General features: G+C 32.6%; 46 protein-coding genes, 2 tRNA genes and 1 rRNA gene (1 of these 49 cut by a window edge). 28 read left to right on the forward strand and 21 right to left on the reverse strand.

Annotated elements, in window-relative coordinates; all coding sequences use genetic code 11:
* Together NCC77_RS22050 and purE are read left to right on the forward strand one after the other, a co-directional pair.
* Window positions 1-28, forward strand: the 3' portion of a protein-coding gene (locus NCC77_RS22050) for a 5-(carboxyamino)imidazole ribonucleotide synthase (protein ID WP_250837488.1). The gene continues 1,124 nt to the left of window position 1, outside the view; 28 of the gene's 1,152 nt are visible here — the last part of the coding sequence; its start codon lies beyond the left edge, outside the window; its stop codon occupies window positions 26-28.
* Window positions 29-161: 133 nt separating this feature from the next.
* The gene (gene purE, locus NCC77_RS22055; protein WP_012022518.1) at window positions 162-647 is read left to right on the forward strand and encodes a 5-(carboxyamino)imidazole ribonucleotide mutase; all 486 of its coding nucleotides are present in this window, start codon (window positions 162-164) and stop codon (window positions 645-647) included.
* 115 nt (window positions 648-762) lie between these two features.
* On the opposite strand, the gene NCC77_RS22060 is transcribed toward purE, so the two are convergent.
* The gene (locus NCC77_RS22060) at window positions 763-1,431 is read right to left on the reverse strand and encodes a hypothetical protein (RefSeq protein WP_250837489.1); all 669 of its coding nucleotides are present in this window, start codon (window positions 1,429-1,431) and stop codon (window positions 763-765) included.
* Between the two features lie 220 nt (window positions 1,432-1,651).
* On the opposite strand from NCC77_RS22060, the gene NCC77_RS22065 reads away from it, so the two are divergent.
* Both NCC77_RS22065 and NCC77_RS22070 read left to right on the forward strand, forming a co-directional pair.
* Window positions 1,652-3,679, forward strand: a complete 2,028-nt coding sequence (locus NCC77_RS22065; RefSeq protein WP_250837530.1) for a M3 family metallopeptidase — start codon at window positions 1,652-1,654, stop codon at window positions 3,677-3,679.
* A 160-nt stretch (window positions 3,680-3,839) separates the two neighbouring features.
* Window positions 3,840-4,499, forward strand: a complete 660-nt coding sequence (locus NCC77_RS22070) for a SanA/YdcF family protein (protein WP_250837490.1) — start codon at window positions 3,840-3,842, stop codon at window positions 4,497-4,499.
* Between the two features lie 100 nt (window positions 4,500-4,599).
* Here the strand turns inward: NCC77_RS22070 and NCC77_RS22075 are convergent, their stop codons facing one another.
* The gene (locus NCC77_RS22075; RefSeq protein ID WP_250837491.1) at window positions 4,600-5,862 is read right to left on the reverse strand and encodes a cation:proton antiporter; all 1,263 of its coding nucleotides are present in this window, start codon (window positions 5,860-5,862) and stop codon (window positions 4,600-4,602) included.
* A 137-nt stretch (window positions 5,863-5,999) separates the two neighbouring features.
* Here NCC77_RS22075 and NCC77_RS22080 point away from each other — a divergent pair, with 137 nt between their 5' ends.
* The 7 genes from NCC77_RS22080 to NCC77_RS22110 all read left to right on the forward strand — a co-directional run bounded on the left by NCC77_RS22080 (window position 6,000) and on the right by NCC77_RS22110 (window position 10,516).
* Window positions 6,000-6,503 carry a GbsR/MarR family transcriptional regulator gene (locus NCC77_RS22080; RefSeq protein ID WP_129054171.1) on the forward strand — a complete coding sequence of 168 codons (504 nt, stop codon included), beginning with the start codon at window positions 6,000-6,002 and terminating at the stop codon, window positions 6,501-6,503.
* Window positions 6,504-6,558: 55 nt separating this feature from the next.
* Window positions 6,559-6,840: a hypothetical protein gene (locus NCC77_RS22085; RefSeq protein WP_250837492.1), complete on the forward strand. Its 282-nt coding sequence runs from the start codon at window positions 6,559-6,561 to the stop codon at window positions 6,838-6,840.
* Window positions 6,837-7,577 (forward strand): YqjF family protein, encoded by a 741-nt coding sequence (locus NCC77_RS22090; protein WP_250837493.1) that lies wholly within the window; start codon window positions 6,837-6,839, stop codon window positions 7,575-7,577. The genes NCC77_RS22085 and NCC77_RS22090 overlap by 4 nt, the downstream gene beginning before the upstream one ends.
* Before the next feature lie 27 nt (window positions 7,578-7,604).
* The gene (locus NCC77_RS22095; protein WP_250837494.1) at window positions 7,605-8,423 is read left to right on the forward strand and encodes a thiol-disulfide oxidoreductase DCC family protein; all 819 of its coding nucleotides are present in this window, start codon (window positions 7,605-7,607) and stop codon (window positions 8,421-8,423) included.
* A gap of 129 nt (window positions 8,424-8,552) precedes the next feature.
* Entirely contained in the window at window positions 8,553-9,458 is a 906-nt protein-coding gene (locus tag NCC77_RS22100) for a TIGR01777 family oxidoreductase (protein ID WP_250837495.1), read from the forward strand.
* Between the two features lie 139 nt (window positions 9,459-9,597).
* Window positions 9,598-10,053, forward strand: a complete 456-nt coding sequence (locus tag NCC77_RS22105; RefSeq protein ID WP_250837496.1) for an SRPBCC family protein — start codon at window positions 9,598-9,600, stop codon at window positions 10,051-10,053.
* A 67-nt stretch (window positions 10,054-10,120) separates the two neighbouring features.
* The gene (locus NCC77_RS22110; protein WP_250837497.1) at window positions 10,121-10,516 is read left to right on the forward strand and encodes a DUF1090 family protein; all 396 of its coding nucleotides are present in this window, start codon (window positions 10,121-10,123) and stop codon (window positions 10,514-10,516) included.
* 441 nt (window positions 10,517-10,957) lie between these two features.
* On the opposite strand, the gene NCC77_RS22115 is transcribed toward NCC77_RS22110, so the two are convergent.
* The gene (locus NCC77_RS22115) at window positions 10,958-11,770 is read right to left on the reverse strand and encodes a UbiA prenyltransferase family protein (RefSeq protein ID WP_250837498.1); all 813 of its coding nucleotides are present in this window, start codon (window positions 11,768-11,770) and stop codon (window positions 10,958-10,960) included.
* 198 nt (window positions 11,771-11,968) lie between these two features.
* On the opposite strand from NCC77_RS22115, the gene gcvP reads away from it, so the two are divergent.
* The 6 genes from gcvP (at window position 11,969) to NCC77_RS22145 (ending at window position 19,663) form a co-directional block, all read left to right on the forward strand.
* Window positions 11,969-14,818 (forward strand): aminomethyl-transferring glycine dehydrogenase, encoded by a 2,850-nt coding sequence (gene gcvP, locus NCC77_RS22120; RefSeq protein ID WP_250837499.1) that lies wholly within the window; start codon window positions 11,969-11,971, stop codon window positions 14,816-14,818.
* Window positions 14,819-15,230: 412 nt separating this feature from the next.
* Complete coding sequence (locus NCC77_RS22125; RefSeq protein ID WP_095931816.1) at window positions 15,231-16,289, forward strand: 3-oxoacyl-ACP synthase III family protein; 1,059 nt, start codon at window positions 15,231-15,233, stop codon at window positions 16,287-16,289.
* A gap of 283 nt (window positions 16,290-16,572) precedes the next feature.
* A complete protein-coding gene (locus tag NCC77_RS22130; RefSeq protein WP_095931815.1) occupies window positions 16,573-17,100 on the forward strand; it encodes a methyltransferase in 528 nt (175 codons plus the stop codon).
* A 127-nt stretch (window positions 17,101-17,227) separates the two neighbouring features.
* Complete coding sequence (locus NCC77_RS22135; RefSeq protein WP_250837500.1) at window positions 17,228-18,076, forward strand: glycosyltransferase family 2 protein; 849 nt, start codon at window positions 17,228-17,230, stop codon at window positions 18,074-18,076.
* 79 nt (window positions 18,077-18,155) lie between these two features.
* Window positions 18,156-18,902, forward strand: coding sequence for an MlaE family ABC transporter permease (locus tag NCC77_RS22140; protein ID WP_250837501.1), 747 nt, complete (start codon window positions 18,156-18,158; stop codon window positions 18,900-18,902).
* Entirely contained in the window at window positions 18,902-19,663 is a 762-nt protein-coding gene (locus NCC77_RS22145) for an ABC transporter ATP-binding protein (RefSeq protein WP_250837502.1), read from the forward strand. The genes NCC77_RS22140 and NCC77_RS22145 overlap by 1 nt, the downstream gene beginning before the upstream one ends.
* A 112-nt stretch (window positions 19,664-19,775) precedes the next feature.
* Here NCC77_RS22145 and NCC77_RS22150 read toward each other — a convergent pair whose 3' ends face one another.
* The 5 genes from NCC77_RS22150 to NCC77_RS22170 all read right to left on the reverse strand — a co-directional run bounded on the left by NCC77_RS22150 (window position 19,776) and on the right by NCC77_RS22170 (window position 23,765).
* Entirely contained in the window at window positions 19,776-20,390 is a 615-nt protein-coding gene (locus NCC77_RS22150) for a SprT-like domain-containing protein (protein ID WP_250837503.1), read from the reverse strand.
* A gap of 12 nt (window positions 20,391-20,402) precedes the next feature.
* Window positions 20,403-20,771 (reverse strand): four helix bundle protein, encoded by a 369-nt coding sequence (locus NCC77_RS22155; protein ID WP_250837504.1) that lies wholly within the window; start codon window positions 20,769-20,771, stop codon window positions 20,403-20,405.
* A 27-nt stretch (window positions 20,772-20,798) separates the two neighbouring features.
* On the reverse strand, window positions 20,799-21,476 hold the full coding sequence (locus NCC77_RS22160; RefSeq protein ID WP_250837505.1) for an SDR family NAD(P)-dependent oxidoreductase: 678 nt from the start codon (window positions 21,474-21,476) through the stop codon (window positions 20,799-20,801).
* Between the two features lie 35 nt (window positions 21,477-21,511).
* Complete coding sequence (locus NCC77_RS22165; RefSeq protein ID WP_250837506.1) at window positions 21,512-22,489, reverse strand: M20/M25/M40 family metallo-hydrolase; 978 nt, start codon at window positions 22,487-22,489, stop codon at window positions 21,512-21,514.
* Window positions 22,490-22,622: 133 nt separating this feature from the next.
* Complete coding sequence (locus NCC77_RS22170) at window positions 22,623-23,765, reverse strand: acyl-CoA dehydrogenase (RefSeq protein ID WP_250837507.1); 1,143 nt, start codon at window positions 23,763-23,765, stop codon at window positions 22,623-22,625.
* Between the two features lie 492 nt (window positions 23,766-24,257).
* On the opposite strand from NCC77_RS22170, the gene NCC77_RS22175 reads away from it, so the two are divergent.
* From NCC77_RS22175 to NCC77_RS22185, 3 genes are all read left to right on the forward strand, one after another.
* A complete protein-coding gene (locus NCC77_RS22175; protein ID WP_250837508.1) occupies window positions 24,258-24,833 on the forward strand; it encodes a chalcone isomerase family protein in 576 nt (191 codons plus the stop codon).
* Window positions 24,834-24,975: 142 nt separating this feature from the next.
* Window positions 24,976-26,202 carry a Glu/Leu/Phe/Val dehydrogenase dimerization domain-containing protein gene (locus NCC77_RS22180; protein ID WP_250837509.1) on the forward strand — a complete coding sequence of 409 codons (1,227 nt, stop codon included), beginning with the start codon at window positions 24,976-24,978 and terminating at the stop codon, window positions 26,200-26,202.
* Between the two features lie 360 nt (window positions 26,203-26,562).
* Window positions 26,563-27,468, forward strand: a complete 906-nt coding sequence (locus NCC77_RS22185; protein ID WP_250837510.1) for an energy transducer TonB — start codon at window positions 26,563-26,565, stop codon at window positions 27,466-27,468.
* Between the two features lie 392 nt (window positions 27,469-27,860).
* Here NCC77_RS22185 and NCC77_RS22190 read toward each other — a convergent pair whose 3' ends face one another.
* Both NCC77_RS22190 and NCC77_RS22195 read right to left on the reverse strand, forming a co-directional pair.
* Window positions 27,861-28,256 carry an ExbD/TolR family protein gene (locus NCC77_RS22190; protein WP_008464192.1) on the reverse strand — a complete coding sequence of 132 codons (396 nt, stop codon included), beginning with the start codon at window positions 28,254-28,256 and terminating at the stop codon, window positions 27,861-27,863.
* A gap of 3 nt (window positions 28,257-28,259) precedes the next feature.
* The gene (locus NCC77_RS22195) at window positions 28,260-28,955 is read right to left on the reverse strand and encodes a MotA/TolQ/ExbB proton channel family protein (protein ID WP_250837511.1); all 696 of its coding nucleotides are present in this window, start codon (window positions 28,953-28,955) and stop codon (window positions 28,260-28,262) included.
* A 130-nt stretch (window positions 28,956-29,085) separates the two neighbouring features.
* On the opposite strand from NCC77_RS22195, the gene NCC77_RS22200 reads away from it, so the two are divergent.
* The 4 genes from NCC77_RS22200 (at window position 29,086) to NCC77_RS22215 (ending at window position 31,109) form a co-directional block, all read left to right on the forward strand.
* Window positions 29,086-30,312: a bifunctional folylpolyglutamate synthase/dihydrofolate synthase gene (locus NCC77_RS22200; RefSeq protein WP_250837512.1), complete on the forward strand. Its 1,227-nt coding sequence runs from the start codon at window positions 29,086-29,088 to the stop codon at window positions 30,310-30,312.
* 178 nt (window positions 30,313-30,490) lie between these two features.
* A tRNA-Val gene (locus NCC77_RS22205) sits at window positions 30,491-30,568 on the forward strand.
* Between the two features lie 153 nt (window positions 30,569-30,721).
* Window positions 30,722-30,796, forward strand: a tRNA-Val gene (locus NCC77_RS22210).
* A 61-nt stretch (window positions 30,797-30,857) separates the two neighbouring features.
* Entirely contained in the window at window positions 30,858-31,109 is a 252-nt protein-coding gene (locus NCC77_RS22215; RefSeq protein WP_250837513.1) for a GIY-YIG nuclease family protein, read from the forward strand.
* Window positions 31,110-31,242: 133 nt separating this feature from the next.
* On the opposite strand, the gene NCC77_RS22220 is transcribed toward NCC77_RS22215, so the two are convergent.
* On the reverse strand, window positions 31,243-32,031 hold the full coding sequence (locus NCC77_RS22220) for a hypothetical protein (protein WP_250837514.1): 789 nt from the start codon (window positions 32,029-32,031) through the stop codon (window positions 31,243-31,245).
* A gap of 409 nt (window positions 32,032-32,440) precedes the next feature.
* On the opposite strand from NCC77_RS22220, the gene NCC77_RS22225 reads away from it, so the two are divergent.
* Window positions 32,441-33,004 (forward strand): hypothetical protein, encoded by a 564-nt coding sequence (locus tag NCC77_RS22225; protein WP_250837515.1) that lies wholly within the window; start codon window positions 32,441-32,443, stop codon window positions 33,002-33,004.
* Window positions 33,005-33,056: 52 nt separating this feature from the next.
* Here NCC77_RS22225 and NCC77_RS22230 read toward each other — a convergent pair whose 3' ends face one another.
* The gene (locus NCC77_RS22230; RefSeq protein WP_250837516.1) at window positions 33,057-33,764 is read right to left on the reverse strand and encodes a DUF6090 family protein; all 708 of its coding nucleotides are present in this window, start codon (window positions 33,762-33,764) and stop codon (window positions 33,057-33,059) included.
* A 225-nt stretch (window positions 33,765-33,989) separates the two neighbouring features.
* Window positions 33,990-34,346 (reverse strand): MerR family transcriptional regulator, encoded by a 357-nt coding sequence (locus tag NCC77_RS22235; RefSeq protein ID WP_250837517.1) that lies wholly within the window; start codon window positions 34,344-34,346, stop codon window positions 33,990-33,992.
* A gap of 225 nt (window positions 34,347-34,571) precedes the next feature.
* Here NCC77_RS22235 and NCC77_RS22240 point away from each other — a divergent pair, with 225 nt between their 5' ends.
* A complete protein-coding gene (locus NCC77_RS22240) occupies window positions 34,572-35,588 on the forward strand; it encodes a serine hydrolase domain-containing protein (RefSeq protein WP_250837518.1) in 1,017 nt (338 codons plus the stop codon).
* Between the two features lie 74 nt (window positions 35,589-35,662).
* Here the strand turns inward: NCC77_RS22240 and NCC77_RS22245 are convergent, their stop codons facing one another.
* Window positions 35,663-35,893, reverse strand: a complete 231-nt coding sequence (locus NCC77_RS22245; protein ID WP_250837519.1) for a hypothetical protein — start codon at window positions 35,891-35,893, stop codon at window positions 35,663-35,665.
* 157 nt (window positions 35,894-36,050) lie between these two features.
* Here NCC77_RS22245 and NCC77_RS22250 point away from each other — a divergent pair, with 157 nt between their 5' ends.
* Window positions 36,051-36,614 (forward strand): adenylate kinase family protein, encoded by a 564-nt coding sequence (locus tag NCC77_RS22250; protein ID WP_250837520.1) that lies wholly within the window; start codon window positions 36,051-36,053, stop codon window positions 36,612-36,614.
* 89 nt (window positions 36,615-36,703) lie between these two features.
* On the opposite strand, the gene NCC77_RS22255 is transcribed toward NCC77_RS22250, so the two are convergent.
* The 3 genes from NCC77_RS22255 to NCC77_RS22265 all read right to left on the reverse strand — a co-directional run bounded on the left by NCC77_RS22255 (window position 36,704) and on the right by NCC77_RS22265 (window position 40,872).
* Window positions 36,704-38,266: a serine hydrolase gene (locus NCC77_RS22255; protein WP_250837521.1), complete on the reverse strand. Its 1,563-nt coding sequence runs from the start codon at window positions 38,264-38,266 to the stop codon at window positions 36,704-36,706.
* Window positions 38,250-39,638 carry a hypothetical protein gene (locus NCC77_RS22260; protein ID WP_250837522.1) on the reverse strand — a complete coding sequence of 463 codons (1,389 nt, stop codon included), beginning with the start codon at window positions 39,636-39,638 and terminating at the stop codon, window positions 38,250-38,252. The genes NCC77_RS22255 and NCC77_RS22260 overlap by 17 nt, the downstream gene beginning before the upstream one ends.
* Before the next feature lie 133 nt (window positions 39,639-39,771).
* Entirely contained in the window at window positions 39,772-40,872 is a 1,101-nt protein-coding gene (locus NCC77_RS22265; protein WP_250837523.1) for an acyltransferase family protein, read from the reverse strand.
* Between the two features lie 344 nt (window positions 40,873-41,216).
* Between NCC77_RS22265 and NCC77_RS22270 the strand changes: the two genes are divergently transcribed.
* On the forward strand, window positions 41,217-42,107 hold the full coding sequence (locus NCC77_RS22270) for a DMT family transporter (protein ID WP_250837524.1): 891 nt from the start codon (window positions 41,217-41,219) through the stop codon (window positions 42,105-42,107).
* Between the two features lie 58 nt (window positions 42,108-42,165).
* On the opposite strand, the gene NCC77_RS22275 is transcribed toward NCC77_RS22270, so the two are convergent.
* The 4 genes from NCC77_RS22275 to rrf all read right to left on the reverse strand — a co-directional run.
* On the reverse strand, window positions 42,166-42,759 hold the full coding sequence (locus NCC77_RS22275) for a YdeI/OmpD-associated family protein (protein ID WP_250837525.1): 594 nt from the start codon (window positions 42,757-42,759) through the stop codon (window positions 42,166-42,168).
* 42 nt (window positions 42,760-42,801) lie between these two features.
* Complete coding sequence (gene lpxA, locus NCC77_RS22280; protein WP_432442332.1) at window positions 42,802-43,584, reverse strand: acyl-ACP--UDP-N-acetylglucosamine O-acyltransferase; 783 nt, start codon at window positions 43,582-43,584, stop codon at window positions 42,802-42,804.
* Between the two features lie 54 nt (window positions 43,585-43,638).
* Window positions 43,639-44,202, reverse strand: coding sequence for a Crp/Fnr family transcriptional regulator (locus NCC77_RS22285; protein ID WP_250837527.1), 564 nt, complete (start codon window positions 44,200-44,202; stop codon window positions 43,639-43,641).
* A gap of 627 nt (window positions 44,203-44,829) precedes the next feature.
* Window positions 44,830-44,916, reverse strand: a 5S ribosomal RNA gene (gene rrf / locus NCC77_RS22290); the annotation flags it as partial.

Raw genomic sequence — 44,916 nt, forward strand, 5'->3', positions numbered from 1 at the left:
CACGATTAGAGTGATCAGTGGTCAGTAATTTTTTAGTATTCAGTCGCAGTTTTCAGTCTCAGTTTATAACTTAAAACAAAATAAACAGTTTTCAGTCTCAAGTTTTCAGTTCCAACAAAACTTGAAACCTTAAACTTGAAACAAACAAAACAAAAACACACATGAGCAAAGTAGCTATTATAATGGGAAGCATCTCAGACATGCCAGTTATGCAGGATGCAATCGACATATTAAAACAATTTAATGTAGAAGTTGAAGTAGATATCGTTTCGGCACATAGAACGCCAGAGAAATTATTCGATTTCAGTAAAAATGCACATACTCGCGGCATTTCGGTTATTATTGCCGGTGCGGGCGGTGCGGCGCATTTACCTGGAATGGTGGCTTCAATGTCTCCGCTTCCTGTAATTGGAGTTCCTGTAAAATCAAGTAATTCTATTGATGGTTGGGATTCAGTTTTATCGATTCTTCAAATGCCAGGTGGAGTTCCTGTGGCAACTGTTGCCTTAAACGGAGCAAAAAATGCTGGAATTTTAGCTGCACAAATCATCGGAAGCCACGATAAAAAAGTTTTAGATACTATTATTTCTTATAAAGAAGAATTAAAAGCGGCGGTTAATAAAGCGGCTGAAGGTTTGAAAAAGTAATTCCACAGAGATACACAAAAAAAACACAGAGGCGCACAAAATTTTTGTGAATCTCTGTGTTTTTTCTTTGAGCTTCTTTGTGAAACTAAATCTACAATTTTATCTCTTTTTTGAATTAAGCCGCATCTTCAACTTCTTCCAAAACAGATTCAAATTCAGATTCGTTTATATCTTCTTTATTTATCCAATTCTCTGAAGTTACCAAATCGTAATTTATATTGTCCTCTGTTGTCAATTCCCAAATAATACTTTCAGCTTCTGGAAATGGAATGTTTTGAGAAATTTGATTTTCGAATAACCTCTTGATAAGATTTCTGTCAGATAAACCATTATTCAATAATTTCAACACGTTTTCAGCTGTCAGCTTTTGTGGCTCACCATCCTTTGATGTCATTGAAAAATGAACAATAGAAGCTTTTGCATTTGGAAATTTACCATTGTAAGCTTTAAAAAGCAATTGATTAATATGAAATAGAGTTCCTTGCATGTGAATTTCTGGATATTCTTCACAAACTTTATCAATTAACATATTGTTTGATATTTGTTCCACTTGTCCTTCCGTTAATTCCTCTCCCAATTTATATTCTAAAACTATTGCTGCAGCTTCATTAGCTTCGTAATCAGAAATAGCCATTTCTAATAATTCGGGCAAACTGCTTTTCTCAGCCGTCGCGCCATCGGGATAATTAAATTTTCCTAATAACTGAATAAAATCTTCATCAGACCAATATCCTTCTACTTCATTCACCGTATCAATATTCTTAATTACTACTTGATAATTCATCATTTCCGTTTTTATAATTTATGATTAGAATTTTGTATTCTAACCTTTTTCTCAATTTACGCTTTTAAAACTGCTTCCCGTAACAAATAACATATCTATAACACAATTTAAGAGAGTTTTATGCCGAGAATGAATTCTTAATTGCCAATTAGCTTTTTATAAATTATTATCTTTGGAATTCAAAAATTCGACTTCTATTAATAAAAAATATAATATCATAATGAGTGTTTTACTTTCAAAATTTATAACTAAACATAACACCGCCCCTTTTTCGCAAATTAAAATCGAAGATTACGTTCCGGCTTTTCAAGAAGGAATTGCTTTGGCTAAAGCCGAAATTGATGCAATTGTAAATAATCCGGATGCGCCGACTTTTGAAAATACAATTGTGGCGATGGATTTTTCGGGCGATATTTTAGATCGTCTTTCTAGCATTTTCTTCAATTTACATTCGGCTGAAACGAATGACGAAATGCAGAAAATTGCTCAGGAAGTTTCGCCTTGGCTTTCAGAATTTGGAAATGATATTCGTTTAAACGCTGATTTATTTGCACGAGTAAAAGCCGTTTACGATCAAAAAGAAAGTTTAAATCTAAATGCAGAGCAAACTACTTTATTAGACAAAAAATACAAAAGCTTTTCTAGAAACGGAGCCAATCTGCCAGAAGACAAGAAAGATCAATTAAGAGAAATCGATAAAGAATTATCGAAATTGAGTTTACAATTTGGCGAAAATGTTTTGGCAGAAACCAACAATTTCGAATTGCATTTAACCGATGAAAAAGATTTATCTGGTTTACCTGAAGGTACAATCGAAGCCGCAAGATTATTAGCCAAAAATCAGGAAAAAGAAGGTTGGATTTTTACTTTAGATCATCCAAGTTATGTTCCGTTTTTGACTTATGCAGATAATCGTGAACTGCGTAAAAAAATGGCAATAGCTTTTGGAGCAAAAGCATTTCAAAATAACGAATTCAACAACGAGGAAAACGTTTTAAAAATTGCTAAACTGCGTTTTGAAAGAGCTAATTTATTAGGCTACAAAACACACGCACATTTTGTTTTGGAAGAAAGAATGGCCGAAAGTCCAGAGAAAGTTTTCTCTTTCTTAAATGATTTATTGGCAAAAGCAAAACCAGCAGCTCAAAAAGAATTCGCAGAATTAACTGCTTTCGCTAAAGAACTAGACGGAATCGAACAATTAGAAAAATGGGACGGAGCATATTATTCTGAAAAATTAAAACAGCAGCTTTTTAATTTAGACGATGAAAAACTAAAACCTTATTTTCAATTAGAAAAAGTTTTAGACGGTGCCTTTACAGTTGCCAAAAAATTATATGGTTTAACTTTTACCGAGGTTTTTGATATTGACAAATACCATGAAGAAGTTACCACTTATGAAGTAAGAGATGCTGAAAATAATTTGGTTTCGATTTTCTACGCTGATTTCTTCCCAAGAAAAGGAAAAAGAAACGGTGCTTGGATGACTTCATTCAAATCGCAATATATAAAAGATGGCGTAAACGAAAGACCGCATATTTCTAACGTTTGTAATTTTACAAAACCAACAGAAACAAAACCTTCGTTATTAACTTTTAATGAAGTAACCACTTTATTCCACGAATTCGGTCACGGATTACACGGAATGTTAGCCGATACCGTTTATCCAAGTTTATCGGGAACTTCTGTTTACTGGGATTTTGTAGAATTACCAAGTCAGATTATGGAAAACTGGTGTTACGAACCAGAGGCTTTGGCTTTGTTTGCAAATCATTATGAAACAGGAGAAATTATTCCGATTGAATACGTTCAGAAAATTAAAGAAAGTGCAAGTTTTCAAGAAGGTTTAGCAACATTACGTCAGTTGAGTTTTGGATTATTAGACATGGCTTGGCACGGACAAGATCCAACCAATATTACAGATCTAAAAGCTTTCGAAACTGAACAATTTGCTAATACACAATTATATCCAGATGTAAAAGAAAATGCTATGAGTACAGCGTTTTCTCATATTTTTCAAGGTGGGTATTCTTCTGGATATTACAGCTACAAATGGGCAGAAGTTCTGGATGCAGATGCTTTTGAATATTTTCAAGAAAACGGAATTTTCAACGAAGAAGTAGCGAAGAAATTTAAAGACAATGTGCTTTCTAAAGGAGGAACAGAACATCCTATGACTTTGTACAAACGTTTTAGAGGACAAGAACCAAAGCCTGAAGCTTTATTGAAAAGAGCGGGACTATTATAGAGTTTCTAAGATACTAAGATACTAAGCTCCTAAGTTGCTAAGTTGCTAAGTTTCCTAGAGAATTAAATTTTGAAACCGAAGTATAAATGCTTCGGTTTTTTTATTTGGTTTTACTTTAACTATCTTCGTGTTTTAAATCTTAATCTTACAAATACCAGCCGTGAAAAAATATTTTAAAATAGTGCTTTATCTTGCAATTATCGGATTGATTGCTGTCGTTTCAGTAAATTACTATGTAAAATCTTCTACTAAGAGATACATTCACTATTCCATTAAAAAATTTCCTAAAAATGATGTCGGAATAATTTTTGGCGCAGGAATCAACGGAAATCAGCCAAGCAAATATTTAAAAGATCGTTTGGATGCTGGAATTATGCTTTGGAAAGCTAAACGCATTAATAAAATTCTGCTTTCGGGAGATAACGGGCGTGATGAATACGATGAATTGACGGTAATGAAGAATTATTGTTACAATCATGGCGTCGACACTACAAAGATATTTATTGATTATGCAGGTTTCGATACCTATTCAACAATGTATCGTGCAAAACATATTTTTAAGATTAAAAAAGCGACTTTAATTTCGCAGGAATATCATTTAAATTGCGCTATTTATATCGGACAGAAACTCGGAATTAAATCAGCTGGATATTCTGCAAACCATGGAGAATATCTTGGATATAATTATGTTCGCTTTAGAGAATATGGTTCTGTTTTTAAATCCTTTTTTGATGTTTTGAGAAATCGAGAGCCTCGTTTTTTAGGCGGAGAAATTAATATAAATGGAGAATCTAATTATTCGAAAGAAGATAAGCGATAAAGAAAAGCCCGAAGCAATTCTGTTTCGGGCTTTTCTTTAAAAATTTAATGACAAATAATAGAAATCTTGACTCTTTAATCTGGCTTCTATTTCTAAATCTCTACTCTTTCTCCAAAACTCTTTTAGCCAATTTCCCAACAGTAAGTCCTTGCACTACAATTGAAAATAAAACTACTATATAAGTTACTTCAAGTAAAAGGTTTTTGTATTCTCCTTCAGGCATAGAAAGTACCAAAGCAATAGAAACTCCACCACGAATTCCTCCCCAAACCAAAACCATCAGAGAACCTTTGTTGTAAGCAGACCTGATTCCGAAGAACTTGAAGATATCGAAGAATTTCCAAGGTAAAACGATAGAAGTTAATCTTGAAAAAAGAACAATAAAAATGGCTACAAAACCTGTTATCAATTGTTTATTTAAATCTGGCAGCAACAACAATTCAAAACCAATAAATAAGAATAAAATAGCATTTAATATTTCGTCAATAAGCTCCCAAAATTTCCCTAAATAATCTTGAGTAATTTCGCTCATTGCAACTTTTTTACCGTAATTTCCAATAATTAATCCGGCAACAACCATTGCCAGCGGACTAGAAACGTGTAAGCTTTGAGCAATCAAAAATCCTCCCATTACAATAGAAAGCGTGATTAAAACGGATACTTTATAATCGTCAATTTTCTTCATAACGTTTGATGCCGAAATCCCAAGAACAGCACCTAATAAAAGTCCACCAATACCTTCTTTTGCAAATAACCAAGCAATAGAACCAAAAGTCATATCAAATGTTGGATCAGTTGCCAGTTTCAAAACAACAGCAAACATCACTACGGCTACTCCATCATTAAATAGGGATTCACCAACAATTTTAGTTTCGATTCTTTTAGGAACTTTCGCTTCCTTTAAAACTCCTAAAACCACAATTGGATCGGTTGGAGAAATTAAGGTTCCAAAAACTAAGCAAAATACATAAGGTATATTAATTCCTAAGAGTGGTGCGATGTAATAAAGCAACATCGAAATGATTAAAGCTGATAACACTACACTTACTGTAGAATAAATCATAATAGGAACTTTTTGTTCTTTAAGATCGGACATATTTACGTGTAGAGCTCCTGCGAATAAAAGAAAATTCAACATTGCTCCCATCAAGATCTCATTGAAATCAAATTCTTTTATCAAATCAAAAAAATGTTTGGTGGTTGCAGGAAAGTAAGAATCTCCCAAAAGGCGAATTCCAACGGAAACCAGCATCGCAATAATCATGATTCCGATGGTTCCTGGAAGTTTTAAAAATCTTAAATTTAAATAGGCGAAGAAAGAAGCCAGTACAATAAGTACCGAAAATGTGTAGTATAATTCCATAAATGTGATTTTTACAAAAATAGCTGTATCATTATTTAATCAAAAATTTCAAGGTTTGAATTAACATAACTTTATAATTCGTTAAATATGTTTCAATTATTTTTGAAAGTTTAAAAACTTTTACTTACATTTGATTCATGGAATTCAAAGAAGCAAAAAATAAGTTTGTACAAACCTGGGGAGCATTAGGCTCTCAATGGGGTATTAATAAAACGATGGCACAAATCCACGCTTTATTAATGGTTTCGAACGAACCTGTTTCTATGGAAGACATTATGGAAGAATTGCAAATTTCCCGCGGAAATGCCAGTATGAACTTAAGAGGTTTAATGGATTGGGGAATTGTTTATAAAGAATATAAAGCTGGAGAAAGAAAAGAGTTTTTCACGGCAGAAAAAGATTTAGACGAACTGGCAGTAAAAATTTCCAGAGAAAGAAGCAAAAGAGAAATCAAGCCAACGCTAAAAATCTTAAAAGAAGTTTCGACTATCGAAGCAAAAGATTCTGCAGAAGAAAAACACTTTGTAGATCAGACTACCAAATTGTATGATTTCGTTCTAAAAGCAGATAATATGTTGGATAAAATGACTGAATTTAATGATAACTGGTTGGGAAAATTGGTTATAAAAATGATGAAGTAAAAAAATTTAATTAAAACTTTCATTTTTTTCTGAAAGTTTAAAACAGTCAATAACTATGAAAACGACATTCAAAATAGTCGAAATTATAAATATAGCGGCCCTAATTTTTTTACTGCTTGGTGGTTATGGTTTAGCCATTACAGGTGGATTGCAAGTTTTAGGAGCACTTTTATTTGTTTTAATCTTCCCAAAAAACAAATTAATTTATATCTATTTTGCTTTAGTGATTCTCTTCTTCCTGATTTGGAATGGAGAATTTAGCTGGCTTTTCTTATTGCCAATTTCATTAATATTCTTCCTCACTTTTATTATTTACAATCAAAAAAAGAAATTATGAACTTCTTAAAAGCAGAATGGAAAAATTTAGCACTTTTCAATTATGAAGTTGATGCTGAAATATTAGAAAAATATCTTCCAGCAGGAACTGAGATTGATATTTGGAACAACAAATGTTACGTCAGTTTGGTCGGATTTATGTTTAAAAATACCAAAGTTTTGGGATTTAAAGTTCCATTTCACATCAATTTTGAAGAAGTGAATCTGAGATTTTATGTAAAACGTTTCGAAAATGGAGAATGGAAACGTGGTGTGGTTTTTATTAAAGAAATTGTTCCTAAAAAAGCCATCACTTTTATTGCCAATACTTTGTATCAAGAACATTATGAAACTCAGAAAATGAGACATGAAATTATTGAAAATGAAAACAGCAAAACTTTCATTTATCAATGGAAGAACGACAAAGAATGGAACACAATTGAAATTGAAACCAAAAAAGATTTAAGTAAAATCGAAATGGATTCTGAAGCAGAATTTATTACAGAACATTATTTTGGATACACCCAAATCGATGAAGAAACCACTTTTGAATATGAAGTGACGCATCCAAGATGGGAACAATTTGAAGTTTTAAATCATCGAATTGATATTGATTTCAAAAAAAATTACGGAAGCGATTTTGGATTTCTTCAAACTCAAAAACCAACTTCAATCTTTCTGGCTGAAGGCTCAAAAATTACAGTTAAAAACAAAAGAAAAATCGAGTTGATTCCTAGCGAAGAAAAATTATACGCTTAAAACTATTCATCTTTAAAACCAAAAATCATGAAAACGTTAGAAAACCAAACCTTACTTTATGATGAAGATTGTCCACTTTGCAGTTTGTACACAACTGGTTTTGTAAAAAGCGGCATGCTTGATGAAAACGGAAGAAAATCATATTGCCAATTATCTGATGAAGAACAAAATTTCGTAGACTTAAAGCGCGCTCCAAACGAAATTGCTTTGATCAATAATAAAACCAAAACGGTTACATACGGAATTGACAGTTTGATAAAAGTGGTTGGTTTTTCTTTTCCGCTAATCGAAAAAATTGCGACTATAAAACCCCTTCATTTCATCCTGAAAAAAATGTATTCTTTCGTTTCTTACAACAGAAAAGTAATTATTCCTGGAAATGTACAAGAAGAAAATAAATTGCAATGTATTCCAGATTTCAATTATAAATACAGATTTCTTTTCATCGCATTTGCATTTACAATAACGAGTTTTGTTTTATTTGGATATTCTAATTTGATTCCGAATTTACCGAAATCAAATATTGTGAGAGAGATCATTTTAGCATTTGGACAAATTGTTTTTCAAAGTTTATTGCTGCTGAAATTTGACAAACAAACAATTATGAATTATGCAGGAAATATAATGACTGTTTCTTTAATGGGAAGTTTAATTTTAGTTCCGATTTTAATTCTAAGTCAGTTTTTACAACTTCCTCAAACAATCATTTTGGGCTGGTTTGGAGTTACGGTTTTGATTATGTTTTTGGAACATTTTAGAAGAGTAAAAATTTTAAAACTTCCTTTTTACTTATCTTACACTTGGATTTTTTACCGAATTCTCGCTCTACTTTTAATTTTAAATTAATTATTAGCCACGAATTCACAAATTTATTTTTATAATTTTTGCCACAGATTAAAGTGATTATTCGGATTTATAAATTGCGTAAAAAATCATTAAAATCACTTTAATCTGTGGCAAAAAAAAACACAAGCAATGAGCAAACTCATAATCTCAGCCGGAACAGGGTTTTTAGGACAAATTTTAGTCGATCATTTCAAAAATAAATTTGAAGAGATTGTAATTCTAACAAGAGGAAAATCTCAAACAATTGACGGAATTAAATATGTAAACTGGAATGCTAGAACTTTTTCGGGCTGGGAAAAGGAATTGGAGAATGCTACAGTTTTAATTAATCTCGCAGGAAAGTCTGTTGATTGCCGTTATACGAAAGAGAACAAAAAAGAAATTCTTTTATCTCGAATTGAAAGCACCAAAATTCTAAACAAAGCCGTTTTAAATTGTACAAATCCGCCGAAACATTGGCTGAATTCATCTACCTCAACCATTTACCGATTTTCTTTAGACAAACAAATGGATGAAGTTGATGGCGAAATTGGAAATGACTTTTCTATAAATGTGGCGCTTTCTTGGGAAAAAGCATTCTTTAAAACGGAAACTCCAAATACATTAAAAACCGCTTTGCGAACTTCTATTGTTTTAGGAAAAAATGGAGGCGCTTTTATTCCGTTAAAAACTTTGGCAAAAGTTGGTTTTGGAGGAAAACAAGGAAAAGGAAATCAGTTTATAAGCTGGATTCATGAAGAAGATTTTGCGAATGCTATTGATTTTATTCTTCAGAAAGAAATTACTGGCGTTATCAATATTGTTTCTCCAGAACCAATTCGAAATGTTGACTTTATGCAGGAACTTCGAAAAGCAGTTGGTTTTCCATTTGGAATTCCGATCAATAAATTTTTTCTTGAAATTGGATCTTTCTTTATTCGAACTGAAACCGAATTGGTTTTGAAAAGTAGAAATGTAGTTCCGAAAAGACTTTTGGATAATGGGTTTGGATTTAAGTTTAGGGATATTGATGAGGCTTTTAAAGATTTGATTTAAACGTCTTATTTGTCATTTCGACGAAGGAGAAATCTTCGCGAGTAACTCTGCAAAGATTGACGACATTCTGTACGGAGCTACTTACGAAGATTTCTCCTTCGTCGAAATGACAAGATTGTGCAAAACAAAATATAAACCAATGACAACAATAAACCTCACAACCAAAATAAAAGCCTCAAAACAAATCGTTTTTGATGCCTCAAGAAATATCGATATTCACCAACAATCGGCAAGTCCGTCAAAAGAAAAAGCAATTGCGGGTGTAACATCTGGTTTAATTAATTTAAGCGAAACGGTAACTTGGCGCGGCAAACATTTCGGATTTTATCTCACTCACAAAAGCCGAATTACGGCAATGAATTTCTATGATTATTTTGTGGATGAAATGGAAAGAGGCAAATTCAAATCGTTTAAACACGAACATTTTTTTGTAGAAGAAAATGGCTTTACCATTATGAAAGACAAATTGCAATATGAAACTCCGTTTGGGATATTTGGTAAACTTTTTGATATTTTGCTTTTGGAAAAACATCTTACTAATTTTCTTTTAGAAAGAAATAAGGTTTTGAAAGTCATTTCGGAAAAACTCGTATAATATAAATTGCTTACTTTTATAAGTATTATCCTTAAAATGAATAATTAAAAATCAAAAAAACATACTTATGAAATTAAAAACGATATTAACTGTAGTTTTCTTTGCAATTTCTTTTATCGGATTTTCTCAAAGCAATTGTACAACTCTAAAAGGTTGTGAAAGAAAGCTTTGTGAATTGAACACAAAATTGGCTGCCGCGAAAAAAGCTGGGAATCAAAATCAGATTAAAGGTGTTGAAGAAGCTATTGCGCAAACCAAGAAAAACTGCACCACCAAAACAGTCAACAAAGATCTTGACAAAAAGGTAAAAGAGAAACAGCAAGAAGTCAACGAAAGAACTGCTGATTTGAACGAAGCGATTAAAGACAAGGAAAGCAAAGAAAAGATCGACAAGAAAAGAAAAAAACTAAATGAGGCTAAAGCAGATTTGAATAAAGCTTTGGCGGAACAGAAAGCGAAATAATTTTTTCTCCCGCAGATTTGGCAGATTAAAAAGATAATTTTAATTGCCCCCAGCTTTAGCTGGAAGTAAAAATAAGTCTCCAATCTGGGCTTTGGCCAAATTGTAAAGTTTGGCTAAAGCCTAGAGTATTCAATCATATTTATTCTCCAGCTAAAGCTGGAGGCAATTGAAAAACAATTAAATCAAAATTTATTTTTTAAACATAGTCCGCGGTTGAAACCGGAGGGAAACGTTGTGCAAAAAAACATCCCAAATTTTGAAATCATTTGCAATATTCTAAATGTCTTTTGAAAACGAATTTTCTCGTTTTACGTTTTGCGTGAGGGATAGGAGCTGGCTACCGAAGTAGCGCGGATAGCCCGACAGCATCCTGATAAAAGGGCCTATAAGCGTAAAGTAAGTAAGCCCTTTTATCGGGATGGTGGCACGCCCTAAATATTTTTATAGAAAAACGATCATCAGCCACCAAAAAATGGGCACACTTTCGACCCAAAAGGAAGTGTAATATTTGGAACGATTCGGATTGGCAAAAGCAATAAACAACATCAGCATGATGACCATAATAAGATTTATAATAGCGTCATGAATATTGAATGTTGAAATAAAAACTTCTAAAAACCAAAACGGGATCAATAGCAAAAATCCTAAAAGTTTGGTTTTCTTTACTCCGATTGTCTGCGGAACGGTTTGTAAATGCGGATCGTCATTGGCTAAATCTAAAATTTCGAAAACTAAAATCAGTACAAAAACCAAAACGAATCTTTGAATGCATTTAATAAAGAAATCTATAGTAACTGGAATCTCTGCATTTATTAAAGGTAAAACCAAAGTAGCGCCAACCCAACAAAGCGCTACAATATAGATTTTTACTCCTGCCCAATTTCTGGCATTTCTTCGATTTGGAAAAAAGGGTAATGTGTAAAGTGCAGTTATGGCAAAAATTCCAACGGAGACTATTTGTGTTATTCTTTTTAAATTAAAAAAATAGTAGCCAACTAAAATCACCGAAATAAAACTCAAAACAGCAATAATTTTTAGCTGAGTTCCTATCGGGTTTTTCTTTACGCGAACCAGCGCATCATATTTTACGAAATTATATCCTACAATTGTTCCGAAAAAAACAAACAATGCCATTGGCTCATCGTACTGAATATGAAACACATGAAATGTAATTCGGACCAAAGCATAACACGATAAAGCCACGTGAATACTGCTGTTTAAATAAAAATCGAAAATTTGTTTTAAAAGTTTCATATCTCAAATCTAATCAATTAGTAACAAATCAACTCTTTAGTTATAAATTTGATAAAAATTGAAGTTAAAAATACCTATTAAATTATTAATAATACTTAATTTTGCGCCACAAAAAAACAACACATTTACTTTTAAATGTGATTCGTATGTCAAAATGGTGTACGAACACATCAATTTAAAAAAAATAGATAGCTACAAATGAAAACAGATGCTTTTGCTTTAAGACACATTGGTCCAAGAGAAACTGATCTTCAGCACATGCTGAAAACTATTGGAGTTGACTCAATTGAGCAACTTGTTTATGAAACCCTTCCGGACGATATTCGTTTAAAAGCACCTTTGAACTTAGATCCTGCGATGACAGAATATGAATTTGCAAATCACATTCAAGAATTAGGGAAGAAAAATAAAGTATTCAAATCTTATATTGGTTTGGGTTATCATCCAACTATCGTTCCTGCGCCAATTCAGAGAAATATTTTCGAAAACCCAGGATGGTATACTGCTTACACGCCTTACCAAGCAGAAATTGCTCAAGGTCGTTTGGAAGCAATTTTAAATTTCCAGACTACTGTTATCGAATTAACAGGAATGGAAATTGCAAATGCTTCTTTATTGGACGAAGGTACAGCTGCTGCTGAAGCGATGGCTTTACTTTTTGATGTTCGTACTCGTGATCAAAAGAAAAACAATACACACAAATTCTTCGTTTCTGAAGAAATTTTACCTCAAACTTTATCAGTACTTCAAACACGTTCAACTCCAATTGGAATTGAATTAGTTGTTGGAAACCACGAAACTTTTGATTTTTCAACTGAGTTTTTTGGAGCTATTTTACAATACCCAGGAAAATACGGTCAGGTAAACGATTACAGCGCTTTTGTTGCTAAAGCAAAAGAAAACGAAATCAAAGTTGCCTTTGCTGCCGATATTTTATCACTTGCTGCTTTAACTTCTCCAGGAGAAATGGGAGCTGCAGTTGTGGTTGGAACTTCACAACGTTTTGGTGTGCCAATGGGTTATGGTGGTCCGCACGCTGCATTTTTTGCAACTAAAGACGAATACAAAAGATCTATGCCAGGCCGTATTATCGGAGTTTCTATTGACGTAAATGGAAACCGCGCTTTACGTATGGCTTTAGGAACTCGTGAACAACACATTAAACGTGAAAAAGCAACTTCTAACATTTGTACTGCTCAAGTTTTACTAGCAGTTATGGCTGGAATGTATGCAGTTTACCACGGTCCAGAGGGATTAAAATATATTGCAAACAAAGTTCACGCATCTGCAGTTACTACTGCTGAGGCTTTAAATAAAATTGGAGTTTTCCAAACTAACACAGCTTACTTTGATACTATTTTAGTAAAAGCAGACGCTCAAAAAGTAAAAGCTGTTGCAGAGAAAAACGAAGTAAACTTCTTCTATCCTGATGCTGAATCAATTTCTATTTCGTTAAACGAAACGACTTCAATTAACGACATCAACCAAATCGTTGCGATCTTTGCTGAAGCTTTAGGAAAAGAAACGGTTTCTGTTTCTGAATTAACTCAAGCTAGTCAATTACCAGCTTCATTAGAAAGAACATCTTCTTTCTTAACGCATGATGTATTCAACAATCATCATTCAGAAAGTCAGTTGATGCGTTACATCAAAAAATTAGAGCGTAAAGATTTATCATTGAACCACTCCATGATTTCGTTAGGTTCTTGTACAATGAAGTTAAACGCAGCTTCAGAAATGTTGCCTCTTTCAATGCCAAACTGGAACAGCATTCACCCGTTTGCACCAGTAGAACAAGCAGAAGGTTACATTACAATGCTTAAAAAATTAGAGCAGCAATTAAATGTAATTACTGGATTTGCTGGAACAACTTTACAGCCAAACTCAGGTGCTCAAGGAGAATACGCAGGTTTAATGGCGATTCGTGCTTACCATTTATCTAGAAACGAAGGTCACCGTAATGTATGTTTGATTCCTTCATCTGCTCACGGAACAAACCCTGCTTCTGCAGCGATGGCCGGAATGAAAATCATCGTTACTAAAACGACTCCAGAAGGAAATATTGACGTAGAAGATTTAAGAGAAAAAGCGATTGAACACAAAGATGATTTATCTTGTTTAATGGTAACTTATCCTTCGACTCACGGAGTTTTCGAATCTTCGATTATCGAAATCACAAAATTAATCCACGACAATGGCGGATTAGTATACATGGATGGTGCAAACATGAATGCGCAAGTTGGATTAACAAATCCAGCTACAATTGGCGCTGACGTTTGTCACTTAAACTTACACAAAACATTCGCTATTCCTCACGGAGGCGGTGGACCTGGCGTTGGACCAATTTGTGTGAACGAAAAATTAGTTCCGTTCTTGCCAACAAACCCAATCTTAAAAGTAGGTGGTGAACAAGCTATTACAGCAATTTCATCTGCGCCTTACGGATCAGCTTTAGTATGTTTAATTTCTTACGGTTACATCACCATGATGGGAGCTGAAGGATTAAAAAGCGCTACAGAACACGCTATCTTAAATGCTAACTACATGAAATCTCGTTTCGAAGGACACTACCCAATTCTTTACACTGGAGAATGCGGAAGAGCGGCTCACGAAATGATTTTAGATTGCCGTGCATTTAAAGAAAACGGAATCGAGGTTGGTGATATCGCTAAACGTTTAATGGATTACGGTTTCCACGCTCCAACAGTTTCTTTCCCAGTAGCAGGAACTTTAATGATCGAACCAACTGAATCTGAAGATTTAGCAGAATTAGATCGTTTCTGTGATGCTCTTATCTCAATTAGAAAAGAAATTGAAGTTGCAACAGCTGATGATAAAAACAATGTATTGAAAAATGCACCTCACACATTGGCAATGTTAACTACAGACAATTGGGATTTCCCTTATACTAGAGAAAAAGCTGCTTACCCATTAGAGTATATTGCGGACAATAAATTCTGGCCATCAGTTCGTCGTGTTGACGATGCTTACGGTGACAGAAATTTAGTTTGTAGCTGTGCTCCTATTGAAGCTTACATGGAAAGCTAAAATTTAGTTTTCTTATAAATATCTAAACCCGACAAGTTTTAAAAACCTGTCGGGTTTTGTTTTTTTGTTTCAAGTTTCAAGTTTCAGGTTTCAAGCTCCAGCATAACCTGAAACTTGAAACTTTCTAACTCAAACAACAAAGAAGAAATCTGATTTAAAGAAACATAACTTTCTGCTAATCTTTTGTGAAATTAATTCATTAAAATCAAGATAATAGCAAAAAAAGATTAGTCTCCAAATCTCCTTCAATCGTTTGAAATCTAGCAAATATTAAAAAATCATTAGAAAAAAGACAATATATTTACAGAAAAATAGTTATTTCATAATTATATGCATGCATACTATTTTTTATGATAGTTATCATAATATTATTTATACATTAGCACTAAATTTATCGGATAATTAAAGGGAAATGAAAATAAAAATTATTGGTATTGGGAGTTATATTCCTAATTTAGAAGTAAAAAACACAGATTTTGATAAACATGTTTTTTTAAATGAGGACGGAACTCCTTTTGGTTATCCTAATGAAGTTGTAATTAAAAAATTTAAAGGTATTACGGGAATCGAGAATCGCCGTTATGCCGAACCGCAATATAATTCTTCTGATTTAGCTTTCTTTGCAGCTGAAAAAGCAATTGCAAACGCGGGAATCGATCCAGAAACTTTAGACTACATTATTTTTGCGCATAATTTCGGTGACGTAAAAACAGGAACGCATCAAACTGATGTTTTACCAAGTTTAGCTACAAGAGTTAAAAATAAATTAGGAATTAAAAATCCTAAATGTGTGGCTTACGATATTCTTTTTGGATGTCCAGGATGGATTGAAGGCGTTTTACAAGCAAATGCTTTTATCAAATCTGGAATGGCAAAAAGAGTAATGGTAATTGGTGCCGAGACTTTATCTAGAGTTGTAGATGATCACGACCGTGATTCTATGATTTATTCTGATGGAGCTGGAGTTTCAATTTTAGAAGCATCAACTGATGATGCTGGATTGTTATCTTACGAAAGTGCTACTTATGCCAATGATGAAGCGAATTATCTTTTCTTCGGAAAATCGTATAATCCAGATTTAGATCCAGACATTAAATACATCAAAATGTATGGACGTAAAATCTACGAATTTGCTTTAAGCAATGTTCCGTGCGCTATGAAAAGCTGTTTAGATAAAAGCGGAATTGGAATTGATGAAGTCAAAAAAATCCTGATTCACCAAGCAAACGAAAAAATGGACGAAGCAATTATCGAACGTTTCTACAAACTCTACGATAAAACAGCTCCAAAAGATATTATGCCAATGAGTATTCACGATCTAGGAAATAGCAGTGTTGCAACTGTTCCTACTCTATACGATTTGATTTTACAAGGAAAAATAGAGAACCACGAAATCAACAAAGGCGATGTTCTTATTTTTGCTTCAGTAGGAGCTGGAATGAATATTAATGCTTTTGTTTATAGATATTAAAATTTAAAGTCGAGTGAAATAATCTCGCAAAGACTCGAAGTCGCGAAGTTTTTAACCATATAAGTAATATAAGTTCAATTAAGTTTTCTTTTAATTGAACTTATATTACTTATATGGTTTATTTTTTTTAATCAAAACTTTGCGACTTCGCGTCTTTGCGAGAAATTCATTTTAAAACTTAGCACCGCAACTGAATACTAAAAACTGAACACTGAATACTTTTTTAGTATATTTGCGACCTAATTAAAATCAAGAACGAGAGATTAATTCGTTCGCAATAACTATGTACGAAAAAACGTTTCCGAATAAAAGATTCAAACTTACCTTAGAGTTTTTAAAAAAGCACGTTAGCACATCTGAAACCATTTTTGATTTTGGTGTACCCAATCCGTTTTCTAAGATAATGGAAGAAAATGGTTATACCGTAAAAAACACAAAAGGCGAAGATTTAGACAACGACCATACGGCGCTACAAACGGAAGAATATACTGTTTTTACTGCATTTGAAATTTTCGAACATTTACTAAATCCATACACCGTTTTACAAAATGTAAAATGTGACAAACTATTAATTTCAATTCCGTTACGTTTATGGTTTTCACCTGCATACCGTTCTAAAACCGATATGTGGGACAGACATTACCATGAATTTGAAGATTGGCAATTGGATTGGCTTTTAGAAAAAACGGGTTGGAAAATTACCGATCGATTACAATTTACACATCCAGTAAAAAAATTCGGATTCAGACCCTTATTAAGATATTTCACTCCAAGATATTATATTGTTGTTGCTGAAAAAATAAAAGCCTAAAGGCAAATTCCAATAAAAAATCCCAAATTCCAATTGAACCAGCTTTGATTGGAATTTGGAATTTTAGAAGATTGGGATTAATTCTCAAAAATTGAAATTTGGAATTTTTAAAAATTTGGAATTTAAAATGAAATACTACATCGTCATTCCCGCACACAACGAACAAGATTTAATAGGCTTGACTTTAGAATCTTTGGTTTCTCAAACCATCTTGCCATCAAAAGTTGTGGTGGTAAATGACAATTCTACAGATAAAACTGAAGAAGTCGTGTTGGGTTTTGCAAAAGACAATCCGTATATTTCTGTTGTAAATAAAACTTCAGATGCAATTCATATGCCTGGAAGCAAAGTGATTCAGGCTTTTCAAAAAGGTTTTGAAACTTTAGATTCCAATTATGATATCATTGTAAAAATAGACGGCGATTTAATTTTTCCTCCAAACTATTTTGAGACCATTATTAAACATTTCGAATCAGATGAAAGAGTTGGAATGGTTGGAGGATTCTGCTACATTGATAAAAATGGCGAATGGGTTTTAGAAAATCTTACCGATAAAGATCATATTCGCGGAGCCTTAAAAGCGTATAGAAAAGAAACCTATCAACAAATTGGAGGTTTACGCCCCGCAATGGGTTGGGATACTGTTGATGAATTGCTTTGTAAATATTACAATTGGAAAATTGTTACCGACCAATCTTTACATGTAAAACATCTAAAACCAACTGGAGCAAATTACAATAAAACAGCTCGTTACAAACAAGGCGAAGCTTTTTACACTCTAGGTTATGGATTTTGGATTACCGCAATTGCTTCGGCAAAATTGGCGATGATGAAGAAAAAACCATTTCTGTTTTTAGACTATATAAAAGGTTTTTGGAAAGCTAAAAAAGCAAAAACACCTTTATTGGTTACACCTGAACAAGCTAAATTTATTAGAAATTATCGTTTGAAAAAAATGAAAGAAAAGTTAATTTGATTGGTAAAACACTCGAAAAAACTGAACTCATAACTCATAACTCATAACTTCTTTTTACCTTAGCCAATATTTAAAAATTATGATGCTAATCCGTTATTTATCCCAAGTAGGGAAATATTTTTTAATGCTGAAAGAAATTTTCAACAAACAGACTAAATGGCCTGTTATGAAAAATCTAATCCTAAAAGAAATTGATGATCTTATTATTGACTCACTAGGAATTGTTTGCTTTATCTCTTTTTTCATCGGAGGAGTTGTTGCCATTCAAACAGCATTAAACTTAACCAATCCTTTAATTCCAAAATATTTAATTGGTTTTGCTACGCGTCAATCTGTAGTTTTAGAGTTTGCCCCTACTTTTATTTCGGTAATTATGGCCGGAAAAATGGGGTCTTACATTACTTCAAGTATAGGAACAATGCGAGTTACAGAACAGATTGATGCGTTAGAAGTTATGGGAGTTAACTCCGTAAACTATCTTGTTTTTCCAAAAATAATCGCTTTATTAATGTATCCTTTCGTAATCGGGATTAGTATGTTTTTAGGAATTTTTGGTGGATGGATAGCTTGTGCTTACGGAGGATTTTCAACTGGTGCAGATTTTATTATGGGAGCTCAAAAAGATTTCATACCGTTCCATATTACTTATGCCTTTATTAAAACTTTAATCTTTGCCATGCTATTGGCAACAATCCCATCTTTTCACGGATATTATATGAAAGGTGGTGCATTAGAAGTTGGTAAAGCAAGTACAACATCATTCGTATGGACTTCTGTTTGTATCATTCTTTTTAATTATATATTAACTCAATTATTATTAGGATAATGATAGAAGTAAAAAATATAGAAAAATCATTTGGGGATAGCAAAGTTTTAAAAGGCGTTTCGACGGTATTTGAAACTGGAAAAACCAACTTGATTATTGGACAAAGTGGATCTGGAAAAACAGTTCTATTAAAAACGCTATTAGGAATTCATACGCCAGACTCAGGAACAATTGAATTTGACGGAAGGGTTTATTCTGATTTAGACAAAGATGAAAAACGCGACTTGAGAACCGAAATCGGAATGGTATTTCAGGGAAGTGCCTTATTTGACTCGATGACTGTTGAAGAAAATGTAGCTTTCCCGCTAAAAATGTTTACTAATAACAACAAAGCGCAAATTAAAGAACGAGTTGATTTTGTTTTAGAAAGAGTAAATCTAATCGATGCACACAAAAAACTGCCTTCTGAAATTTCTGGAGGAATGCAGAAACGTGTGGCTATTGCTCGCGCAATTGTAAACAATCCGAAATATTTGTTTTGTGATGAACCTAACTCTGGTTTAGATCCAAATACTTCGACTTTGATTGATAATTTGATTCAGGAAATTACCCGCGAATACAACATTACAACCGTAATCAATACACACGATATGAACTCTGTAATGGAGATTGGTGAGAATATTGTCTTCTTAAAGAAAGGTCTTAAAGCTTGGCAGGGAACTAAAGAGGAAATCTTTACGACCGACAATGAGGCGGTAGTTAAATTTGTTTATTCTTCAAACCTTTTCAAAAAAGTAAGAGAAGCCTATTTGAAAGGCTAGTCCTTTTAGAAATTCCAATATTAAAAATCCCAAATTCCAAAGTTTACTACAATTGGAATTTGGGATTTTTTTTATCAACTTTTTTCAAAGATTGGAATTTGGAATTTGGAATTTAGATATTGGGATTTTTTAATGTTATCAATTCTACTTCCGCATTCGGATTAAAAAGATAAGTCTTTCCTGAGCTGATTTCTAAACACTCAAAACGTTTTGTCCTAACGGCTATTTTCTTAAAAACTTTACCATTTTTAATTCTAAAAACACTTCCGTACGGAATTTCAAACACGTAATTTTTATCATTTTCTTTGTCATATTGTTTTAAAGCCAAAGACAAAGTAGTATCGGTATCACTACTCGCTGAAGGATTTTTGAAATGTCTTGCCAAAAGCGGTAATATCTGCCCTGGAAATATTTCTGGCCGAATAAACGGAACCATTAAACGCTGAAAAGTATATTTCCATTCATTTCCATGCGGTTTTATATTTCGTCCGAATTTCTCAAAAGCAACCAAATGTGCAATTTCATGAATCAACGTAATTAAAAAACGATACTTATTCAAACTTGCGTTAACCGTAATTTCATGCTTTCCACTTGGTCCTCTCCTATAATCTCCGTGACGCGTCTGACGCTCGTTTACAATTTTCAAGTGAACCTGATTGGCCACTATCAAATCGAAAACAGGTTTTACCGCGTGTTCAGGAATATATTTAGCTAAAGTTTCGCTCAATTTAGTTATGAATTATGAGTTTTGGGTTATGAGTTTTTTCTTTGACGTTATAATTATGCTTTTTATGATTTTCAGAACTTCTTCACATTGCTTGTGCATGGATTCAAATTCAGCAATAGTAATATAATTTGTTGCAATTAATATTTCTAACCAATACATTGATTCATCACATTCTTTCTGAGAAATAGACAATTTATGTATAAAATCAGGCTTACTTTGCGCATTGACAGCTTCACGAACATTCGCGCCAACAGAAGTAATTGAACGTAAAAATTGCTTACTCATCACAAATTCCTTCCTTTCTGCAACTAGCCATTTATAAAAATTAACTCCTCTTACTGCTAATTCAAAACTTTTAGTTTTTACAATACTCTCACTCATAATTCATAACTCATAATTCATAATTGTTTACGGATTTGTTGAAGACACTTCTAAAACTTTTCCGTTAAAATATTTATTGCCATTTAATGTAAAATCATAAATATAAGTTGCCATTCCTTCAGCAGAAATTGGAGCTTGATAACCAGGGAAAGCTTCATTTAGCATTTCAGTTTGAACAGAACCCAAAGCCAAAACATTAAATGAAATTCCTTTTTCTTTATATTCTTCAGCCAATAATTCAGTTAAAGTAATTACAGCTCCTTTACTCGAACTGTAAGCCGCTAATCCAGCAAATTTCAAACTTCCGCGAACCCCGCCAATTGAACTGATGGTTACAACATGACTTCCTTTTTCTAAATACGGAATACATATACGAGTTAAATTGGCAACAGCAAAAACATTCACTTTATAAATATTTTCAAAATCTGCCTGTGTCGTTTCTGCAAAAGGTTTTAAAAGCAAAGCTCCAGCATTATGAACCACTGCATCTACTTTTTTCCATGTTGAAGAAAGAAAATTGTCAACCTGATCCAAAGCCGTTTCATCTGCCAAATCAACAGACAGACAAGTTACATTTTGATGTTCTAAAAGCGCTTGCGGTATTTTTCTGGAAATGGCCAAAACCTGATGACCTGCTTCGGCAAATTTCAAGGCTAATTCGTAACCAATTCCTCTGCTTGTTCCTGTAACGATAATATTTTTCATGTAGCAAAAATAATCAAATGCTGTAAAACAGCCTCTTATTTGTTCATTGTTATTTCTTGCGTTGGCGAAATCGCAATTTTGGTTACTGCAGGCAATAATTCTTGCGTGAATGCTGTGATATGAGGAATATCCATTAATTTAAATTCATCTGAAACATGGTGATAGTAATCAAAGTTTTCAAAATCGAAAGTACTTAGGGATTGGCATGGTTTTCCAAAAGCTTGAAAAAACGAATAATTATCAGAACGGTAGAATAATTGATATTCTGCTTCTTTCGGTAAAAATCCGATGGTGTTTTTTCCTGTGTATTCGTTTATTTTTTGCGCCATGTTCGATTTATCAAAACCTGTAATATAAGCTAGATAATCTCGTTTCATTGGCACACCAATCATTTCTATGTTTAATTGTGTATAAAGATTGAAATTTTGTTTTTTCAATTTCTCCACTAAACTTTTTGATCCTAGCAATCCTTTTTCTTCTCCCGCAAAAAACACAATTAAGATGCTTCGCTTATTCGCTTTAGTTTCGCTAAAATATTTTGCCATTGCCGCTACAGAAGTTACGCCCGAAGCATCATCGTTTGCGCCATTATTTATTTTATCGGCCTGTTCTTTTTTCTCTAAACCAATATGATCATAATGCGCACTCAAAACAACAAACTCTTTTTTAAGTTCAGGATCTGTTCCCTCAATAACCCCAACAATATTGAAAGCTGGTGCATCAAAATTGGTCAAAGTATCGCGATAGGTTTTAAAATACGGTTTGATTTTATTTTTCTTTAAAAAGTCTTCCAAGAAAACAGCAGCTTTTTCAATTCCTTTCGTTCCTGTTTCACGTCCTTCCAATTCATCAGAAGAAAGATATTTTAGAAAATCTGAAATTTCAGATTCTTTTACTTTATAGCTAATTTCTATTGGCTTTGAATCTGTTTTTGCTCCACTCTCATTTGAAGTTGAAGTTCCCGATTTACATGCTAAAAAAATAAATGGAAGCAAAAAGTATAGCTTTCTCATGGTTTTCTGTTTTTATTGATGATTGATAATAAATTTTATTGGACTATAAACTTATGAAAAGTAATAGAATATTCATAAAAAAAACCCTTTCAACTAAAAGCCGAAAGGGTTTAAAATATATTCTTACGATTATTTATCCAGCAATAACTGCTCTAGAAATTACGATTTTCTGAATTTCAGAAGTTCCTTCGTAAATCTGAGTAATTTTAGCATCACGCATAAAACGCTCTACGTGATATTCTTTTACATACCCGTTTCCTCCGTGAATTTGAACAGCTTCAACTGAAGTGTCCATTGCAACTTGCGAAGCAAATAATTTTGCCATTGCACCGCTCACGTCGTAATTTTTATTATTGTCTTTATCCCAAGCTGCTTTCATACATAAATGACGCGCTGCTTCAATATTTACTGCCATATCTGCCAATTTAAAAGCAATTGCCTGATGGTTGCAAATTTCAGTTCCAAAAGCTTTACGCTCTTTAGAATATTTTAATGCCAATTCATAAGCTCCTGAAGCAATTCCTAATGCTTGCGAAGCGATTCCAATTCTACCGCCTGCAAGAGTTTTCATTGCAAATTTAAATCCGAAACCATCTTCACCGATTCTGTTTTCTTTTGGAACTTTAACATCAGAAAACATTAATGAATGTGTATCAGAACCGCGGATTCCCATTTTCTGTTCTTTCGGACCAACTGAAAAACCTGGCATATCTTTAGTCATAATCAAAGCATTGATTCCTTTGTGCTTTAATTCTGGATGTGTTTGTGCAATTACTAAATATACAGATGCGGTATTTCCGTTTGTGATCCAGTTTTTAGTTCCGTTAACTAAATAATGATCTCCCATATCAACAGCTGTTGTTTTTTGAGAAGTTGCGTCACTTCCTGCTTCTGGCTCGCTCAAACAAAAAGCTCCGTGAATTTCTCCAGAAGCCAAACCTGGAAGGTATTTTTGTTTTTGCTCTTCAGTACCATATTCTTGTAATCCCCAGCAAACTAATGAATTGTTTACAGACATTACAACAGAGGCAGAAGCATCTACTTTAGAAATTTCTTCCATTGCAATAACATAAGAAATAGCGTCTAAGCCGCTTCCTCCATATTTAGGATCAACCATCATTCCCATAAATCCAAGCTCACCCATTTTTTTGATTTGCTCAGTTGGAAAAGTCTGGTTTTCGTCACGTTCAATAACTCCCGGCAATAATTCATTTTGAGCAAAATCTCTTGCAGCCTGCTGAATCATTAAATGTTCTTCGGTAAGATTAAAATCCATAGTAGTATTCTTTAAAGTTTTTTCAACTCAATTTCAAAAAGAAATTTTAGTTGATGGTTTTTTATGTTTTTGTTTTTTTTGAGCTCCTAAAACTTTTCAGTTCAAAGGCTTCCAAAGATACTTTTTAAAAGTGTAATTTACAATGCGCGCATATAAAATTAATAGATCAGCAAAGATTACGATAACGTTTTCGTGATTATTTAGCTTTTTCTTCAAATCAGCATTAATCTCGCAACAATTCTTTTAAAATTTAAAAGTCAATTTTTCTTTTTAAAGCATAAAAAAACGAACATTTTTGATAGATTTTTAGCGAGCAATGCTTAAACAATTCTTAAAGCACGTAAATCTACGTAAAACTAGTCTTACTAATTTGATTTTTAATGTAATAGAAAAATTAAATGTATTTTTTACATAAAAAAAACATAACAAAAATGAACCAAATATTAATAAATTACTATTATTTTTGCCTTAAAAATAAAAATTTGATAGAATATGAAAAAGATTTTACTTTTACTGATAGTCCTTTTAAGCTTACCATTTTCTACTGTTTCGGCACAAACTCAAATCGAAGTTAACGGTGTAACAGTTCCTAGAAAAATAGAATTTCAAGGCAAGTCATTACAGTTAAACGGAGCAGGCGGAAGATCAAAAATGTGGCTGGAAGTATATGTTCAGGCATTGTATTTATCTCAATTAGCACAGGATCCGCAATTCATTATCGATAGTGATACTGAAATGGCTGTTAGAATCGAAATTACTTCTTCTATGGTTTCTTCAAGCAAACTGACAAAAGCAATGAACGCAGGTTTTGAAAAATCTGCAGGAGCAAATCTTGAACAATTACGCCCTAGAATCGAACAGCTGAAAAGCTTTTTAAGTGACGCAATTACAGAAAAAGATGTATTTGTTTTAGCTTACAACCCTTTTGACCAAAATGTTTACGTTTCTAAAAATGAAATCTTGAAAGGAAAAATTCCTGGATTTGATTTCAAAAAAGCATTATTCGGAATCTGGCTTTCTGACAAACCAGTTGACGAAACTTTGAAAAAACACTTATTAGGACAATAGTTCTTAATTTTCTAAATATTCAAAAAGCCGAAAACCTAATAGTTTTCGGCTTTTCTTTTTTGTTTGCTAAATTTGCTGCAAAATACATTATTCGCATTATTCTATTTTATACTTTTACGCAAAATAAACATATCACAACAAAATGAAAGATTTATTACAACAATTTGAAAACAAAGCACCTGAAATTGTTTTCAATTGGAAAGATTCTGAAACAGAAGCCGAAGGGTGGACTGTAATTAATTCACTTCGTGGAGGAGCTGCGGGTGGAGGAACAAGAATGAGAAAAGGCTTAGACATGAACGAAGTTTTGTCATTGGCAAAAACTATGGAAGTTAAATTCTCAGTTTCTGGTCCTGCAATTGGAGGAGCTAAATCTGGAATTAACTTTGACCCAAATGATCCTCGCAAAAAAGGTGTTTTGCAACGTTGGTACAAAGCCGTTTCTCCGTTATTGAAAAGCTATTATGGAACTGGAGGAGATTTGAATGTTGATGAGATTCATGAAGTTATTCCAATGACAGAAGAATGTGGTGTATGGCATCCGCAGGAAGGTGTTTTCAACGGACACTTTAAACCAACAGAAGCTGATAAAATTAATAGAATTGGTCAATTGCGTCAGGGTGTAATTAAGGTTATCGAAAACCCTAAATTCTCTCCAGACGTAACTAGAAAATATACAGTTGCCGATATGATTACGGGTTATGGCGTTGCCGAAGCGGTTCGTCATTTCTATACAACTTACGGCGGAGACATACAAGGTAAAAAAGCAATCGTACAAGGTTTTGGAAACGTGGGTTCTGCAGCAGCTTTTTATTTAGCAGAAATGGGCGCAAAAGTTATCGGAATTATTGATCGCGACGGTGGATTAATAAAAGAAGAAGGTTTTTCTTTTGAAGAAATTAGAACGTTATTTTTAAATAAAGACGGAAATAAACTGGTTGCAGATAATATGATTCCGTTTGAAGAAATCAATTCTAAAATCTGGACAATCGGCGCAGAGATTTTCACTCCATGTGCTGCATCTAGATTGGTAACTCAAGCACAAATTGACAGCTTAATTGCAAATGGATTGGAAGTTATTTCTTGCGGTGCGAATGTTCCTTTTGCTGACAAGGAAATTTTCTTTGGTTCTATTATGGAAGAAGTAGACCGTAAGGTTAGTTTAATTCCAGACTTTATTTCAAACTGCGGAATGGCACGAGTTTTTGCTTATTTCATGGAGAAAAAAGTTCAAATGACAGATGAGGCTATTTTTAACGATACTTCAGACACAATTAAAAATGCGATTGTAAAAGCTCATGCTTTAAGTCAATCAAAAACAAATATCAGTGCAACTGCTTTTGAAATTGCTTTGAAACAATTAGTGTAATATATTCTACACTTTAATATATAAACGGGCCAGATTTCTATTTGGCTCGTTTTTTTGTACTGCAGATTTTTTAACGCAAAGCACGCTAAGTTATTTTAATTTGGAACGCAAACAATATCTAAATATTAAGTTCGCAAAGCTTTATTTTGACAAAGCTTTGTGAACTTTTAATCTTAAGATTCACTCAAATTTAAGTCAATTAAAACTTTGCGTTTCTTTGCGTAAATCTTAGCGTGCTTTGCGTTATAATTTAAAAAAAACCTTTGCGAACTTAGCGGTTAAATTCTCTCTTCCATTCTAAACAATTTTTACTACTTTTAAACGTTTTTAAAATAATACATTTCAAAATTCAGAATTTAAATGAGTTCCTCTATTTCTACAGATCAAAAGAAATCATTGCTATTCACAACAGCTATATATGCGGCAATAATTCTATTGTTGCTTTTTATACGTTTCTGGCCTCCTTATAATCCAGAAAACAATGTAGCTCTTGCTGATGGCGGCGGAGGTGGCGGTGGCGTGACTGTAAATTTCGGAGACAGCGATTTAGGCTCTGGTGCCAATTATAAAAGCGAAGTTCTAGATGTAAAAAACAATGTAAAACAAGCTCCCGCAAAAGCAACTCCCGAAGAAGAAGCTATAATTAGTCAAGAGAATACAACTGCTGATAATGATGTTGTTATTCCGACCAAAGAGAAACCGAAGAAACCTGTTCCTGTTGAAAAACCGATACAAAAACCTGTTCCAGAAAAACCAAAAGTTTCTAACTCAACAAATGATGCTTTAGCCAGCATTATGAAAGGTTCTAATAAAGGTGGCGATGGAGACGATAAAGCAGCTGGAAATAAAGGAAAAGCAAACGGAAGTTTAAACTCAAACGGTTATTACGGATCTGGTGGCTCTGGCGGAGGAACTGGAGGCGGTAACGGAACCGGAAATGGCATTGGCACAGGAAGCGGTTACGGAGCCGGAAGTGGCGGCGGTTCTGGTGGAGGATCTGGATATTCTTTAGGAAACAGAAAAGCCCTTTCTAAACCTGCACCAAAATATACTTGTAACGAAGAAGGAAAAGTCGTTGTTGAAGTAAGCGTTGACCAAAACGGAAAAACAATAAGTGCGACGGCAGGAATTAAAGGAACAACAAATACGGCAAAATGTTTATTAGATCAAGCAAGAATTGCAGCAATGAATACCAAATGGGAATCTGACAGTGATGCTCCGGCAAAACAAGTTGGGAAAATTATTTATAATTTTAGTTTGGATTAAAAAACACGAATTACACAGATTTACACTAAATCTGTTTTCATAGAAAAAGGCTTTCAGAAATCTGAAAGCCTTTTTTATTTCCGCCCAGTTTGTCATTTCGACGAAGGAGAAATCTTCGCGAGAAGCTCTACAAAGATTGGGTTCTCGTTGCGGAGTTACTTGTGGAGATTTCTCCTTCGTCGAAATGACAAAATTGCGTTTTTTGCTTCTCCTATTAGACCTAAAAGGTTTTTAAAACCTGTCAGGTCTAGATTACCAATTAGTTCGCGTGAGGGATAGGAGCTGGCTACCAAAGTAGCGCGGATAGCCCGACCATACCGAGATAAAAAGGCGTATATACGCAAAGTATATTTGCCTTTTTATCCCGGTATGGTCACGCCCTAATATTAAATCTATTTCGGACTTGTTGCAATTACAAATTTCAGATTGTTCTTTACTCCTATTTGCAAAACATCTACTAAATCTTGAACTTGCAGATTAAACGGAATTCGAACCACAACGGTTTGTTCTTTATCTGTTCCTATTTTTGACATTAAACTCGTTTCTAGATTTTCAAAATCAACCTCCTGTTTGTCAATGTAGAACTTTTTATCTTCTGTAACCGATAAACTAATTAATTGTTTATTGGTCTTTTCATTCGCTTTAGCTTTTGGCAATGTCATCTTAATCACATTCGGATTTGCCAGTGTTGAGATAATTAAGAAAAACAACAGCAGGAAAAACATGATATCGCTCAAAGATGAAGTCGCAACTTCGGCGTGAAATCTTCTTTTTCTTTTAATAGACATGGCTTATGCTCTTTGAATTATATTGACAAATTCTAAAATCTGTTTCTGAATTTTTAAAGCAAAATTATCAATCTTTCCGTTCAACAAGTGGTAAGCGCTATACGCAATAATACCCACAATTAATCCAGAACCTGAACTGATCATTTTTTCGTATAAACCTCCAGAAATGTTTCCGATACTAATATTTTCTGTAACCGAAATGCTATAGAAAATTTTAATAACCCCAGAAATCGTTCCAATGAAACCTAACGTTGGCGCAATACCAGCAATAAGTCCAAGATGACCTAAATGTCTTTCCATTTCTCCAATTTCGATATCGGCAGCGCGATCCATGTTGGCTTCAATTTCTGAAATTGGTCTTCCGATTATCAAAACACCTTCTTTTAAAATGTTTCCGGCTGCAGTATTGTTTCTTTCTACAATTGTTCTTGCTAATTCAATATTCCCAGAATGCAATTTTTCACCAATATCTTGCATCAATCTACTATCAATTTTAGATGCTCGGCTAATGTACATATAACGTTCAAAAATCAAGTAAATAGTGTAAAACAATAAAATCGCAATTGGTATTAGGAACACTCCCCCTTTCATGATGAAACCAAACATTGAAATTTCATTTTGCGGTGCTGCAATCTTCTCGATCACTACATTTGAAGCATTTGCGATTGTATCTGTTTGTAACTGAATAAAACTAAACATATATTAATTCTGGTTTTTAATAATTAATTCTAAAAAATATTTGAAATTTGCAATAAAGATAATTTTCGCTGTAATATTAAACTACAAAAATCGAAATTTATTTCAATCAACAACCATTTTATCTAAACAAATGAACTATCAAGAGACCACCAATTGGATGTTTAATCAACTTCCAATGTACCAATTGCAAGGTGCTTCGGCGTATAAAGAAGATTTAACGAATATCAAATTGTTGGCGGCTCATCTTGATAATCCGCAAAACGAGCTAAAATGTATTCACGTTGCGGGCACAAACGGAAAAGGTTCTACCTCGCATATGCTTTCGTCTGTTCTACAAGAAGCAGGTTATAAAGTCGGATTATATACTTCTCCGCACTTGAAAGATTTCAGGGAAAGAATAAAAATAAACGGTAGAGAAATCTCAGAAGAATTCGTGATTGAATTTATCGCAAAACACAAAGATTTTTTTGAAGCCAATGACATGAGTTTCTTCGAAATGTCAGTTGGTTTGGCATTTGATTATTTTGCTGCAGAAAAAGTAGATATTGCAATTATCGAAGTGGGTTTGGGCGGAAGATTGGACGCAACGAATATTATTACGCCTTTGGTTTCGGTAATTACCAATATTGGTTTAGATCATACTCAATTTTTAGGAAATACTTTGGAAGCGATTGCGGGAGAAAAAGCGGGAATTATAAAACCAAATATTCCTGTTGTTATTGGCGAATATAATGATGAAACCAAACCTGTATTTTTGGCTAAAGCCGAAGAAAACAACGCGCTGATTTCTTTTGCTTCAGATTTAATTGATCAGATTTATTTGTCTGATTTGATTGGAGATTATCAGTTTCATAATAAAAAAACGGTTCAGCAGACGATTTCTATTTTGAATAATGAAACCGATTTTAAAATTTCGATCGAACAGTTGAAAGAAGGTTTATTGCATGTTGTAAAAAATACGGGTTTGCAAGGCAGATGGCAACAATTGGGAGAAAACCCAAAAATTATTTGCGACACTGCTCACAACAAACATGGATTAACGGTTGTAATGAATCAGCTGAAGAATGAAAAATACGAGAAACTTCATATTGTTTTAGGAGTTGTAAATGATAAAGACTTGGATTCTATTTTGCCGCTTTTTCCAAAAGAAGCTATATATTATTTCTGCAATCCAGATTCGTCACGAGCTTTGCCAGCCGAAACTTTACAAAGTGAAGCAAAAAAACATGATTTGATTGGAGAAAAATACGATTCTGTTGCCATCGCTTTCGCGGAAGCGAAGAAAAATGCCTCGGAAAATGATTTTATTTACGTTGGCGGAAGCACTTTTGTCGTTGCCGAATTGCCTTTGAACTAAAATATACTTTTGGTTTAGAAAAAACTTTAAAAAATTCATTTTAATAACAAATTCATAAACAAATAGATATGAGTTATTTTTAAAAAAGTTTTATTTTTTATTCTTTTTTCTTTGCAGGACTCGAAAACAAGCGTATATTTGCACTCGCAATCACAAGCGATAGCAACCTAGTAAAATAGGGCGATTAGCTCAGCTGGTTCAGAGCACCTCGTTTACACCGAGGGGGTCGGGGGTTCGAACCCCTCATCGCCCACCAAGAAACTCCTTAAGAAATTAAGGAGTTTTCTTTTAAATAAGAGGACTGAAAAGAATATTTAAAAATTCATAAAAGTTAAAAATTGTTTGCAGAACTCAAAAACAAACGTATATTTGCACTCGCAATCACAAACGATAGCAACCTAGTAAAATAGGGCGATTAGCTCAGCTGGTTCAGAGCACCTCGTTTACACCGAGGGGGTCGGGGGTTCGAACCCCTCATCGCCCACAGAATTCCAAAAACTCCAAAGTCATTTGATTTTGGAGTTTTTTTTAGTTTATATACATCCATGAATTTTATCGTCTATATCCTATTTAGCGAAAGCAAGAATAAATTTTACATTGGATTTACTTCCAATCTAAAAGAAAGACTAATACGCCATAATCAAAAAAGCAAAGGGTTTACAGGAAATGTAAACGACTGGAAAGTGGTTTATACTGAAAATTACGAAACAAAAGAAATTGCTCATAAAAGAGAATTGCAAATTAAATCATGGAAAAGCAGAGTTAAAATTGAGGAGTTAATTAGATCTGCTGGTTAAGAGCATTCCGATTTTTCATCGGAAGTGGTCGGGGGTTCGAACCCCTCATCGCCCACCAAGAAACTCCTTAAGAAATTAAGGAGTTTTTTTTATGCTTATTTTTAAACTTACCAGTTAGTTATTGAAACAATCTTTACAATTCCGGATTGTATTTTATTTGTTTAAAATCTTTATTTACAATTTCTAAATGAAATCCAAAATCATTTTGAATATAATCATGTAAAAGAATTTCAGTATTAAAGTCACCATTTTCATCAATGTAGACAGAAAAATCAAAAACACTTAAACCATCAAACCAATTCTCTCCTACATTTAGAAGTTTATGTCTAAAATTAGCCTGATTATAAAAATCAAGAAGTTCATCACTTATTTGCCCCAACCATATCAAGTATTCTATTATTGATTCCAATAGATAAACATCTGGCTTTTTTTCAGAAAAAATAAAATATCCTTCTCCATCTCCCCAGATATCCTCATTAGTAAAGTTCTTATTCAAAAGAACTATATTTTTAACTTCTGCAGAAATCCCAACACAGTAGCCACCATCAACATCAACAGATACTACAAGATCTTCAATACTTAGTTTCGTCGGTACTTTTTTTATCTTAGAATCACGTAAATCGCTATAAATTTTAATATTCCAAATATCTTGACTTTCTATTTTTGATGCCAGTGCTTTTAATTTTATAGTTTGAAACAAACCACTTGTTTTCAAACTTTCCTCAACAATTTTAGAAGCATATATATTACTTCCCACCATATTATAAATCTTGGCCAGAATAAATTTTTCATCAAAAGTTGGCTCCTTCAAGTCTTTTAAAAAATAAATGATATCATATAGTTTTTCAACACTTTTCTCTGAGCCATTTGATTTTAAAAACTCAACTTTAGCATCTTTAAACTCTTTTGTTATATTCTTCATTATCTTATTTAAAATTACACTTCTTCCAAACGAATATAGGAATATTTTGAGTTTCTTTTATACATTTCGGAATATCCAATATGTAAGTAATTGTCATTTCGAGGAACGAGAAATCACACTCGGAAATCTACAAAGATTGGCGATATACTTTATGGAATTTCTTGTGTGATCCTTCGTTCCTCAGGATAACAAATCTTTGTCTAAAATTAAGCCTTAGAACAGAATTCAAAATTCTTACCGTAAAAATCGTACTTTATTTACCGCTCTCCTGCCGGCGCGAGCGTCTCGCTTGTGCATAAACTGGATTCACGAGCGAGACGCTCGCGCCGGCAGGTGTTTTTTTTTTATTTATTAATATTCTACTTTTGGATTAATTAAAGAACTCTTTACTTAGCAAAAAAAAGCATACATGAAAAATGAAGAAGATTACCCAAGAATTCATCGATATTTATTTTCTGACATGTATCTATCTGACAAAGGAATTGAATTATCAAAAAAGGCAATAATTAAACGATTCGAAAATCGCAATAAAGATGAGTTCTACCACAGATACATAAACTGGGAAAGAAAAGAAAATGAAATCATTGTCTTTACACTTTATGCTTATGCAGACTTAAAGATAAATAAAGAATTCGATTGCATTTTCAACATCAACAACCCTGATGAGTTTGTTTTCGAGAAATTTATTTTAACTCAATCAATCTATGAAGGATGGGTGCCAACGGACACTATTGACAGGGGACACAAAAATTTATTAGTTTTTAGATTTGAAAATGAAGTCCCTAAAATATTTTTCAAATTACATAAGGAAGAAACTCATGGAGACACTAGACCAAAAGATTACGTAAAACTAGGTTTCTGTAACAAAAATGATTTTGAAGCTATAGCTAATGGTCTTAAAAAATATCATTTGTTAAGAGAAAAGTATGGAACAGAATATTGGAAATATGAAGATCAAGGAATAGAAGAGTAAATCATAAAAAAACTCCATTATTTCTAATGGAGTTTTTTATAATTTAGTTTTTTTATTTGCCCAACTCTTTGTCAATTTCTTTAATAAGCTCAACTGCGAGCGGTTTTGTATTTTCTTTATAAACCCTTATGTTATTCCTACCTAGTTTAACAAGATATTCGAGTGTCTTTTTATATTTCGGGTCTGAATACAATTCTTTTTCTGGCTTATCGGCATTTTCTATTTCTTTATCAAAACACTTAAACAGAAAATCAGTGTACATTTTATCCACTTCGTTAGCAGCTGGCACATATATCTGGTAATAGTTTAAAATTTTCTGTTTCAACTTTTCGTCTTCAATGTAGCCAAGTTTACCACTTGATTTAAAACTTTCATAATTACCTATAGTCAATGTTTGCCCATGTGAATGAATTGGAAAATTAACTTTACTTTTCGATCTATAAATACTGTCCAGTTGAGAAGTCGTTAATGCTAAAATTTTTTCGTATTCTGCGTTTGTTTTTTGGTATGCGTGTATTTCTCTATCGATACTTTCCATATCATTCTTTAAATCGTTCTTTAAATTAGCAAGAAACACAGCTACTTCTTCTTGTTGGTGTCTATGCTCGCTCCAACTGTGCAACCATATCGAAAGCGTCACAGCAAAAACGATTATAAATATTTCTATAATGATCTCTTTTACTTTCTCACCTACTGTGTGTTCTGGTTTTTTCACAGCTTTGTAAATTTTGTTTGAATGTTTGGTTATTTCTTCTTGCATAATTTAGTTTTGTAATTTTAATTCTAGTTGTTATTTGTAGTTTATTTTAGTCTGCTATTTAATTCTACGAGTTCAAAAGCGAATATAATACTATTTGCAAAATCTCTTGTTAATTTCTAAAATTCCACATAAAACTTTTCTTAAATAGTTAAAATAAGAACCACAAAAAAACTCCTCAATTTCTTAAGGAGTTTTTCTACGCTTTTAGACTTTAACAATCTAGCATTATTGCTTTTGTATTTTCTCACATACTTTTTCAAGAAGATTCTTAGTCTGTTTGAAATATCTCATTTTATCATCAATCTCTTTTATTTTAGCTTGAAAAAGCTCTAGCGTTTCGGGTTTTGAGTCAGTCGTTTCGAACCAGCTAATCAATATTTTTTTTATTTCTGCTAAAGTAAATCCGACTTCTCTTGCTTCTATAATAATTTCTAAACGTTCAATAGTATTAGCATCGTAATGTTTATAGTTATTAGATGTCACCTTTTCATCCGTCAATCCTTTGATCATTCCTAAATTTTCGTAATATCTAATAGTATGGATCGACAATCCTGTCTTTTTTGACAATTCGTTTACAAGCATAGTTCTATTTTTTAAAGAAAAAAAACAATAAAGCATAGAGTATAGTATATGCTTTATCGTTGCAAATATACTAATTCTTTTCTCTTTTAAAGCTTTTAAACATAATAAACGCTATGCAAACAAATTCAACAATAATTAAAACATACAGAATCACAAAATATGTAATAAATAAAGAAGCTAATATTTCTAATGGAGTTTTTGTTTACTTTTATCAAAACTTCCGAAATGAGCAACGTCATTAAAAAAATCAAAATTGCAACTTTTATTTTTACATTAACAATGTGTAACTATTTTTACGCTCAAACAAATAAACCAGAAATCGAACTAGATGTTTTATTTCAAAAAGCACTTCAATCGAAAACTTTTAACGGAAATGTTTTAGTTGCTAGAAAAGGAAAGATCATATACGAAAAGGCTCTCGGTCAAGCCGATGCGAGCAACACTATACCGTTAAATAAAGACTACCGTTTTCATATTGGTTCAATTGCTAAAGAGTTTAACGCTGTTGGAATTATGATGCTAAAAGAGCAAGGGAAATTAAAACTTAACGACTCAATTTCTAAATTTCTTCCTGAACTTCCATCTTGGGCTAATAAGATTAAGATTATCCACTTGCTTCAGTACAGCAGCGGACTTCCTCAAATAAAGTGGAATGAAGTCAATCAAGATTCAGACAATATGGCTTTTCTGCAAAAGACCTTAAATTTAGATTTTGAACCGGGAACTCAATACGATTACAACAACAATAATGTGTTTTTACAAAGACGTATTATTGAAAAAATTACCAACATGAGTTTTAATTCTTTTGTGATGAAGAAAATCTTAAAACCTATCGGAATTAAAAATGCAGTTGTAGATCCTGACGACAAAGAACCTCTTTTTGCAAAATCTTTTAATAAAGAAGGTAAACCAGATCTTCTAAAATATAACATTTCGGGTTGGACTGCTTTAAATCTAACGGATTTTTACAAATGGTCTGAAGCTATTAATTCTTTTAAAATTATTAATAAGCAATCTACACATGAACTTTTTGAACCTTTTTCTAAAGACAATCAAACAGGTCTTGGGAGTGGAACTATCGAAAACGGAAAAGTAACAAGTCATATACACGACGGCGCCGCTTTTAATTATCAGGCTTTATTAATCAGCAATCCTAATTTGACGATTATTCTGATGACCAATAACAAACAAAATAATTTGGAAGAAATTAGTAATTCAATAGAATCCATACTTAATAAATAGTATTCCTTTCTCAATAATCAAAAAAGCTCCATTATTTCTAATGGAGCTTTTTGATAAAAATCATACTAAAGTCTTTATTTCAATTTTGTCAATGCTGCAGAATTTCTCAGCAAAAACACATATTGAAAATAGTCAGTTACAGGAGCATCCTTTAGAGGCACAATATTTTCTCCAAACGCTCGAGATTTTACCGTTATAAGATTTTGAGATTTTGAATAAGGTGACTCTTTCGAGTTTAGCTTAAAAAGCGTAATTGATTCTGGTTTGCTGAGTTCTTTTAGATCATTAATTCCTTTTACAAGCATTAATGGGCCGTCAGCATTTAGCCAATCTACTTTTTCATTTTTAGCTGATTTTACAAAGAAGATGTTTTTTCCTTATAAATAAAGATTCCTTGTTAGGCTAGAATAAATCATTCGTACCTTTAAAGAATCAAAAAAAATAAAAACTTCACAACTTAAAATGGAAATATTAATAATTACTGGTCCACCTTATTCTGGAAAAGGTACGCAATGCGAAATTTTAAAAGACGAACTTAAATTTGAGCATATTTCAACGGGAGACAGATGTCGTTTGGAAAAACAAAATGAAACGGAAATTGGAAAAATAATGTCTCAATATGAAGAGAAAGGAGATCTGGTTCCTGATTCTATAATGAAAGATCTTTTCAGTAAAATATTGGATGAAAATAGAAATGCAAACGGAATTATCTTAGACGGCTACCCGAGAACCGAACCACAAGTAAATGATTTATTAGAACTTGTTAAATCTAAAAATCTGGAAATTGGAAAAGTAATTAATATTGATGTTCCAAAGGAAGAACTTTTAAAAAGAGCACAAAAAAGAGCCGAAACTTCTAACAGAAAAGACGATAAAGATGCCAACATTCATACTAAAAGAATCGAGGTTTTTGAAAGCTCAACCAGACCAGCAATCGAATATATGAAGTCTAAAATTAAAGTCTTGACTTTTGACGGAATGGGTACAATAGAGGAGATAACAAAACGTATTAAAGACAATTTGTAAAACAATGCAATAGCTTATTGAATTACAACCTTATTAATTCCAATAAAAAAAACTCCATTATTTCTAATGGAGCTTTTTTACACTAATTGTTATTTTACTCTTACTAAATCTAAGTCCTGAAAATCAAAACTAAAATCAATGTTTGGAGAGATGCCTTTCATTTTAATAGATTGAGCTTTGCCATTTTCATCCAGAGAAAACAGGGCCATTGCATCACAATTCATCGCTTGATATTCCCATTTTATGGCAAATGTATTAGCATTATAAAAAGCCATTGGACCATTTAATTTTGGCGAACGGTACGATTTAAACCATAACTTTTTATTTTTTTCAAATACTTCAATTTCACCAAACCATTTATCAGCATAAACACCTATAAAATCTTCATTTTTTATTTTTACATTTTTTGCCAGTTTTACTTTTTCCCAGACTTTTTTGGTTATATCATCACCCGAATTTCTGTCTTCACCCATCCATTGTACCAATTTATCAGTCCATCCAAAATCATCTAAACCTAAATAACTATCAGAAATGGTATTGCTAACTGCTGTAAAAAGTCCTCCTCCTCCATTTTCAGTATTGGTTAAAATTACAATTCCCAAATTCAAATCTGGACACATAGTTACAATAGAGAGCATTCCAGGCAAACCTCCAGTATGTGATACTTTTAAATTTCCTTTTTCGTCTGATAATTGCCAGCCTAAACCATAACCATTAAAATGAGAATTATATCTGGGATTTTGATCTGTTTCTTGAACAGTATGTATTCTCCACATTTCATTGTGGTTCTTTAAGGAAAAAAGCGTCGTTTTCAAATCTGGTCCGTACTGACCTTTATTCAAACGAACTATCATCCATTTCGCCATATCTTGAGCATTAGAAAACATGCCACCCGCAGCGGCATTAATTTGATCATTAAACCCTTCAATTTTCTTTATCGTTCCAGATTCAGACGAATGCGAAACTGCAAAATTAGATGTATCTTTTATTAAACTACTTCCAACAAAAGTATTGTTCATTTGCAAAGGAGCAATGATTCTTTTTTGTACAAATTCCTCATAACTCATACCGCTTACTCTTGCAATTATTTCGCCGGCTACGACATAAAGCAAATTATCATAATCCCATTTCGTTCGAAAAGCTGAAACAGGCTTAAAATGCTGAAAACTTGTCAAGACATCTTTAATGGTAAAATTAGTACCGTCAGGAAAAAACATCAAGTCACCTGCTCCCAATCCTAATCCGCTACGATGAGTCAGCAAATCCTGTATATTAAAATTCTCCGTCACATAATCATTATACATTTTAAATTCAGGAGCATAATCTTTTACCTTATCGGTCCATTTTAATTTTCCTTCGTCTTCCAAAATAGAAAGCGCTGCTGTTGTAAATGCTTTACTATTTGAAGCAATTTGAAAATTAGTATTTTCATTTACAGCTTTTTTTGTTTCTACAGAACTAACTCCATAGCCTTTTAAATGAATTATTTTTCCATCTTTAACAACTGCAATTGATGCTCCTGCTACTTTAAATTTCGCCAAGGCAGATTCCATCAATACATCAATATTTTGTGATGTTATTTGACTAAAGGCGGTTGCTGACGAAAAACAGATACAAATAACTAATACTAAATAACTATTTACTTTTTTCATTTATGGATTTAATTAATGTTTCCAATTCCGTTTTTTTCTGGTTCACAATTATCAATTGACTTTTATCGTCTAAAAGAATTTTCTCTACAAATTCTTTATCAGGATTTGCTTTCCAGTTCTTCAATTCTGTAAACTTACTTTTCAAAAGTTTTATTTTTTCTTTACTGTCTTTTGAAATAATCACCATTTTAGTCAGTGGCGTCTGCTTCATTTTTTCAATACTGCCTTCCGTAATTTGATCTTCATATTCTGTTCTGGAACGATAACGAAACATTTTATTTATAACCTTAAAATCTTTTTCATTTTCTGTAATCACATAACGATATGTCATGATATTATTCAATTCATTTATCCAATCTGGAAAATTGGTTTCGTAAAGCTGAATATAACTGTCTATAAAATTCTTATCAATAGGTTTCTTTTGATCGATATATTCTTTAGCTAACGGATAAATCTGCTTTGCCATCAAATTGATGTATTTATTACTATACCAATCTCCCGAATCTACTTTACCCTCTAATTCTGCATAAACATAACCATTACCTAATACCGTCGCCAGAACTTCATTCAATAATTGATAAGCGTAATTACTGCACGTTGATTTATTCGTTTTGAAATAAGTGTCTATTTCTTTTTTTACTTCAAGGGATTGTTCGTCGTAAATGATATGATAGGTCTCATGCATCATCACACAAAATAAATCTTTATGTGATTTTAAGTCGGTTTGAATAGCACTAACGAAATTATTACAAAATGCAGAAGCTGTAAATCCTTTAGAATTAGGCAAAGGATAAAAAGCCGCCACAAAAGGGATTGAATTATCCCAACTGGAATTATAAAATACTAATCCAGTTTTAAAATAATTTTCAATCTTGTGATCATTAGAATATTTTTGAATTTCATCTAACTGTTTTTCAAACTTTTCTTTGTTAGGATTATAGATCAATTCATTATAAATAGGAGTAAATTCTGAAATACATTCTCCTAAATCACTCAGCGTTTTATTGGGAATCATTCCTGCAGAACGAATTTTGAAATCATTTAAATTATCGGTTTCAATCAAACTCTTTTTCAAAATATCCTGCGTTTGCATTGTTTTCTTTGATCCGTACGGAAAATCTTCAAATCGGAAACTATAAGAAATAGACAATTGCTCAAATTTTGAGATTAAACTTTTATACTTCTCAATATTGTATTTTGATTTTTGAAACTCTGTTTTAAAAACATTTTCCGGATAATATTCGGATAGATTTTCTAAAAAAACAAAAACTGCCAGCTGCTCCGAATATTTAATTTTGAAAGAGGCATTTTGTCCAAATGTCTGCAAGGTTAAAAAGAAAAATAGATACTTTATTACAATATTAATTTTCAAGTTTATTCATTTTAAGTTACTAAAACATTTGTAAGATTATAAAGCTAATATACTATGTTTTTCCTAAGGATAGTAGTTTTAATATTTTAACACAAAAAATAAATACATAAGACCTTATACCGAAAGTTCTTATTTAAGAATTTGTCGCTATATTTTTCTTTCTTTTATTATTGAAATAATTTCTAACTGGGATATCATACAGTACCATTATTAGATAAGCAAACCCAACCAACAAAATCACTGAAGTTATTACAACAAAAGTCAGTTGTGTTGTATCTGGTTTGTAGTTGGTAAAATAATTTCCAAACATCCATAAAACCGCATAATGCGTCATGTATAATGGATAAGATATTTTTCCAGAAAAGATGCAGGCTTTTTTTAATCCAGGTTTTAAAACAGCTCCCGCACCTAAAGAAATTAGCAATGGAAAATAAAGCAGTACAACCAATGGTTCAGAAATCCAATTATATTCTGAAAATGGCATAATGAAAGCCAAAAGCAATAGAATAGTCAATCCTCCGAAACCAAGTTTATTTTTTATAATCCAGTTAGAGCGATAAATAAGTAACCCTGCTAGGAAAGAATACGAAATTCTGGCGCATCCGTCCCAAAATGTTGGTCCGCTCCAGCCTCCTAACAAGTTACCCGAATTATAACCGACATAACAGATTGCGATTGCAGATAACATCGTAAACAGCAATAAAAAGCTTCTGCCAATTCTATAAAGAACTAATGCATAAACGATATTGGCAATATATTCCCAAAACAGTGACCATGCTGGCGCATTAAAACTAAACAAATTGAAACCACGATCAGCAATAACTGGAAACGGAATAAGAAACAGAGAACAAATAAATGTCAAAATAATTTTTCCTGTACTATATAATTCCAAATGTCCTCCAAACGGATCAAACAAGAAAGCCAACAATCCTAATATGGACCCAGCAATAACCAACGGATGCAACCTTATTATTCTTGAGATAAAAAAGTTACGAAGTCCCATTTTTGCGATACGATCATCGTAAGCATATCCTATAACAAATCCCGAAAGGCAAAAGAAAAAATCGACAGCCAAAAATCCGTGTCCTATAAAATTCTGACTTGGATCAGTAAAAATCCATTCCATAAAATGAAAAACAACAACAGCAAAAGCTGCGATGCCTCTTAATCCGTCTAAAATTTCAAAATGTTGTTTAGTTTCAAGAACTGCTGTAGTTGACTGGCTTGTACTCATTAGATTGTAATAAACTTATAATTCAGGTAATTTGGTATCGTTGCAAGTTCTACAAATAAATATTCAAATCAAAATCAGATTAATTTAATTCAGTTGTTAAATTTTTGAAGTTTCACATTTAAATAACTTTTTACACTTTTTCTGGGAATGCTTTTTTCTTAATTTTACCGAAAATTAAATTTTATCATGAGTTTTAAAGGTTGTCTTCCTCCTCCAGTAAATTAATAATGCTTCTTTAGTATTGACACTTGACTGAATCTTCAGTCCGATTTGTTGTGTCTTTACCTCAATCACATTATTAATATTCAAAATATATCCTCCAAAAAAAGGATAGACAACTTCTTATGAAAAAATCTTATTTGATACTGCATTCTGCAGTTTTACTTGCTGGTTTTACCGGCGTTTTCGGAAAACTTATTTCTCTTAACGAAATTACTTTAGTTTGGTATAGAGTATTATTTGCTTCTATTATTCTCTTTTTCATTTTAAAAATTTACAATCTTAAAATGCTAAAGTCATTTTCTGAAGCAGTAAAAATTTCTAAAGCTGGAATCTTGATTACCATTCATTGGATTTTCTTTTATGCCAGCATTAAATATTCTAACATATCAATTAGCGTTGTTTGCTATTGCCTTACCAGTTTTTTTACAGCTTTCTTTGAACCTATTCTTAATAAAAAAAGATTCAATCTAACTCAGGTCTTATTAAGTGTGTTAACCTTATTAGGAATAAGCTTGATTTTTCATTTTGATTCTTCTTATCAACTTGGAATTTTACTCGGGGTAATTTCTTCTGCATTTGCTGCCTTGTACACTATTTACAACGAAAGACTAGTACAATTTTATGACAGCAAGCTCATTAATTTTTATCAAATGCTCGGAGGAACTTTAGTTTTAGGGCTTGCTCTTCCGTTTTATTTTTACAATTTTGCAGAACAGGTTTTTATTCCGAACTTAAAAGACATTTTCTATTTATTAATTTTAGCTTCATGCTGTACCGTTGCGCTTTATGTAATGTTTGCAGAATCCCTTAAAAAAATCCCTGCGTTTACCATAAATCTAACATTCAACTTAGAGCCAATTTATTCGATAATATTAGCCTTTTTGTTTTTTAATGAAGGCCAGTCGGTCAATTTCTCTTTTTATATAGGAATAAGTTTGGTTATGATTTCCGTTCTTTTCCAATCTTTAATTTCTATTCGAAAGAAAAATACCATCACTGAGCAAATCTCTTAGAATTATAAAAACAAAAAACTCCTTTGTATAAAAGGAGTTTTTCTTTTTAGTTATTTTTTTAATCATTCAATCCTTTTCCGTCTAGAATTCGCCCAATATTTTTTTCTACTCTAGCTTCTCTAGTTTTAGATTGTTTAGGTTGAGAAAAATGGAGTAAATAGGCTCGCTGCCTTCCAGGAGTTAAAGCATAAAAAGCTATTTTAAAATCAGCATCTGAATCAAATTTATGCTGAAGCTCTTCTGCAATTTCAAAATCGGAAACTTTTTTCAGTTCCACTTTTTGTCCCGATTTCTCGATTTCGGCCGCTTCAAAAATATACTTTTTTAGAATTTCTTTTTTGGCTAAAATATCTTCAACATTTGTAAATCGAATTTGACGCGCTGCCTGAACATTATCTGATTGTTGAATCAAGATATTATCAGGATCTTTCATTAAAGCACCTTTGAAAAACAAAAAAGCGCAATATTCTTTAAAATAATGAATCAATACGATATTTGCTTTTTCGAAAGTATAACAAGGAGATCCCCATTTCAATTCTTCAGACAAATGACAGTCTAAAACAATTTCTCTCATTTGTTCAATTTCGGCTCTCCATTTTTCAGCTTTTTCGAAATAAAAATCAACTTTAGAGTTTGTACTATGTTTGGTCATAACGAGTTAATTTATAAATATAAATTTAGCATTTTTATATATTTAAATTTCAAAACCCTTAATAATTCCTCTTTTAGATTGACGAACGAAATTTAGAATTTTATCTCGTTCAACCGTTTGCTCAAATTCTTCATTGATTATATCCAGAGCAAATTTTGTATTTCTCTTCTCTTGAAATATAATTCTATAAATTGATCGAATCTCGTCAATTTTTCGAGAATTAAATCCTCTTCTTTTTAATCCCACAGAATTTACCCCCGCAAACCTCAAAGGTTCATGCGCAACAACCACATAAGGAGGAACATCTTTAACTACTCGGCTTAAACCACTAATCATAGCATGTTCGCCAATGACCGAAAATTGATGTATAGCTGTTAATCCACTTATATTTACCCAATCCTGAACAATTACTTCACCAGCCATTCCGACACTAAATCCAATAATAGAATTATTACCAATTACACAATCGTGCCCAATATGCGCATTAGACATAATCAGATTGGAATTACCAATACAGGTTTTACCTTTTGAGATTGTTCCCCTATTAATAGTCACAAACTCCCTAATTATATTATTATCTCCAATTTCAAGAAGAGTATATTCTCCCTTAAATTTTAAATCCTGAGGTACGCCGCCTAAAACAGCATTAGAATGGATTTGACAATTTTCTCCTATTCTTGATCCGCTTAAAATCGTTACATTGTTACCTATCTGCGTACTATTTCCAATTACGACATCTCTCTCAATAGTCACACCATTTCCTATGAAAATGTTATTACCTAGAATAGCATTTTTATCAATAAAAGTTTCTTTCAATTTTTGCATCTTTAGTTAGCTACAAAAGTTGAAAAACCCTAAATATTTTTTATTGATGTAATATCAAATAATTGATGCACGAATTCTGCTCAAAGTTTCCTGACTTACGCCAATTAATGACGCAATGTGCTTCAATTTGGCTTTTTTAATAATTTGTGGAAATGACTCTAAAAGAAATAAGTATTTTTTCTCTGCAGTCATTAAACGAAATAAATGATTAAACTCATTTATATTTGAAAGGTAGTATCGAAGTTGTTTAATATGAAATTTTACAAATATAGGATATTCCAATAAAGCCTGTTCATCCAAATAAGATAATGAATATACTAATGTTTCTTCACAGGTTTGAAAATTTTCAAATGAAGGTTTCTGTTCAAAAAAACTACTCATTGAAGTTACAAATTGATTATCGGTATAAATCCACTTCGTAACTTCTATCCCGTCTTCAATACAAAATCTTCTAATCGCACCCGATTTAATAAAATAGATTTTATTGCAAACTTTACCCTCTTCAACAATAAACTCACCTTTTTTGAAAGTTTCTTCGAAAAAACTTTCCTTAATAGCAAGCTCTGTCTCCAAATCTAATTTCTCAAAACTATTTATAATCTCAATTAGCTTTTCCATCCGTTTTTATTTCATAATAACCAAATTTAAAGCGAATTTAAGAGAAAAGCTAAACCTAATAACAAACCGTTGTTTTAAATAGATTTTAAGAACTTTAAAGATCTAACAATAATATTTTGAGACTTCCTCTTCGGATCAAGCCGCTCAATGTATCTTTTAAAAAAGAGACTTTATAGAAAGGTTCCACCAAAAGTTTAGCATTTCGGAAAATGATACCTTTTCTATCCCTAGCGCGATCCCACGTAAAGAACACATCTATATTTTCAAAATAAACTCCAACTCTAAAACTCAGGAACAAAACTCCAACTAACGATTAAAAAAATTCAGCTTCAATTACATGTTAATAAACTTTGCGAACTTTACTACTTCGCAATGACTTTAAAATAAAATTCACTGCACTCTTTGCAATTAAATCCTAATACTGATCTCCACAAAGCCTTGCGTTCTTCATATTTACAAGAAGAATCATGCGTCTTTACAGTTAAATTCAAAATCAGCCCCTCAAAAACTCAAAAAATCCCTGCCGAGGGATCGGGAGGGATTCTTAAAGGCAAATCTCTAGCGCAGTTTGCATATTTTCCAGAAAACAAAAAATCCCTCCCGATAAATCGGGAAGGATTCTTAAAAGAAAGGCGACGACATACTCTCCCACAAAACTGCAGTACCATCTGCGCAGGCGGGCTTAACTTCTCTGTTCGGGATGGGAAGAGGTGA

The sequence above is a fragment of the Flavobacterium tyrosinilyticum genome (genome assembly GCF_023656565.1).
Taxonomy (GTDB): Bacteria; Bacteroidota; Bacteroidia; order Flavobacteriales; family Flavobacteriaceae; genus Flavobacterium; species Flavobacterium tyrosinilyticum.

Bases quoted from the DNA above. Each gene is read 5' to 3' on its own strand.
- purE (WP_012022518.1), top strand. From the start codon at position 162: ATGAGCAAAGTAGCTATTATAATGGGAAGCATCTCAGACATGCCAGTT.
- NCC77_RS22060 (WP_250837489.1), bottom strand. From the start codon at position 1,431: ATGAATTATCAAGTAGTAATTAAGAATATTGATACGGTGAATGAAGTA.
- NCC77_RS22065 (WP_250837530.1), top strand. From the start codon at position 1,652: ATGAGTGTTTTACTTTCAAAATTTATAACTAAACATAACACCGCCCCT.
- NCC77_RS22075 (WP_250837491.1), bottom strand. From the start codon at position 5,862: ATGGAATTATACTACACATTTTCGGTACTTATTGTACTGGCTTCTTTC.
- NCC77_RS22080 (WP_129054171.1), top strand. From the start codon at position 6,000: ATGGAATTCAAAGAAGCAAAAAATAAGTTTGTACAAACCTGGGGAGCA.
- NCC77_RS22085 (WP_250837492.1), top strand. From the start codon at position 6,559: ATGAAAACGACATTCAAAATAGTCGAAATTATAAATATAGCGGCCCTA.
- NCC77_RS22090 (WP_250837493.1), top strand. From the start codon at position 6,837: ATGAACTTCTTAAAAGCAGAATGGAAAAATTTAGCACTTTTCAATTAT.
- NCC77_RS22095 (WP_250837494.1), top strand. From the start codon at position 7,605: ATGAAAACGTTAGAAAACCAAACCTTACTTTATGATGAAGATTGTCCA.
- NCC77_RS22100 (WP_250837495.1), top strand. From the start codon at position 8,553: ATGAGCAAACTCATAATCTCAGCCGGAACAGGGTTTTTAGGACAAATT.
- NCC77_RS22105 (WP_250837496.1), top strand. From the start codon at position 9,598: ATGACAACAATAAACCTCACAACCAAAATAAAAGCCTCAAAACAAATC.
- NCC77_RS22110 (WP_250837497.1), top strand. From the start codon at position 10,121: ATGAAATTAAAAACGATATTAACTGTAGTTTTCTTTGCAATTTCTTTT.
- NCC77_RS22115 (WP_250837498.1), bottom strand. From the start codon at position 11,770: ATGAAACTTTTAAAACAAATTTTCGATTTTTATTTAAACAGCAGTATT.
- gcvP (WP_250837499.1), top strand. From the start codon at position 11,969: ATGAAAACAGATGCTTTTGCTTTAAGACACATTGGTCCAAGAGAAACT.
- NCC77_RS22125 (WP_095931816.1), top strand. From the start codon at position 15,231: ATGAAAATAAAAATTATTGGTATTGGGAGTTATATTCCTAATTTAGAA.
- NCC77_RS22130 (WP_095931815.1), top strand. From the start codon at position 16,573: ATGTACGAAAAAACGTTTCCGAATAAAAGATTCAAACTTACCTTAGAG.
- NCC77_RS22135 (WP_250837500.1), top strand. From the start codon at position 17,228: ATGAAATACTACATCGTCATTCCCGCACACAACGAACAAGATTTAATA.
- NCC77_RS22140 (WP_250837501.1), top strand. From the start codon at position 18,156: ATGATGCTAATCCGTTATTTATCCCAAGTAGGGAAATATTTTTTAATG.
- NCC77_RS22145 (WP_250837502.1), top strand. From the start codon at position 18,902: ATGATAGAAGTAAAAAATATAGAAAAATCATTTGGGGATAGCAAAGTT.
- NCC77_RS22155 (WP_250837504.1), bottom strand. From the start codon at position 20,771: ATGAGTGAGAGTATTGTAAAAACTAAAAGTTTTGAATTAGCAGTAAGA.
- NCC77_RS22160 (WP_250837505.1), bottom strand. From the start codon at position 21,476: ATGAAAAATATTATCGTTACAGGAACAAGCAGAGGAATTGGTTACGAA.
- NCC77_RS22165 (WP_250837506.1), bottom strand. From the start codon at position 22,489: ATGAGAAAGCTATACTTTTTGCTTCCATTTATTTTTTTAGCATGTAAA.
- NCC77_RS22170 (WP_250837507.1), bottom strand. From the start codon at position 23,765: ATGGATTTTAATCTTACCGAAGAACATTTAATGATTCAGCAGGCTGCA.
- NCC77_RS22175 (WP_250837508.1), top strand. From the start codon at position 24,258: ATGAAAAAGATTTTACTTTTACTGATAGTCCTTTTAAGCTTACCATTT.
- NCC77_RS22180 (WP_250837509.1), top strand. From the start codon at position 24,976: ATGAAAGATTTATTACAACAATTTGAAAACAAAGCACCTGAAATTGTT.
- NCC77_RS22185 (WP_250837510.1), top strand. From the start codon at position 26,563: ATGAGTTCCTCTATTTCTACAGATCAAAAGAAATCATTGCTATTCACA.
- NCC77_RS22190 (WP_008464192.1), bottom strand. From the start codon at position 28,256: ATGTCTATTAAAAGAAAAAGAAGATTTCACGCCGAAGTTGCGACTTCA.
- NCC77_RS22195 (WP_250837511.1), bottom strand. From the start codon at position 28,955: ATGTTTAGTTTTATTCAGTTACAAACAGATACAATCGCAAATGCTTCA.
- NCC77_RS22200 (WP_250837512.1), top strand. From the start codon at position 29,086: ATGAACTATCAAGAGACCACCAATTGGATGTTTAATCAACTTCCAATG.
- NCC77_RS22215 (WP_250837513.1), top strand. From the start codon at position 30,858: ATGAATTTTATCGTCTATATCCTATTTAGCGAAAGCAAGAATAAATTT.
- NCC77_RS22220 (WP_250837514.1), bottom strand. From the start codon at position 32,031: ATGAAGAATATAACAAAAGAGTTTAAAGATGCTAAAGTTGAGTTTTTA.
- NCC77_RS22225 (WP_250837515.1), top strand. From the start codon at position 32,441: ATGAAAAATGAAGAAGATTACCCAAGAATTCATCGATATTTATTTTCT.
- NCC77_RS22230 (WP_250837516.1), bottom strand. From the start codon at position 33,764: ATGCAAGAAGAAATAACCAAACATTCAAACAAAATTTACAAAGCTGTG.
- NCC77_RS22235 (WP_250837517.1), bottom strand. From the start codon at position 34,346: ATGCTTGTAAACGAATTGTCAAAAAAGACAGGATTGTCGATCCATACT.
- NCC77_RS22240 (WP_250837518.1), top strand. From the start codon at position 34,572: ATGAGCAACGTCATTAAAAAAATCAAAATTGCAACTTTTATTTTTACA.
- NCC77_RS22245 (WP_250837519.1), bottom strand. From the start codon at position 35,893: ATGCTTGTAAAAGGAATTAATGATCTAAAAGAACTCAGCAAACCAGAA.
- NCC77_RS22250 (WP_250837520.1), top strand. From the start codon at position 36,051: ATGGAAATATTAATAATTACTGGTCCACCTTATTCTGGAAAAGGTACG.
- NCC77_RS22255 (WP_250837521.1), bottom strand. From the start codon at position 38,266: ATGAAAAAAGTAAATAGTTATTTAGTATTAGTTATTTGTATCTGTTTT.
- NCC77_RS22265 (WP_250837523.1), bottom strand. From the start codon at position 40,872: ATGAGTACAAGCCAGTCAACTACAGCAGTTCTTGAAACTAAACAACAT.
- NCC77_RS22270 (WP_250837524.1), top strand. From the start codon at position 41,217: ATGAAAAAATCTTATTTGATACTGCATTCTGCAGTTTTACTTGCTGGT.
- NCC77_RS22275 (WP_250837525.1), bottom strand. From the start codon at position 42,759: ATGACCAAACATAGTACAAACTCTAAAGTTGATTTTTATTTCGAAAAA.
- lpxA (WP_432442332.1), bottom strand. From the start codon at position 43,584: ATGCAAAAATTGAAAGAAACTTTTATTGATAAAAATGCTATTCTAGGT.
- NCC77_RS22285 (WP_250837527.1), bottom strand. From the start codon at position 44,202: ATGGAAAAGCTAATTGAGATTATAAATAGTTTTGAGAAATTAGATTTG.